The organism is Stenotrophomonas sp. YJH_SMC_6 (assembly GCF_059371335.1).
Genome location: NZ_JCAFUM010000014.1, coordinates 55,270 through 112,940 on the forward strand (window position 1 = coordinate 55,270; position 57,671 = coordinate 112,940).

At 66.5% G+C, this 57,671-nt stretch carries 47 protein-coding genes (2 of these 47 only partly in view); 22 read left to right on the forward strand and 25 right to left on the reverse strand.

All coding sequences use genetic code 11. The features are described from left to right. A protein-coding gene (locus AC5P9N_RS16455) for a helix-turn-helix transcriptional regulator (RefSeq protein WP_043034020.1) crosses the window boundary here: on the forward strand, positions 1-632 show its 3' portion. It extends 193 nt beyond the left edge of the window; the window shows 632 of its 825 coding nt (coding positions 194-825); its start codon lies off the left edge, out of view; its stop codon occupies positions 630-632. A 676-nt stretch (positions 633-1,308) separates the two neighbouring features. After that, the gene (locus AC5P9N_RS16460) at positions 1,309-2,280 is read left to right on the forward strand and encodes an MBL fold metallo-hydrolase (RefSeq protein WP_099484752.1); all 972 of its coding nucleotides are present in this window, start codon (positions 1,309-1,311) and stop codon (positions 2,278-2,280) included. 72 nt (positions 2,281-2,352) lie between these two features. Here the strand turns inward: AC5P9N_RS16460 and yihA are convergent, their stop codons facing one another. Continuing rightward, entirely contained in the window at positions 2,353-2,955 is a 603-nt protein-coding gene (yihA, locus tag AC5P9N_RS16465; protein WP_005411022.1) for a ribosome biogenesis GTP-binding protein YihA/YsxC, read from the reverse strand. A gap of 156 nt (positions 2,956-3,111) precedes the next feature. Here yihA and AC5P9N_RS16470 point away from each other — a divergent pair, with 156 nt between their 5' ends. The 4 genes from AC5P9N_RS16470 (at position 3,112) to AC5P9N_RS16485 (ending at position 6,403) form a co-directional block, all read left to right on the forward strand. Beyond that, positions 3,112-3,912 carry a c-type cytochrome gene (locus tag AC5P9N_RS16470; protein WP_012481251.1) on the forward strand — a complete coding sequence of 267 codons (801 nt, stop codon included), beginning with the start codon at positions 3,112-3,114 and terminating at the stop codon, positions 3,910-3,912. A gap of 106 nt (positions 3,913-4,018) precedes the next feature. Then, positions 4,019-4,669 carry a thiol:disulfide interchange protein DsbA/DsbL gene (locus tag AC5P9N_RS16475; RefSeq protein ID WP_005411024.1) on the forward strand — a complete coding sequence of 217 codons (651 nt, stop codon included), beginning with the start codon at positions 4,019-4,021 and terminating at the stop codon, positions 4,667-4,669. Between the two features lie 106 nt (positions 4,670-4,775). Then, positions 4,776-5,612, forward strand: a complete 837-nt coding sequence (locus AC5P9N_RS16480; protein WP_005414471.1) for a thiol:disulfide interchange protein DsbA/DsbL — start codon at positions 4,776-4,778, stop codon at positions 5,610-5,612. Between the two features lie 53 nt (positions 5,613-5,665). After that, positions 5,666-6,403 carry an endonuclease/exonuclease/phosphatase family protein gene (locus AC5P9N_RS16485; protein WP_204325323.1) on the forward strand — a complete coding sequence of 246 codons (738 nt, stop codon included), beginning with the start codon at positions 5,666-5,668 and terminating at the stop codon, positions 6,401-6,403. Positions 6,404-6,512: 109 nt separating this feature from the next. On the opposite strand, the gene AC5P9N_RS16490 is transcribed toward AC5P9N_RS16485, so the two are convergent. Continuing rightward, entirely contained in the window at positions 6,513-7,382 is an 870-nt protein-coding gene (locus tag AC5P9N_RS16490; protein ID WP_099484758.1) for an EamA family transporter, read from the reverse strand. A gap of 72 nt (positions 7,383-7,454) precedes the next feature. On the opposite strand from AC5P9N_RS16490, the gene AC5P9N_RS16495 reads away from it, so the two are divergent. The 4 genes from AC5P9N_RS16495 (at position 7,455) to AC5P9N_RS16510 (ending at position 11,466) form a co-directional block, all read left to right on the forward strand. Next, a complete protein-coding gene (locus AC5P9N_RS16495; protein WP_005411028.1) occupies positions 7,455-7,937 on the forward strand; it encodes an Lrp/AsnC family transcriptional regulator in 483 nt (160 codons plus the stop codon). A gap of 9 nt (positions 7,938-7,946) precedes the next feature. Then, positions 7,947-8,498, forward strand: a complete 552-nt coding sequence (locus tag AC5P9N_RS16500; protein ID WP_043034019.1) for a M23 family metallopeptidase — start codon at positions 7,947-7,949, stop codon at positions 8,496-8,498. Positions 8,499-8,669: 171 nt separating this feature from the next. After that, entirely contained in the window at positions 8,670-10,829 is a 2,160-nt protein-coding gene (gene fhuE / locus AC5P9N_RS16505) for a ferric-rhodotorulic acid/ferric-coprogen receptor FhuE (protein ID WP_043034018.1), read from the forward strand. Between the two features lie 202 nt (positions 10,830-11,031). Then, positions 11,032-11,466 (forward strand): hypothetical protein, encoded by a 435-nt coding sequence (locus AC5P9N_RS16510; RefSeq protein WP_180863432.1) that lies wholly within the window; start codon positions 11,032-11,034, stop codon positions 11,464-11,466. Positions 11,467-11,510: 44 nt separating this feature from the next. On the opposite strand, the gene AC5P9N_RS16515 is transcribed toward AC5P9N_RS16510, so the two are convergent. Beyond that, on the reverse strand, positions 11,511-14,372 hold the full coding sequence (locus AC5P9N_RS16515) for a TonB-dependent receptor plug domain-containing protein (RefSeq protein WP_099484753.1): 2,862 nt from the start codon (positions 14,370-14,372) through the stop codon (positions 11,511-11,513). Between the two features lie 629 nt (positions 14,373-15,001). On the opposite strand from AC5P9N_RS16515, the gene AC5P9N_RS16520 reads away from it, so the two are divergent. Continuing rightward, positions 15,002-15,889 (forward strand): hypothetical protein, encoded by an 888-nt coding sequence (locus AC5P9N_RS16520; RefSeq protein ID WP_138970171.1) that lies wholly within the window; start codon positions 15,002-15,004, stop codon positions 15,887-15,889. Positions 15,890-15,945: 56 nt separating this feature from the next. Here the strand turns inward: AC5P9N_RS16520 and AC5P9N_RS16525 are convergent, their stop codons facing one another. Next, positions 15,946-16,353: an ExbD/TolR family protein gene (locus AC5P9N_RS16525; RefSeq protein ID WP_024957020.1), complete on the reverse strand. Its 408-nt coding sequence runs from the start codon at positions 16,351-16,353 to the stop codon at positions 15,946-15,948. A gap of 150 nt (positions 16,354-16,503) precedes the next feature. On the opposite strand from AC5P9N_RS16525, the gene AC5P9N_RS16530 reads away from it, so the two are divergent. Then, entirely contained in the window at positions 16,504-18,489 is a 1,986-nt protein-coding gene (locus tag AC5P9N_RS16530) for a transglycosylase SLT domain-containing protein (RefSeq protein WP_154329599.1), read from the forward strand. A 204-nt stretch (positions 18,490-18,693) separates the two neighbouring features. Then, on the forward strand, positions 18,694-19,914 hold the full coding sequence (locus AC5P9N_RS16535) for a multifunctional CCA addition/repair protein (protein WP_099484755.1): 1,221 nt from the start codon (positions 18,694-18,696) through the stop codon (positions 19,912-19,914). A gap of 79 nt (positions 19,915-19,993) precedes the next feature. Here AC5P9N_RS16535 and AC5P9N_RS16540 read toward each other — a convergent pair whose 3' ends face one another. Then, positions 19,994-20,428: an SseB family protein gene (locus AC5P9N_RS16540; RefSeq protein WP_005411035.1), complete on the reverse strand. Its 435-nt coding sequence runs from the start codon at positions 20,426-20,428 to the stop codon at positions 19,994-19,996. 688 nt (positions 20,429-21,116) lie between these two features. Here AC5P9N_RS16540 and AC5P9N_RS16545 point away from each other — a divergent pair. Further along, positions 21,117-21,755 (forward strand): hypothetical protein, encoded by a 639-nt coding sequence (locus AC5P9N_RS16545; protein ID WP_099484756.1) that lies wholly within the window; start codon positions 21,117-21,119, stop codon positions 21,753-21,755. Further along, positions 21,752-23,242, forward strand: coding sequence for an XVIPCD domain-containing protein (locus tag AC5P9N_RS16550; protein ID WP_239498929.1), 1,491 nt, complete (start codon positions 21,752-21,754; stop codon positions 23,240-23,242). Before AC5P9N_RS16545 ends, AC5P9N_RS16550 begins: the two co-directional genes overlap by 4 nt. A gap of 70 nt (positions 23,243-23,312) precedes the next feature. Here AC5P9N_RS16550 and AC5P9N_RS16555 read toward each other — a convergent pair whose 3' ends face one another. Together AC5P9N_RS16555 and AC5P9N_RS16560 are read right to left on the reverse strand one after the other, a co-directional pair. Then, positions 23,313-23,648, reverse strand: a complete 336-nt coding sequence (locus AC5P9N_RS16555) for a hypothetical protein (protein ID WP_044570875.1) — start codon at positions 23,646-23,648, stop codon at positions 23,313-23,315. A gap of 3 nt (positions 23,649-23,651) precedes the next feature. Next, complete coding sequence (locus tag AC5P9N_RS16560) at positions 23,652-24,689, reverse strand: S41 family peptidase (RefSeq protein WP_044570878.1); 1,038 nt, start codon at positions 24,687-24,689, stop codon at positions 23,652-23,654. 416 nt (positions 24,690-25,105) lie between these two features. On the opposite strand from AC5P9N_RS16560, the gene AC5P9N_RS16565 reads away from it, so the two are divergent. Continuing rightward, positions 25,106-25,540, forward strand: coding sequence for a hypothetical protein (locus AC5P9N_RS16565; protein WP_099484086.1), 435 nt, complete (start codon positions 25,106-25,108; stop codon positions 25,538-25,540). A 207-nt stretch (positions 25,541-25,747) separates the two neighbouring features. Here AC5P9N_RS16565 and AC5P9N_RS16570 read toward each other — a convergent pair whose 3' ends face one another. From AC5P9N_RS16570 to AC5P9N_RS16595, 6 genes are all read right to left on the reverse strand, one after another. After that, on the reverse strand, positions 25,748-28,777 hold the full coding sequence (locus AC5P9N_RS16570) for an autotransporter family protein (protein WP_099484085.1): 3,030 nt from the start codon (positions 28,775-28,777) through the stop codon (positions 25,748-25,750). Positions 28,778-29,075: 298 nt separating this feature from the next. Then, entirely contained in the window at positions 29,076-30,143 is a 1,068-nt protein-coding gene (locus tag AC5P9N_RS16575) for an acyltransferase family protein (RefSeq protein ID WP_099484084.1), read from the reverse strand. Then, positions 30,143-31,291, reverse strand: coding sequence for an N-acetylglucosamine-6-phosphate deacetylase (nagA, locus tag AC5P9N_RS16580; RefSeq protein ID WP_005414488.1), 1,149 nt, complete (start codon positions 31,289-31,291; stop codon positions 30,143-30,145). Before nagA ends, AC5P9N_RS16575 begins: the two co-directional genes overlap by 1 nt. Continuing rightward, positions 31,291-32,319, reverse strand: coding sequence for an SIS domain-containing protein (locus AC5P9N_RS16585; protein ID WP_005411044.1), 1,029 nt, complete (start codon positions 32,317-32,319; stop codon positions 31,291-31,293). The genes nagA and AC5P9N_RS16585 overlap by 1 nt, the downstream gene beginning before the upstream one ends. A 7-nt stretch (positions 32,320-32,326) precedes the next feature. Continuing rightward, positions 32,327-33,394: a LacI family DNA-binding transcriptional regulator gene (locus tag AC5P9N_RS16590; RefSeq protein WP_005411045.1), complete on the reverse strand. Its 1,068-nt coding sequence runs from the start codon at positions 33,392-33,394 to the stop codon at positions 32,327-32,329. Between the two features lie 39 nt (positions 33,395-33,433). After that, the gene (locus AC5P9N_RS16595) at positions 33,434-34,723 is read right to left on the reverse strand and encodes a sugar MFS transporter (RefSeq protein ID WP_012481273.1); all 1,290 of its coding nucleotides are present in this window, start codon (positions 34,721-34,723) and stop codon (positions 33,434-33,436) included. Positions 34,724-35,101: 378 nt separating this feature from the next. Here AC5P9N_RS16595 and AC5P9N_RS16600 point away from each other — a divergent pair, with 378 nt between their 5' ends. The 3 genes from AC5P9N_RS16600 to AC5P9N_RS16610 all read left to right on the forward strand — a co-directional run bounded on the left by AC5P9N_RS16600 (position 35,102) and on the right by AC5P9N_RS16610 (position 41,442). Beyond that, positions 35,102-36,121 carry a glucokinase family protein gene (locus AC5P9N_RS16600; protein WP_099484083.1) on the forward strand — a complete coding sequence of 340 codons (1,020 nt, stop codon included), beginning with the start codon at positions 35,102-35,104 and terminating at the stop codon, positions 36,119-36,121. A 143-nt stretch (positions 36,122-36,264) separates the two neighbouring features. Further along, positions 36,265-38,973 carry a TonB-dependent receptor gene (locus AC5P9N_RS16605; protein WP_099484082.1) on the forward strand — a complete coding sequence of 903 codons (2,709 nt, stop codon included), beginning with the start codon at positions 36,265-36,267 and terminating at the stop codon, positions 38,971-38,973. Between the two features lie 111 nt (positions 38,974-39,084). Beyond that, on the forward strand, positions 39,085-41,442 hold the full coding sequence (locus AC5P9N_RS16610; protein ID WP_099484081.1) for a beta-N-acetylhexosaminidase: 2,358 nt from the start codon (positions 39,085-39,087) through the stop codon (positions 41,440-41,442). A 105-nt stretch (positions 41,443-41,547) separates the two neighbouring features. On the opposite strand, the gene AC5P9N_RS16615 is transcribed toward AC5P9N_RS16610, so the two are convergent. Both AC5P9N_RS16615 and AC5P9N_RS16620 read right to left on the reverse strand, forming a co-directional pair. Continuing rightward, positions 41,548-41,940, reverse strand: coding sequence for a VanZ family protein (locus AC5P9N_RS16615; protein ID WP_049402429.1), 393 nt, complete (start codon positions 41,938-41,940; stop codon positions 41,548-41,550). After that, on the reverse strand, positions 41,937-43,121 hold the full coding sequence (locus AC5P9N_RS16620) for a class I SAM-dependent methyltransferase (RefSeq protein ID WP_062605625.1): 1,185 nt from the start codon (positions 43,119-43,121) through the stop codon (positions 41,937-41,939). Before AC5P9N_RS16620 ends, AC5P9N_RS16615 begins: the two co-directional genes overlap by 4 nt. 59 nt (positions 43,122-43,180) lie before the next feature. Between AC5P9N_RS16620 and AC5P9N_RS16625 the strand changes: the two genes are divergently transcribed. Further along, positions 43,181-43,918: a pteridine reductase gene (locus tag AC5P9N_RS16625; RefSeq protein ID WP_099484080.1), complete on the forward strand. Its 738-nt coding sequence runs from the start codon at positions 43,181-43,183 to the stop codon at positions 43,916-43,918. Between the two features lie 31 nt (positions 43,919-43,949). Here AC5P9N_RS16625 and folK read toward each other — a convergent pair whose 3' ends face one another. Continuing rightward, on the reverse strand, positions 43,950-44,435 hold the full coding sequence (gene folK, locus AC5P9N_RS16630; RefSeq protein WP_012481279.1) for a 2-amino-4-hydroxy-6-hydroxymethyldihydropteridine diphosphokinase: 486 nt from the start codon (positions 44,433-44,435) through the stop codon (positions 43,950-43,952). A 92-nt stretch (positions 44,436-44,527) separates the two neighbouring features. Between folK and AC5P9N_RS16635 the strand changes: the two genes are divergently transcribed. After that, complete coding sequence (locus tag AC5P9N_RS16635; RefSeq protein WP_099484079.1) at positions 44,528-45,271, forward strand: proteasome-type protease; 744 nt, start codon at positions 44,528-44,530, stop codon at positions 45,269-45,271. A 441-nt stretch (positions 45,272-45,712) separates the two neighbouring features. Here the strand turns inward: AC5P9N_RS16635 and AC5P9N_RS16640 are convergent, their stop codons facing one another. From AC5P9N_RS16640 to AC5P9N_RS16655, 4 genes are all read right to left on the reverse strand, one after another. Then, positions 45,713-47,224, reverse strand: a complete 1,512-nt coding sequence (locus AC5P9N_RS16640) for an ATP-binding protein (protein WP_005411056.1) — start codon at positions 47,222-47,224, stop codon at positions 45,713-45,715. Between the two features lie 4 nt (positions 47,225-47,228). After that, positions 47,229-47,669 (reverse strand): response regulator, encoded by a 441-nt coding sequence (locus AC5P9N_RS16645; protein ID WP_005411057.1) that lies wholly within the window; start codon positions 47,667-47,669, stop codon positions 47,229-47,231. Then, complete coding sequence (locus AC5P9N_RS16650) at positions 47,666-49,483, reverse strand: sensor histidine kinase (protein WP_164212727.1); 1,818 nt, start codon at positions 49,481-49,483, stop codon at positions 47,666-47,668. Before AC5P9N_RS16650 ends, AC5P9N_RS16645 begins: the two co-directional genes overlap by 4 nt. 234 nt (positions 49,484-49,717) lie before the next feature. Next, positions 49,718-50,101, reverse strand: a complete 384-nt coding sequence (locus AC5P9N_RS16655; RefSeq protein WP_005411059.1) for a BON domain-containing protein — start codon at positions 50,099-50,101, stop codon at positions 49,718-49,720. Positions 50,102-50,271: 170 nt separating this feature from the next. Between AC5P9N_RS16655 and AC5P9N_RS16660 the strand changes: the two genes are divergently transcribed. Beyond that, entirely contained in the window at positions 50,272-51,315 is a 1,044-nt protein-coding gene (locus tag AC5P9N_RS16660) for an oxidoreductase (RefSeq protein ID WP_099484078.1), read from the forward strand. Positions 51,316-51,664: 349 nt separating this feature from the next. Here the strand turns inward: AC5P9N_RS16660 and gnd are convergent, their stop codons facing one another. The 5 genes from gnd to lipA form a co-directional block, all read right to left on the reverse strand. Further along, positions 51,665-52,570 carry a phosphogluconate dehydrogenase (NAD(+)-dependent, decarboxylating) gene (gnd, locus tag AC5P9N_RS16665; RefSeq protein WP_099484077.1) on the reverse strand — a complete coding sequence of 302 codons (906 nt, stop codon included), beginning with the start codon at positions 52,568-52,570 and terminating at the stop codon, positions 51,665-51,667. A 10-nt stretch (positions 52,571-52,580) separates the two neighbouring features. Next, positions 52,581-53,819: a hypothetical protein gene (locus AC5P9N_RS16670; RefSeq protein ID WP_154329699.1), complete on the reverse strand. Its 1,239-nt coding sequence runs from the start codon at positions 53,817-53,819 to the stop codon at positions 52,581-52,583. Positions 53,820-53,836: 17 nt separating this feature from the next. Further along, positions 53,837-54,421: a DUF2242 domain-containing protein gene (locus AC5P9N_RS16675; protein WP_099484075.1), complete on the reverse strand. Its 585-nt coding sequence runs from the start codon at positions 54,419-54,421 to the stop codon at positions 53,837-53,839. Positions 54,422-54,666: 245 nt separating this feature from the next. Further along, the gene (locus tag AC5P9N_RS16680) at positions 54,667-56,844 is read right to left on the reverse strand and encodes a carboxy terminal-processing peptidase (RefSeq protein WP_005411064.1); all 2,178 of its coding nucleotides are present in this window, start codon (positions 56,842-56,844) and stop codon (positions 54,667-54,669) included. A gap of 180 nt (positions 56,845-57,024) precedes the next feature. Further along, positions 57,025-57,671: the 3' portion of a lipoyl synthase gene (lipA, locus tag AC5P9N_RS16685; protein WP_099484074.1), read on the reverse strand. Its footprint extends 364 nt past the window's final position; only the last 647 of its 1,011 coding nucleotides appear in the window; the start codon falls outside the window, past its right edge; it ends in the stop codon at positions 57,025-57,027.

Here is a 57,671-nt window from a genome sequence, read left to right on the forward strand (position 1 = left end):
TGGAGTTCATCCCCGGCGACATCCTGCTGCTGACCCAGCGCTGCCGCATCGATGTAGTCAACACCCCCGACCCACGCAGTGGCCGCTACCTCAGCGCCATCGTGCCGCTGTGTGCCGAAGTGCTGGCGGCCGCTCGCACGCTGTGGAGCGAGGAGCTTCCCGCGCCAGGCCAGGTGATGGCGCGACTGCCGTTGATCGATCATGGCGCGGTGCTGCGCCAGTGGCGGCAATCGCTGCAGGACGGTCGTTACAGCGAAGCGCGGCTGGCCCTGGCCTCGCTGGTACTGACCTTGTGCCGGCAGGGCCACGGCAACCTGCTGCTGCCGCAGGCACCGAGCCTGGGCGAACAGATCCGCGACCGCATCGCCGCCGAACCCGCACGCGACTGGCAATCGCGCGATGTGGAAGAACAGTTCGCGTTGAGCGGCGCGACCCTGCGCCGCCGTCTTGCCGCCGAAGACACCAGCCTGCGCCAGCTGCTCACCGAGGCACGGCTGGCGCATGGCATGCAGCTGCTCTACACCACGGACCTGCCGTTGAAGACCGTGGCAGCGCGCGCGGGCTACCGGTCTGCGGCGAGTTTCAGCAAGCGCTTCGCCGAGCAGTACGGACTGGCTCCCACAGACATTTGAGGGGTTCGGCAGGGCTTGCAGCCCTGCACCCGCCGAAGCGAGAGCAAGAGCCGGAGCAACAGCAACAGCAACAGCGTGCATTCCGTGGGATGGCGGGGCGGTGTGGGTGGGCAGGACACGCCGTAAACCCGTCCCTGGGGGCTCGATGGCGCCATCCATGGCGCCAACGGTCCTGCCCACCCACACCGCCCCACCTTCGACAGGTTCACTCGGCTGTTGGCAACTGCGGCTTTGTTCCGCGCGGCTGTTGGTAGGTGTCGACCTTGGTCGACACATCTGTCACATATCGAATGAGTCATCCACGCATGGCGTGGATCTACTGTATCGACCAAGGTCGACACCCACCGGGGCAATACGTCGTTCCAACAGATCGCGGAAAACTGTCGAAGGCGGGGTGGGTCCGGTTGCGGGGGCGTGAGCCGCATGGATGCGGCGACCGAGCTTACATGGATGTACTTGCAGCGTCCCCCGCAACCGGACCCACCCCGCCATCCCACAGGAAACCAGTTTTTGACGTTGCTTTGGCTGCGGCCGTTGCCTCTGCGGGTGCAGGGCGCAGCCCTGCAGACAACACCCCCTCCCTGAGCATTCCGCGCAGTGGTTTGAGCGCCGTGCACACGCCGGCCACGGCACGCTATGCGGCAACGGAACCGCCCGTCATCCACCGAGAACCACCATGACCCTGCGTCACCTGCCGCTGCACGGCGCCCTGCTGCTGGCCCTGTCGCCCCTGCCGCTGGCCGCGCTGGCCGAGGCCACTTCGCCCGCCCCCACCCAGCAGGTGCCTGGTGTCTATCACCAGCGCGTCGGCGCGCTGCAGGTCACCGCCCTGTTCGACGGCGTGGTCGCGCTCGGCCGGCAGGAAGTGGTGGACGTGCCGCCGACGCTGGTCAGCCGCCTGCTGGAAGGCCGTTACGTGCCGGAAGACAAAAAGGGCCTGCAGACCGCGATCAATGCGTTCCTGATCCGCCAGGGCAACCACCTGACCCTGGTCGACACCGGCACCGCGCAGTGCTTCGGACCCGGCCTGGGCCAGGTGCTGGGCAATCTGCGCGCCTCCGGCGTGGACCCGGCCGAGGTAGATGAGGTGCTGCTGACCCACGCCCATCCGGACCACCTGTGCGGCGTACTCGACGCGCAGGGCAAGCCGGCCTACCCCAATGCCACGGTGTGGCTGTCCAAGGCGGATGCCGATTACTGGCTCAACCCGGCCAGCGAGGGCACCGCGCCGAAGGGCGTGCGCTTCGCCTTCCCGCTGGCACGCAATGCGGTCGCGCCATACCAGGCCAGCGGCCACCTGCGCACCTTCAGCCCCGGCGACGCCCTGCCCGGCGGCGCGGTGGCGATGGACACCCATGGCCATACGCCCGGCCATGTCTCTTACCGGTTCGACAGCCAGGGCCAGTCACTGCTGGTATGGGGTGATGTGCTGCACTTCCATGCGGTGCAGTTCGCGCACCCGGAGGCGGCATTCGAGGCCGATTCGGACCGCACAGCGGCCATCGCCAGCCGTCGCGGGCTGCTGCAGCAGGCCACCGCCAACGGCTGGTGGGTAGCCGGTGCGCACCTGCCCTTCCCCGGCCTGGGCCATGTGCGTGGCGAGGGCAAGGCCTATGCGTGGGTGCCGGCGGAGTATTCGCCGTTGTAAGGGTGTGCCGACCAAGGTCGGCACCCACCGATCGGGTAGCGCCCGGCTGCCAGCCGGGCGACCGGAAATGCCTTACTCCAGCCCCAGCCAGCCGCCGATCACGCCACGGGCTTCGTCCACGCCGGTACGGTCTTCGCCGGAGAACACCTGCACGCTGACGCTGTCGCCGTAGGCCGATTGCAGTTCCTTGCGCACCTTCTGCAGGGACTGCATCTGCTGGCTGCGGCTGAGCTTGTCGGCCTTGGTCAGCAGGGCGTGCGCCGGCAGGCCGCGCTGCACGGCGTAGGACAGCATCTGCCGGTCGTAGTCCTTCAGCGGATGGCGGATGTCCATCACCACCACCAGCCCCTTCAGGGCTTCGCGGGTGCGGAAATACTTGTCGATGAAGGCCTGCCAGTGCGCTTGCAGGTCCAGCGGCACCTTTGCATAGCCATAACCTGGCAGGTCGACCAGATGCGCTTCCGGGGTGACCTGGAAGAACACCAACTGCTGGGTACGGCCAGGGGTCTTGGAGACACGGGCCAGGGCGTTCTGGCGGGTCAGCGCGTTGAGCGCACTGGACTTGCCGGCGTTGGAGCGGCCGGCGAAGGCCACTTCGGCCCCTTCGTCGGGCGGCAGTTGCCGCACGTTGTGGGCCGAAAGGTGGTAACGGGCGCGTTCGATGAGCAATGACATGTGCCTAGGATCGCATGTTGCGGCGCCGCGCGCCCGTGCCGGCGGCCTCTGCGGGCATTTTGCTGCACTGCTGCGTTGACCGTGCGCGGAAACGGCGTTGATAATCCGGGCGATGCCGGCGGCCACCGCCCGGCCCGGTCCATACGGAGCTTCAGCATGCGCCACGCTCGCGTTCTTGCCGTATCCGCCCTTGCCACTGCTGTAGTCGTTGCCGCTGCTGCGTTCGCGCAGACCACGTTGACCCCGCTGCCCGACAACGGGCCGATCAACACCGCCTCGCTGGAGGTGGATTTCAGCAAGACCCACTGGGGCGATGCCAAGGCCGGCCAGACCAAGGCCTCGGCCTGCGCGGCCTGCCATGGCGCCGACGGCAATTCCACGGTGGAGATGTACCCGTCCATCGCCGGCCAGAGCGAACGCTACGTCGCCCAGCAGATGGCCCTGATCGCCAATGGGCAGCGCAGTTCCGGCGCGGCGGTGGCGATGGTGCCATTCGTACAGAACCTCACCCCGCAGGACATGCGCGACATCGGCGCGTTCTTCGCCACGCAGAAGGCCACCGCCGGCATCGCCGATGACACGGCAGTCACCGACGGCCCGTACAAGGGCATGAAGTTCTACGAGATCGGCCAGCAGCTGTACCGTGGCGGCGACGCCAAGCGCGGCCTGCCGGCCTGCATGGCGTGCCACGGCCCCAGCGGTGCCGGTAATCCGGGTCCGGCCTATCCGCACATCGGTGGTCAGCACGCCAGCTATGTCGCGCGCCGCCTGCAGGAATACCAGGCCGGCCAGACCAGCGAGACCGACAAGGCCCACTTCCAGATCATGGCGACAGTCGCGCAGAAGCTGAGCGAGCAGGAGGTGCAGGCGCTGTCGAGCTACCTGCAGGGCCTGCACAACAAGGCCGACGATGTGGCCACTGCCCCCCCGTCGGCGCAACCGGCTGCCGCCCCCTGACCACCACTGGTCGGCCCGGGCCGCCACCACGGCCCGCGCCTGCGGTATGTTTCCTTCACGCCGGCGACCGCGCCGGCGTTGCTTTTTTCAACGGAGATGCGTGTCGATGAGGTTGATTTCCCGCCTGCTGTTGTCCGTGCTGGTGCTGCTGCCGCTGGCAGCCTGCGCCGCTACCCCCGCCAATGCCCCGCTGGTCGAGGGCAAAGACTACGAGCGCATCGCGCAGCCGGGCCCGTTCCAGCCGCTGGCGGGCAAGATCGAGGTGGTCGAGGTCTTCGGCTACACCTGCCCGCATTGCGCCCACTTCGAACCGCAGCTGGAAGCCTGGGCGGCCAAGCTGCCGGCCGACGTGCGCTTCACCCCGGTCCCGGCTGCCTTCGGTGGCGCCTGGGATGCCTGGGCACTGGCCTACTACGCCGCCGACGAGGTCGGCGTGGCCAAGCGCAGCCACGCTGCCGTGTTCAAGGCCCTGCACGAGCAGGGATCGCTGCCGATGCAGAACGTCTCGGCCGATGAGCTCGCCACCTTCTACAAGGCGTATGGCGTGACCCCGGACCGTTACCTGCAGGCCCTGCGCGGCGACGCCGTACAGAAGAAGGTCGATGCCGCGCGCGCGTTCGCCCAGCGCACCAGGATCCCGGGGACCCCGGCGCTGATCATCAACGGCCAGTACCTGGTGCGTGGCAACAGCTTCGACGACCAGCTGCGCATCGCCTCGGCGCTGATCGCCCAGGCCCGCGCTGCCCGCGGCCGCTGAACCAACACCCACCACCGACACGGCGCTGTCGCCGCCGCATGTCATCATTTCCCTCTGGCCGGCGCCTGGCGCCGGCCCCACCATTCCAGATGCTGGAGACGTTTCCATGAAGATCCGTTACGCCCTCGCCCTCGCAGCGCTGCTGCCGATCCTGGCTGCCTGCAAGGCTGATGACGGCAGCACCAACACCACCGCGGCCCCGGCCGAACCGGCTGCAGCCCCGGCAGCCACCACCGAACCGGCTGCTGCGCCGGCGGCGGGCAGCGAAGGCGCCGCGCCGGCTGCCGCTGAAGGCGAGAAGGCCCCGGCCGAAGCGGCTCCGGCCACCGCACCGGCCCCGACCACCGCCGCACTGACCGGCCCGGCCCCGGTGGAAGGTGCCGACTACCAGGTGATCCCGAACGGCCAGCCGTTCCAGCCGGCCACCGGCAAGATCGAAGTGACCGAGATCTTCGGCTACGTCTGCCCGGCCTGCGCCGCATTCCAGCCGCTGGTCGGCCCGTGGAAGGCCGGCCTGCCGAGCGACGTGAACTTCGTCTACGTGCCGGCCATGTTCGGCGGCACCTGGGATGACTACGCCCGTGCCTTCTACGCCGCGCAGACCCTGGGCGTGCAGGAGAAGACCCACGAAGCGCTGTACGCCGCCATCCACTCGCAGAAGACCCTGAAGGGCGAGCGCGGCCGTGATTCGGTGGAAGACATCGCCAAGTTCTACGGTGCCTACGGCGTGGATCCGAAGCAGTTCGCCGCCACCATGGGCAGCTTCGCAGTGAATGCCAAGACCAACTCGGCCAAGCAGTTCGCGCAGCGCAGCCAGATCAGCGGCACCCCGTCGATCATCGTCAACGGCAAGTACCTGGTGAAGGGCAAGAGCTTCCCGGACATGCTGCGCATCGCCGACCACCTGATCGCCCGCGAACGCGGTGCGGCCCAGGCTCACTGATCCAAGAGAAGCGTTTCCCGGCCGTGAATTCCCCCCGTACACGGACCCTGCGCTTGCTGACGGCCAACATCCAGGCCGGCTCAAGTACCCGCCGCTACAGCGACTATGTGACCCGCAGCTGGTCACATGCGCTGCCGGCGGGTCGCAAGCGCAGCAATCTTGACGCGATCGCCACCTTGGCGCGCGACCATGACATCGTCGGCCTGCAGGAGGCCGACCCGGGCAGCCTGCGCTCGGGCTTCACCAACCAGACCCACTATTTGGCCCAGCGCGCCGGATTCAATTACTGGAGCCACCAGCCGAACCGGCGCATGGGTGGGGTCGCCTCCAGCGCCAACGGCCTGTTGAGCAAGCTGGAACCGGTTGAAGTGCAGGATCACGCCCTGCCCGGCCGCATCGGCGGGCGCGGCGTGCTGCTGGCCAAGTTCGGCGACGGCGCCGATGGCCTGGCGGTGGCAGTGGCCCATCTGTCGCTGGGCGCGGGATCGCGGATGTCGCAGCTGGGCTTCATCGCCGAGCTGTTGTCCGACCACCCCAACGCAGTACTGATGGGCGACTTCAACTGCCTGGCCGAGCGCCCGGAAATGCAGGTGCTGTACCAGAAGACCCGGCTGCAGCCCCCGGGCTGCATCGTGCCGACCTTCCCCAGCTGGCGCCCGGACCGCGCCATCGACCACATCCTGGTCAGCAGCGGCCTGCAGACCCGCACCGTGGAAGCCGTACCGGCCGCGTTCTCCGATCACCTCGCCCTGGCGATGCAGATCGACGTCCCGGCCGACGCCCTGCGCTGACTCGCCGTTACGGTAGGTGCGGACCGTTGGTCCGCACGCTCTGCGCCGGGCGCCGCCCGGCGCCCCCTAAATCGGGGCATAAACGACTTAATCCCCTCCGTCCCCTTTTTCAGGCGGTGACGGGTGCTTTCAACCGCCGCGCGGTCATCGTGCTGCCCACCGAGGCCAACACCGTGCAGCCGATCGCCAGCCACTGCAGCCCGTGCAGGTGCTCGTGCAGCAACAGCATCGCCCACAGCGCGGCCACCGCCGGCTCCATGCTGATCAGGATGCCAAAGGTCTCCTTCGGCAGGCGCTTGAGCGCCATCATTTCCAGCGACATCGGGATCGCGCTGGACACCAGTGCCACCAGCAGGCCCGCCGCCAGGATCTTCGGGTCGAGCAGCGCGGCACCGGCATGCACCACGCCCACCGGTACCACCACCAGAGACGCCGCCAGCAGCCCCAGCGAGACCGAGTGCCCGGCATGCAGATGACCGGCACGCTTGCCGAACACGATGTACAGGCCCCAGCAGGCCGCAGCGCCCATCGCGTACAGCACGCCGGCCGGGTCCAGCGCGGGGCCCCCGCCGATCGGCAGGAGCAACAGCAGCCCCACCGCCGCGCAGCCTACCCAGAGGAAATCGATCGGGCGTCGTGATGACAGCATCGCCACCGTCAGCGGCCCGGTGAACTCGATGGCCACCGCGATGCCGAAGGGAATCGTGCGCAGGGCCATGTAGAACAGCAGGTTCATCAGCCCCAGAGTGAGCCCGTAGCGCAGGATGGTGATCGCATCCACGCGGCTGGTCTTCCAGCGCCATGGCCGCCAGAACAGCAGCAGCAACAGCGCTGAAAAGCCCACGCGCAGCGCGCTGGTGCCCTGCGCACCGATCAGCGGGAACAGGTGTCTTGCGTAGGAAGTGCCGATGGCCAGCGAGGTGACCGAGCCGAGCACCGCCAGCGCCGGCAACATCGGCGCAAGTCGTGAGGTCTGCATGCGCAAAGTCTATTGCGTCGGCGCCGAGCACTTGGCTCAATTGACAGCCTGTTCGTGCAACTTCTGCTCGCCATGGCCATCGCTCCCGTGCTCGACAGTTTCGACCGCGCCATCCTCGACCTCCTGCAGCGGGACAACACCCTGCCGCAGCGCGAAATCGCCGAGTCCGTGCACCTGTCCACCCCGGCCGTGCAACGGCGCATCAAGCGCCTGCAGGACAGTGGCGTGATCGCGGCCAACGTGGCGGTGGTCGCCGCAGCCAAGATCGGTCGGCCGCTGACCATCATCGTCGAGGTGCGCGTGGTCAGCGAGCAGCGCGACCGCGTGGCGCCGTTCAGGCGCCGCGTGCAGGACGACCCGGCGGTACAGCAGTGCTACTCCATCACCGGCGATGGCGATTTCCTGCTGTTGCTTTCGGCGGCGTCGATGGAAGAGTACGAGGCCATCACCGAGCGGTTGTTCGGCGGCGATGACAACATCGAGCGCTTCCGCACCTCGGTGGCGCTGGGCACGTTGAAGCGGAGTTTCGAGGTCCCGCTGACACCGGTTCTGTAGCGTCGAGCCATGAATACACCGTCCTCCCACGCCCACCGCCTTCGCCGCTGGTTGCTGCGTGGCCTGTGGCTGGCCATTGCGCTCGTCGCGGCGATGACGCTGTGGAACAGCCCATGGGCGGTCGCACCGAAGATGCTGTGGGCGCTCTCGCGGATGCCGCCGGCCACGCAACTACCGGTGCCGGTGGACGGCGTGCGGCCACGCCAGATCGCCGATACCTTCGGCGCGCCACGTGGCCGTGACCGCTCCCACGCCGGCATCGACATCTTCGCCAAACGCGGCACCCCAGTGCGCAGCGCCACGGCCGGTGTCGTCGCGGATGTCAGCGAACGCGGGCTCGGCGGGCGTCAGGTCTGGGTGATCGGGCCTGGGCGCGAACGCTACTACTACGCGCATCTGGAGGACTGGGCCGACGGCCTGGCACGCGGCCAGGTGGTGCAACCCGGCGATCTGCTCGGCCATGTCGGCGACAGCGGCAACGCCAAGGGCACGCCGCCGCACCTGCACTGGGGCGTCTACGGCACCGACGGCGCGCGAAACCCACTGCCATTGCTGCGCTGACTGCCACTGCACACCCGCAGACCGACCTGTTCATGATTTGTAAATAGGAATAGTTCGTATTACCATTTCTTTCGTTTCCGGTGGTGCCAGGACGGCCTGCCCGTCCGTTTCCCACCCGTAGCGCCTCGCCTCTGGATGCCGGCCGAGCGCGCGTGCTCGTCCAGGACCCCCATGACCCGTTCCGTCTTCCGTACGCCGCAGCCACAACGGCTGTCCGTTGCCGTGCTCGCCGTTCTCTGCGCCGTGGCCCCGGCCGCCTTCGCCGAAACCGCCGCCGATCCGACCAACCTCGACAAGGTGGTGGTGAAGGGTGAACGCGCCGAAGGCTATTCGGTGCGCCGCACCTCGGCCGGTACCCGCTTCGACCTGGCCCCGCGCGAGATCCCGCAGTCGATCAGCATCATCAGCCACCAGCGCATCGAAGATCAGAACCTGGACGACATCATCGACGTGCTGGCCAACACCACCGGCGTGACCAGCACCCAGTCCGACAGCGAACGCACCGAGTTCTACGCGCGCGGTTTCTACATTGATGCCTACCAGTTCGATGGCCTGCCGACGCAGATGGTGCAGAACTGGAGCTACGGTGATTCCGGCCTGGACCTGGCGCTGTACGACCGCGTGGAAGTGGTGCGTGGTGCCACCGGCCTGCTCAGTGGTGCCGGCAATCCGTCCGCGTCGGTGAACCTGATCCGCAAGCATGCCGACAGCGCCGAACTGAACGGCAGCGTCTCGGTGAACGTCGGCAGCTGGGGCCGCACCCGCACCACCGTGGACGTGGGCAGTGCGCTGAACGCCAGCGGCACCGTGCGCGGCCGCGTGATCGGCAGCTACCTGGACACCGACGGCCAGATGGATCGCTACAACCAGCGCAAGACGCTGGGCTATGCGGTCATCGACGCCGACCTGACCCCGGACACCCAGCTGAGCGTGGGCTACGACTACCAGCAGAAGCGCGCCAACGGCGCGACCTGGGGCGGCTTCCCGATGCTGTACTCCGATGGCTCGCGCACCGGCTATGACGAATCGTTCAACGCCAGCCCGAACTGGACCTACTGGGACACCACCAGCAAGCGCGCGTTCGCCACCCTGCAGCACGCCTTCAGCAATGGCTGGAAGTTCAAGGTCGGTGCCACGCACGATGAGACCAAGGCCGACGACAAGCTGTTCTACCCGGCATACAACGACTGGACCACGGGCGCATCGAACTTCGACAGAACCAACGGCACGGGCATCTCGCCTTCCGCGGGTTTCTACAACACCGAGCGCAAGGTCACCGGTGTTGATGGCTACGTTGACGGTCCGTTCCAGCTGTTCGGCCGCGAGCACCAGTTCATGGCCGGACTGAGCTACAACAAGCGCGACTATGCCAACTATGGCGACTACCAGGTCGGTGGCGCCGGCAAGACCTGGGACCCGTTCACCAGCTACCTGCACTGGACCGGCAACATCAGCGAGCCGAACTGGAACCCGCTGGCACTGGCCAGCCAGGGCACCATCACCCAGAAGGCCGGTTACGGCGCCGCACGCCTGTCACTGGCCGATCCGTTGAAGCTGATCATCGGCGCCCGCTACACCGACTGGAAGAGCGAAGGCGAAGGCGCCGACCGCGCACACAAGGTCACCACGCCGTATGCAGGGCTGGTGTTCGACATCAACGATACGTACTCGACCTACGCCAGCTACACCGAGATCTTCCAGCCGCAGACGCTGAAGGATCGCGACGGCAGCTATCTCGATCCGGTCGATGGCAAGAGCTACGAGGTGGGCGTCAAGGGGGCATGGTTCGACAACCGCCTGAATGCCTCGCTGGCGGTGTTCCGCATCGAACAGGACAACGTCGGCCAAGCCACCGGCGAGCCGGTGCAGGGCAGCCCGAACGAGTTCGCCTATCGCGCCGCACGCGGCACCGTCAGCCGTGGCTTCGAGTTCGAGGTGAACGGTGAACTGGCACCGGGCTGGAATGCCACCTTCGGCGCCTCGCGCTACGTGGCCAAGGACATCAACGACGCCGACATCAACACCAACCTGCCGCAGACCGCATTGAAGCTGTTCACCAGCTACACCCCGCAGTCGCTGCAGGAACTGACCGTCGGTGGCGGTGCCAACTGGCAGAACCGCATCTACTACGCGGTGCCTGCCTACGGCCGCATCGAGCAGAGTGGCTATGCACTGGTCAGCGCCTTCGTGCGCTACCGCATCTCGCCGGAGTTCAGCGTGCAGGCCAACCTCAACAACCTGCTGGCCAAGAAGTACCTGTCGCAGATCAACGGCTACGGTGCGTATGGCGATGGCCGCAACGGCTCGCTGACGTTCACCTGGTCGTTCTGATGTAACCGGCTTCTGTGGAGTCGAGCCATGCCCGACTCGGTCACAGAGGGCAGTCGAGCACGGCTCGACTCTACAACGGGGGCGCACAGCGCCCTCGTTGCAGTGGCGCCCCGGCAGGTGTAGCGTCGCGGACACGGTGGCCTGCAGCTTCGAACCGTGCCATACGGGCACCTTGCGCCTCCCCCTTCAAGGACGACCGGCCATGCGCACCCGCACGAAACTCGGCCTCTCGCTCGTGGCCCTGTTCTCGTCGCTACCGCTGATGATCGGCACCGGCAACGGCTACTTCATCCTGCTTCTGCTGATCGGCCTGCCCGCCGCCATCCTGTCCTGGTTCGATCTGGGCCGTGAACTGCGTGCCATCCCCAGCCCCACCCGTACCGAGCGAGCGCTCGGCCTGGCAATGGGCGTTCCGCAGGTGCTGTTCGGGCTGTTGTGTGCGGTCATCGGCCTGCTGTTGGTTGTCTGGATCCTTTACAACCTGCTGATCGAGCACCAATCGCAGTTCCGCATCCCGTCACTGCCCGCCTTCGCGGCTGGGCCGATGATGATCGTGGTCGGGCTGGGTTGGGCGCGCACAGCCTTCCGCCGCGCGGCCCTTGAGCAGGACGCCCCGGAACAGGACATTCCGGATTGATCCCTGATGACCGGTGCCGGGACATGCCCGGCACCGGTCCCTCATCAGAACCGCAGATCCGCGCGCAGGTACCAGTAGCGGCCACGCGGGATGTCGTAGGTCGAAGCGTCGTAGCCGTTCAACGAGCACGACAGGCAGATCGGCGGATCCTTGTCGAACACGTTGTTCAGGCCGGCGGTCAGCTGCAACCCTTTCATCCAGTCGATCTTGTAGCCCACCTGCATGTCGTGGAAGGTGGTGGCCGACAGCGTGTTGGTGCCCGCTGCCTGGTTGCTGCACACCGGGAAGGCCGCGGCATCGCCACAGTTCTCGGTCAGCTCGGAGATGTGCCGCACCGTCCAGTTGGCGCTCCAGCGGTCCATCGTCCAGCCGATGCTGGCATTGCTGGTCCACTCCGGAATCGAGCTGTCGGCCACTTCCACGCCCGGCTTCTGCGGCTGCTTCTGCCCGGCCGCGCCGGTGGCCTCGTAACGGCCGACGAAGGTGTTCTTCCACGCCAGCTTGAACTGGCCGATGGAGGTCTGCGGCAGGGTCCAGAACAGATCCACGTCCCAGCCGTCGGTCTTGATCGAACCCAGGTTGGTCAGGCGGTTGTTGAAGGTGCTGACCGCACCGGTGCTGGCACGGGTGATGCCATCGCAGTAGACCGGGTCCAGCGTATCCACGCACAGGTCCAGCTGGGTCTGCGCGTTGATCGCCTGGATCGCACCATCGATGGCATGGCGGTAGAAGGTCACCTCCACATCGAAGCGCTCCGACCACGACGCATTGTTGCCGAACCACGGGCTCCACACGAAGCCGGCGCTGAAGCTGCGCGAGCGTTCCGGCTCCAGCTCGCGGTTGCCGCCGGTGGTCACCGAGATCTGCGAGTTGGCCTGCTGGAAGCCGGCCGGCACGCCCAGCGCGGCACAGTTGGCGGCGCTGCCACGCGGCGGAGTGCCGCCCAGACCCACCGAGCACGGGTCGAACAGCTGCAGGTCGGCTCGCGCCGCCGAGCCGTACAGTTCACCGATCGACGGTGCGCGGAAGCCCTCGGCGTAGGTGGTGCGCAGCACGAAGTCATCGGTCACCTGCCAGCGCAGGCCGTACTTGGGCGTGAACTCGCCACCGAAGGTGGAGTAGTCCGAATAGCGGCCGGCCAGGCTCAGGTCCAGTTTCTTGCCGAACGAGGAATCGGCGAAGATCGGCACGCTCAACTCCAGGTAGGCCTCGTTGACGTCGTAGGAACCGGAGGTCGGCTGCGACGGTACGCCGTTGTAGTGGCCGATCACCGTCAGCGGATCGGGCTGGTAGGAGCCCTTGTACTTGCGGTACTCGAAGCCGGTGGCGAAGGATACCGGACCGGCCGGCAGCGAGAACAGCTCGCTGGACAGGTTGGCGGTGAACAGGCTCAGTTCGTTCTGGCTGCGGTCGCGCACCACCGGCTGGATCCACTTCAGCATGTCCGGGGTGATCGAACCGACGCCGCCGAAGATGTTCAGCGGCACGCAGCCCGGCGTGGCCGCACAGACGGACGGATCGCCCAGCGCCATGTTCACCTTGTAGATGTCATAGCTGCCGTAGTTGGTCTGTTCGGCCTTGTTCTTGCTGTACATGCCGTTGACGTCCCAGTACCAGCTGCGGTCGGCGGCATGGAAGTCACCGACCAGGCCGGTGGCGAAGTAGGTGGTGTCCACTTTCTGCTTGAACACGCGCGCACCGCCTTCCACCGGGCGACGACCGATCAGGCTCATGTTGTCGCCGGAAACGAGATCGAAGCCGAACGGGTTGTACGGGTTCAGGCGCGAGACCACGATGTTGTCGGCCAGCGGATTGCCGGTGGCACCATCGGGGCCGAAGAACAGCGGCTCCGGGCCGGCCTGGTTGGTCGACTCACGACGGTTGCCCAGTGCCTTGACGTACCACTGCACGTTGTCGGTGATGTCGAAGCGGAACTGACCGAACAGGCCCTTGCGCTCCGACGGCGTCAGCACCATGTTGTATTCGGCGAAGTTGAAGCGGTCGGCGGTGGTGAAGCAGTGGTAGTCATCCGTGCGGCTGCAGCCGGCGCTGCCGTCGTAGCGCGGATTGCTCACGCCGGTATTGGGCACGATGTTCTGCACCGCACCGGTGTTCGGGTCGGTGAACATGAAACGGCCCTGCGGAATGCCACCGCTGCCGAACGCCAGGCCGGTGCCGGGAATCGGGAAGCGCGACTGCTCGCGGTCCTTGGCGAATACCGGATCCTGCTTGGTCCAGCTGGCGCCCAGGAACAGGCTGAAGCGGTCGCCACTCTTGCCCCAGGCCAGGTCCACGCCCTTCTGCGTGCCGTCGCCCTTGCTGTACTCGCCGTAGTTCAGCGTCACCTGCCCACCATCGAAGTCACGGCGGGTGATGATGTTGACCACGCCGGCAATGGCATCGGAGCCGTACAGCGACGACGCGCCATCTTCCAGCACCTCGATGCGCTCGACGATGGCCAGCGGAATGGTATTGAGATCGGTGGCCGAGCCGACGCCGGAGGCGGACGACTCATTGACCCAGCGGATGCCATCGACCAGCACCAGCACGCGCTTGGCCCCCAGGTGGCGCAGATCGACCTGCGCCGAGCCGGCACCCACGCCACTGCCATCGGGCGGGAAACCGAAGTTGCCGGACGAGTTGAACTTGGCGTTGAGCGCCGAACCGGAACCGGTGAGCTGCTGCAGCACTTCGCCGATCGAGGTCAGGCCGGTGCGTTCGATGTCACCGCGCGTCAATGTCTGGATCGGCACCTGGCCTTCGACTTCAGCGCGCTTGATGCGGGTACCGGTCACTTCCACCGCATCGAGGTTGGTGGTGGATTGCGCAGCGGCACCCAACGGTGCCAGGGCCGTCACGCACAGCGCAACGGCAACCGCCAAAGGGCGGTGGTGCAGGTACTTCATTCGCTCTCTCTCCAAAGGAATGTCGGGACTTGGACTGCCGCGCTCCCCCCTGCGTGGCGGCAGCGTCTCCTTTGTAAACAAGTGGTAAAAATCACGGCGTGATGATCGACACTATTTCACGCGGAATTGACGCAATTGCAGGCCGATTACGTCAGATAGCTGCAGGTTATGACCGGACGATACTGTTCGCTGCGAACGTCGTTAATGCCAGGTGCGACAGCCGTTTCCCGGCTTTCCCGCAATTGGACAAGTGCTCTTGCCGATCCGTCCAACGACAATGCGCCTTCGCCATCGGCAGCATGATGATCGCCGTTGCCATCGGTTGACGGTGTCGATCAGATCGCTTTCTAGCTGGAACTCATACCAAGATGGTGAGTAACCCGTAGGGAGGAGCTCTTGCAATGATGGACTGCAGATCGCCGGGATCACCGTGCGAACGTGAGGCACTCAATGTCTGCTCTTTCGGATCCTGCCATCTCGATGACAGAGCTACATGCATCGACTAGCTTGAACCTACGGAGCAAATTCAGACAACATTTAGGAACAGTTTGAAAACTGCTCGTCAAACGGATTTTCGGGGCCGACCAAGGTGAGACTGAGAACCCCAGTCATTCTCATGAGGCTCAATTGTGAAAACAATCACCGTCATGATCCATGTCGCGATTGTCACGGCATTGCTTCTGTCCCCGGCAAGCGAATCGAGAGCGGGGGGCCTGATTGAATGCAACAACTGTGCATCTCCCAAGGATGCAGCCCTGATGTCAGGCTCCGGGTTGGCGGTTGTAATGGACTTCGAAAAAGCCCGACTGAGCGCCTTCGAAGTTGAATATGATCGCGAGATCAGAAAGTGGCGCGCACTTTCGACACCGGTTCCCGCACAGATTCAAATGGCCTTCCTACGAATTCTGGATGCGACGTCAGCCTTTCGAGCGTCACCTGAAGAGGCCCACGCGATGGCAGGAGGCGGATCAGTAGTCGTGCTGCATCCAGACAACCCCGGAAACACCAATGGAGTGAGGTTTCCCGAGTCTTACAAGTCCTCCAATACCTTCGACATCGTCGCCTCAGCCACACTGAGAACCAGACTTGGCCAGTATCTAGCCACAGAACTGGCAGGAGCCAATACGGGAAGCCCAACCTGGAACAGCATTGCGCTCTCGATTCAACAAGCGGCCCTGAACTGGGCAGGTCTCAAAGGTGGCGGATCCATAGCAATAATGATCACATGGCGTGACGGGTCAAAGACGCTTTATCGAGTAACACCCGACAACGTGGCCGAAGCCAAGTATCAGAAGGGCGAAAGTCGCGACAGCACAGGCAACAAGGTTCCTGACGAATCCATCGCCGACCCGATCTCCGCCCCTTCGTACGCCGGACAATACTATTTCGGCCAGCATCGTGACCTGGACAACTGGGTCAGATCCGCACAGATGTATGGAGTCCCCGTCCAGCGCGGAAGCAGCAGCCGCATCTCGTGCAGTTGGGATGGTCGCACAGTCTACTGCCAGCAATACTGACACCCACATCCGCCGCTCATGTCGCAATCTCCCCATGAGCGGCGGTTTAGATAGCCCTACCGCACGAACGCAATGCGCTCCATACCGGTGGCCTCGGCAGCGGCCAGAATCCGCGCCATGCCTTCGTACTCGGCCGCCGGATCGGTGGCGATGCGCAGCTCCGGCAGGTTGCCGGCATGTTCGCCCACCTGTGCCTGCAGGCGCACCTGCAGATCGCCAATGGCCATCGGCTGGCCATTCCAGCTGAGCTGGTTGCCAGCGTCCAGGCTCAGCTCGATCGGCGGTGGCGGTTCGGGGCGATCGATCGTGCGATCGGTGGCCTGTGGCAGCTGCACGGCAATCGGCCGGGCCACGATCGGCGCGGTCACGATGAAGATGATCAACAGCACCAGCATCACATCCACCAGTGGCGTGACATTGATGTCCGCCAGCGGGCCGCTTCTTCCTGCGCTACTGAACGCCATGTGCCGCTCCGTGCAGCCGGGCCGTTCGCCCAAGGCCGACAGTACGTCGCCTTCCGTCACCTGCGGCAGTGCCTGTACGGGTTCGTTCAGCTGTCGTTGCCGACGCCCGGCGTGCACGCAATGCGAAACTGAATTCAGCCAGCCCCCGCTATGCTGGGCGCCATGACCCGACGCTCTTCGACCGCCCTGTCCCTGCTGCCCTTGGCCACCTCGCTGCTGATCGGCTGCGCCAATGCCCAGTCCCTCGACACCCAGAACGCGCAGCTGAAGGCCGCGATCGCTGCCGCCGAACGCGGCCAGTTCGATCCCGGCCAGGCCGCCGCACTCAGCCGCCATCCGGCTTACGGCTGGCTGGAGTACGCCAACCTGCGCCGCAACATCGACACCGTCGATACCGCGCAGGCCCAGGCCTTCCTCAAGCGCTATGACGGCCAGGCCGTGGCCAACACGTTCCGCAGCGTGTGGTTGCCCTCGGTCGCACGCCGCCAGGACTGGCCCACCCTGCTCGCCAACTGGGCGCCCACCGACAACGCAGGCCTGCGCTGTGCGCAGCTGACCGCGCGCCAGGTGACGGGCAAGGTCGATCCGCAGTGGATCAGCGAGGCACAGGACCTGTGGCGCAAGAACGGCAAGTCGCTGCCGGACGGCTGCGACGCGGTATTCGCCGTGCTGCAGGCTCAGGGCGGACTGAGTGACGCATTGCGCTGGGAACGCATCGATGCCGCCGCCGACGCCCAGCAGCCGGCCGTGATGCGCAGCGCCGCACGTGGCCTGCCTGCCACCGACCTGGCGCTGGCCAACAATTACGCCGCCTTTGTCGACAAGCCCAATGCCAGCGCATTGAACTGGCCGCGCAACGAGCGCAGCCGGCGCATCGCCACCGACGGCCTGGCCAAGCTGGCCAAGGCCGACCCGGCCGCCACCGAACAGCAGTTGCCGCAGTACGCCCAGGCGCTCGGCCTGAGTGCCGAGCAGCAGGGCCAGGTGCTGTACCAGATCGCGCTGTGGACGGTGGCCTCCTACCTGCCCGATTCGGCACGCCGCCTCAACGCAGTGCCGGAATCGGCGTATGACGAACGCCTGCACGAATGGCGCGTGCGCGAAGCGATGTCGCGCGGCGACTGGCCGGCAGCGCTGACCGCGATCCGCAAGATGAGCAGCAAGCAGCGCAGCGACCCGCGCTGGCGCTACTTCGAAGGCCGCATGCTGGAGAAGACCGGCCAGTCCCAGCAGGCGCAGCCGCTGTTCCGCGAGGCCGCGCGCGCACCGACCTTCCACGGCTTCCTGGCTGCCGACAAGCTGCAGCAGGGCTATACCCTGTGCCCTTGGAAGCCGAATGACAGCGCGCAGGCACAGGCGGTGATCGCGCGTGACCCGGCCATCCAGCGCGCGATGGCGCTGTACCAGATCGACCGCACCGGCTGGGCCGTGGCCGAATGGAACAGCGCGCTGTCGCGCTTCGATGACACCCAGCGCCGCCTCGCGGTACGCGTCGCGCAGGACAACGGCTGGTTCGACCGCGCCGTGTTCGCGCTCGGCAAGCAGCCGCAGGAACAGCGCCTGTACGACCTGCGCTTCCCGCTGCACCACGACGCCACCATCCGCCGCGAATCGGCACGCAACGCGATCGATCCGGCCTGGGTGGCGGCGGAAATCCGCGCCGAGAGCACGTTCACCCCGCGTGCGCGCTCGCCTGCAAACGCCATGGGCCTGATGCAGGTGCTGCCGGCCACCGGTGCCGGTGTGGCCAAGTCGATCGGCCTGACCGGCTACGGCGGCGCCGACAGCCTCTACGACCCGGACACCAACATCGCCATCGGCACCGCCTACCTGCGCCAGCTGATGAACAAGTACGACGGCCTGCCGTACGTGACCATCGCCGCCTACAACGCCGGCCCGACCCCGACCGCGCGCTGGCAGAGCCAGCGCCCGGGCTTTGACCCGGACCTGTGGATCGAGACCATCAGCTACAAGGAAACCCGCGAGTACGTCGCCCGTGTGCTGGCCTTCAGCGTGATCTACGACTGGCGCCTCAATGGTGATGCACTGCCGCTGAGCGACCGCCTGATGGGCCGCCTGGTGGACAAGCGCAAGAACTTCAGCTGCGCCGCCAACGCCGAGCAGGGCGGGGATTGATCGCACTGCGGTAGTGCCGGCCGCTGGCCGGCATTCCCCGGTATCCACGCCCAGGAGTGAAACGATGAGCCTGCTGGCCTGGATCAGGCTGGCCGCTGTATCGGGAGTGCCGGCCGCTGGCCGGCAGCTTCGGGGTGACTGCGGTTGCCGGCCAGCGGCCGGCACTACCGGTGCATCTTCGCCGGGCATGCGATGATTCCAGCCATGAAGATCTATCTTGTCGGCGGCGCCGTACGCGACCGCCTGCTGCAGCGCCCCGCCGGCGACCATGACTGGGTGGTGGTTGGCGCCACGCCCGCGCAGATGGAAGCGCAGGGCTACACCGCGGTCGGCCGCGATTTCCCGGTATTCCTGCATCCAAAGACCGGTGAGGAGTACGCACTGGCGCGCACCGAACGCAAATCCGGCCGCGGCTATCGCGGCTTTGTGGTCGATGCCGACCCGGGAGTGACGCTGGAAGAAGACCTGCAGCGCCGCGACTTCACCATCAATGCGATTGCCTGCGACGAAGACAGCGGGGCGCTGGTCGATCCTTACGGCGGCGTGCGTGATATCGAGCAGCGCGTGCTGCGCCATGTCGGCCCTGCGTTCGTGGAAGATCCGTTGCGCGTGCTGCGCGCGGCGCGCTTCATGGCGCGCTTCGCGCCGCTGGGCTTCACCGTTGCGCCGGAAACGATGGATCTGATGCGCGAGATCGCCGCCAGTGGCGAACTGGACGCGCTGGTGCCGGAACGCGTCTGGCAGGAACTGCGCAAGGCGCTGGTCAGTGAGCGGCCCTCCGCCTTCCTGCGCACGCTGCACGATGCACATGCACTGGGCCCGATCCTGCCCGAGCTGGAAGCGCTGTATGGCGTGCCGCAGCGTGCCGAATTCCACCCGGAAGTCGATACCGGCATCCACCAGGAAATGGTCAGCGACATGGCGGCGAAGCTGGCCCCCGGCGATGACCTGGTCGGCTTTGCCGCGCTTACCCACGATCTCGGCAAGGGCCTGACCCCGCCGGAGGAGTGGCCGCGCCACATCATGCACGAACAGCGCGGCATCCAACCGCTGAAGGCACTGTGCGCGCGGTTGAAGATTCCTGCCGAACACCAGCAGCTGGCTGAAGCGGTGTGCCGCGAGCATTTGAACGTGCACCGCATCGATGAACTGCGCGATGCCACCGTGCTGGAACTGCTGGGCCGCTGTGATGCGCTGCGCCGGCCGGAGCGTGTGGCCCGCATCGCACTGTGCTGCGAGGCCGACAAACGCGGCCGGCTCGGCTTCGAGGACGCCGACTACCCGCAGGGCGAAACGCTCAAGCGCCTGCACCAGGCGGCACTGTCAGTACAGGCGCGGGACCTGGATACCACCCATCTGAAGGGCCCGGCCATCGGTGAAGCGTTGGCCAAGGCGCGCGTAAAAGCCATCGCCGCCGCCCGCTGATCCGCAACCGCCGTGGCGGCCGCGCACCGACTCCCATGGGTAGTGCCGGCCGCTGGCCGGCAACCCTGTATCGCTGGCTTCAATGCGCCATCCCGCGGGTGATCGCCGCCGCCCGCTGTTTCAGCTGGGCCACGGCATCGGGAATCATCTCCATGCCCACGTCCAGGCCGGGGTTCAGCACCAGGCCGACGCCGTCGCCGATCCCGGCCAGCAGCGCGTGCACCGCGATCGGCATGGCATGCGCGAACTGCGGCAGCTGCTCGTGCCACAGGCCCGCGCGCTCGGGCGCGGTGAACACCGCGAACATCGGCTCGCCGCTCTCGCTGGTCAGCACCAGCGGCGAGATGCTCTCGTCCCAGGCACCGTCTTCGCCGATGGCCTTGTCCAGCAGCACGAACGCCGTCGAGGTCAGCAGGCCATCGAGGAACTGCGATGCGGTCAGCGTGCCGTCCTGGGCCTGCAGCAGGCGCACCTCGAGGTCGTTGAGGGGTTCGAACGGGGTGTCGTGGTCCATGGTCGGTTCCGGTACGTGGTTGCAGGCTGCAACTTTAGCAGGCCGGGGGTGAGGCACGGCAGCGTGTCGGCAGGGGCGCGCGGGGCTTCAGCGGCCGATGTACCAAAGCGCCCAGCGCTCACCGGCCTGGGCCCCGCCATAGGAATTCGGGGCCGTGCGGAAGTCTTGATAGCTTTGGGAGGAAAGTATGGCGGGCAGGATACGGCCGGCCGCAGATGCTAGAACCCTGCTACCCCACCTGAACCGCTCGACGGGGGAATTGTTAAGGCCTGCTTCGACAGTCTGACGAAATCGTCAATGTGTCCAATTCGCTTGTGACCGTGTGCCGGCGCCGCTCCACTCAATCCTGGAAGGACGTTGAGACTGGCATGACCAAGAGCTTTGAGCACGGCTGGAGCGGGTCGTATAGTCGTATGACGTAGAGCAATGGAACGCCGATGAACGCTACCTCGCGAGGCCTCGCGCCACAGGCATGCATAGATGGAGGCCAAGGAAGCTGGCAGCACGAGCGGGACAACCTGTCGCATGTGCCCCTTAACGCGGTACATCGCGCCGTCTTCCTCGGCCATCCCTCCTGTCCAGCCGATCAAGGATCAGGGCAATCCTGCCAGTATCCTCACGCGCAGAGAACCGTGCCCCGTAGTAACCCTGAAGAGGCGCCTACTTCAATCAGCGACATGGACCGCTCATGCTGAAACCCTCCCCCCCCCTCACTCACGTGGCGTTGATCGCCTTGATCACACTGGCCATTTCCGGATGCAACAAGGAACGCTCATACCCGGTCTATCGCGAGAATCCTGCACCCAAGGATGCGCTACCGATTGTGATCCGGGTCCACGATGCGCCTGTGGAGCTCACCCTCCCGAAGGTTTTCGTCTCCTACGAGATAGACCCGCTCTGCCTCCCACCGATCAACAACTACGAGGGTGTGCAGTACGCCCCCCAACGGCACTCAGTAGAGTTCCCAGTACAACGCGTCAGTGCAACCGAGTTCAGCAGCACCGTGTTCGAGGACGGCATGGCAGTCGCTGACTATTACGGGCGCGGGCCATGCGAATGGAAACCCAGCATCATTCGAGCTTCATTCCCAGTCATTTCCGAGGGACGCGAAGGCTTCATATCAGTTGCCGTCCACCATCTCGAACTGAAGAAACTACTCACGTCGATTTCGTACGCAGACAGTCAAATGACCCTGCAAACAAAGAGTTCGACGCCTGGGTGGGTGCGAACGCAGTCCCAGTATAGCTACAACAGATTGTCTGATATCGAGAAGCAGAAGTACTTTGCCATAGAGATATCGTCTCCTTCGAAAGGAATCGTCCCATGAGACCTCTAACCAATGCAGCCCTAGCCAATGCAGCCTACTCCCCACCGTCACATCCAGCTCCAGGCGATAAGGAATCGCTGCGCGTTGATGGTGAAGACTTCGAAGTTCTAGGGCGACGTGACGCAGTCAGCGGGTATCAAGGCGTTGTGTACCGGAACATCAAGACCAACGAGATCATCATCGCCCACCGAGGCACCGAGTTTGATCGCCAGGCCATACTTGATGGCGGCGTCGACGCAGCGATGGTCAGCGCCAGAGTCAACGCACAGATTGATGATGCCCTCGTACTGACCAAGCAGGCAATCAAGCAAGCTGAGGAAAACGGATATGGTCCGGTGTACGTCACTGGACATTCCCTAGGCGGCGCACTCGCGCAGATCACTGCCTACCACTACAATCTTCCTGGCGACGCCTTCAATCCCTACGGCGCTGCGGGGCTGGCGTATCGCCTGCCTGAAGGCCAGCCGGCCAATGCGGCGCCCTTCACCAACCATGTGATGGCGGGCGACCTGGTTAGTGCGGCCGGCCCTCATTACGGCAAGGTTGAGATGTACGCGCTCCCCAAGGAACTGGGAGTCTTGCGCGATGCCGAACAGGGCCAGCGCATCGCCTCGCTCGTATCGCTTGGGATGAAAAGCGGCCATGTCATGTCCGCTGCGGTTGCGGTCCAGTTGGGTGATTCCCATCGAATGGTTCACTTCATTGACCGTATGACCGACAAGGGCCCAGTGCAGTCCGTACTGGACGACCCCGGGGCGCGGATCACTGATGCCGAGGACCTACGCCGGATAGCGGAGTATCGCAAAGACATCCACCAGTTGCGCCTGGGGGCGACCGTACTTGTCGGCGGTGGCCCTGGACTCCTGCGCGACGGGGTCAATTACCTTCTCGGCACTGGGGAAGCCGGAGCGTACGCCCGTCGCGAAGCCGAAGCCGTGCAGCACGCAGAAAGTGCATTGAAGGCTGGGGAGCGTCCGGTCCAAGAGGCAACCGAAAAGGGCTCGCCTTCTCTGAGCAACCCAGGCTTCGCTCCCAAGAGCCCATTGCAGGAGAGCATAGAATCAACCTTGGACAAGGCAGGCCTGGATCCCCGAAAGGAAGGCCACCCCGACCATGCGCTCTACCGGCAGATTCGCGACGGTGTATCGGCCGTGGATGCCAGGCACGGGCGCGGCTTCGATGAAACCAGTGAGCGCGTGACGGCCGGCCTGCTTGCAACGGCCAAGCGCAGCGGCCTGGAACGCGTCGATCATGTTGTCTTGGGCAACCCTCCCAGCGATGGATCAGGACCTCGCATGTTCGTCGTGCAGGGAGCGCTCGACAATCCGGCACACCTGAGGGCATCGATTGCGGTCAGCGAGGCGGTCAATACACCCGTAGATCAGTCGCTCGCCACGAGCAGATTTCGCAGGCACAGCAGGTCGCTCAGCAAGAGCAAACCCAAGAGCAGACCCGAACAGCGATGCGCATGGGCTAGGCCAGCCTGATGGCTTGGCCCCACCGGAGGCTGGCGCCCGCTGGAACGGCCTGCTGAGGCTGTGTCGGCCCGCCCTCTCCCTAGGAGGAGTACAGGTTCCGCCACATCCATCCGGCCACCGCCAGCCCCACCACCACCACCAGCATCAACGGCAGGCCGAAGCGGTGCCGCCACGGGATCGGCACCCCGCCCAGCTGCTGGTCCATGGTCTCGGTATCCAGCACCCAGCCGTGCTCGCACCGGGTGCAGGCCAGCTCGTAGCGACGCTGGTAGGTGAAACCGAACAGCAGGTCGATGCGCGCCATCCTGTAGCGCAGCCGGGGCGCGAACTCGGTTTCCGCCTGGCAGCGCAGGCAGTGGTGGGCTTCGGTCGGGCCGACCACCACCACCCGCTCCTGCTGGCCGATCAAGATCATGGGTCAGCGCGCCTGGCAGGCGGGCTGGGCCAGCAGCCAGGCTTGGGCGGCGGCCAAAGTGGCGGCATCACCCTCGATACGCTGGTCGGGCTCGATCTTCAAGCCATCACCACGATCATTGCGGTCGCGCATCACGGTGGTGGTCAGCAGCAGGCGACTGCCATCGGCAAGCGTCTGCACGACATTGCCAGTGGAGACACCCGCAGTGGGCTGACCGAAACTCCGCGTCTGCGGACGACCACGCCACGCCAGCACCGAGGCCTCGCCCGAACTGCCGGTGCGCGGCCCGAACAGCACCGCCACCGGCGCGCCGGGCTGCCGCAGCACATAGCCGGACTGGCCGAAGTCCAGCACCGACTTGCCTGCACGCTGCACGGCGGTCGCGGTCAACGTCCAGCGCTCAGGCCCCTGTGCAGTTTCGAACGACCCCACATCTTCGTTGTTCACTACCGAGGTGCGCAGCAGCGGTGCCATGCCCAGCAGCATCGGCCACATGTTGCCGCCGCTGTTGTCACGCAGGTCGACGATCCAGCCACAGCGCGCGCCGTCGTCCTTGCTGCGGATGACCTGCTGCCACCGCGCGGCACGCTGGATGTCCTGGCGGAACTTTTCCTGCGGCGTCGCGCCCGGCGTGGAGGCATAGCCCTCGATGACCACCCAGCCGATGCGCATATCCACCGCATCGGCCGCCTTGGCCCGGTCCACGGCGGCGGCGCCGGCCTGCTGCGCGCGCGCAAGGGATTCGCTCTGGCGCTGGGTCGTCGTCCATACGCCGTGGCTGCCCGTGCTGAGCGCAATGGCTTCGCGCAGAACGGCCAGCCGTTGCGCGGGGTCGCCCTGCGCCGATTGCAGGCGTACACGGGTGGCGGCCCAGTCCACCCGATCGCGATACAGCGCCTGGCGTTCAAGCAGATTAAGGATCTCGGCCTGGGCCTCCGGCGAGGGCACCTCGACCGCGCCTGGCGTATCAGCCATGGCGCCGGTCGCCAGCAACATGAGCATCAGCGCGCCGATGCGACGCACTCCCTTGCGAACCTGCATGCGACGTTTCCTTGTCGTTGAGTCAGGCGCGCAGCATAACCGGGGCATGATCACTTTCGCCATGCGCGAACTGTCGTATCTGCCTCCTCCGCAGATTGCAGCAAGACGGCTTGCGTGCGGTCACCACATTGCAACTTTACCCATGTCGTCGGGGCGCACAACGCGCCAAGGTGGCCCCGTCGGCGCCTCCTGCGCTGGTCGGGATTGGCGTCCTGAATGAAGCTACCTGAAGTCGGGCTTGCGACCATGTCGTGGGCTCGAATACTGCACCGTCCGTCGTTCTGCGGCGGGCGGTGCGTGGGGATCCTTCCGATCCGCCGGCTTCGTTTCCTTTGGGTAGCTTCACCGGCACGCCAACCCGCACCGCCCGCCACCTTGCATCCCTGCAGGTGGCCCAGCCTTGTGAGGTTGCTGCCATGACCACGCTCTACCCCACCTATCCACGCCTGCATGTACTGCTCGGTGCCGCAATGCCCGGCCTGCAGCTCTCCAATGCCGTAGCCGAGGCGTTGGAAGATGCGCTCACAGAAGCCCATGAACACGCTCCGCCGCCGGCCTTCTTCGCCCGGTTGCACGGCATCGCGCAAAGCCACGCCGCCGATGGTCAGGTCTGGCGCGAACGGCAGCTCAGCGATGTGCGTGGCCGGGAACTGACCGAGGCGACGCGCTGCTTGGCAGCATTGTCTGCGTGCGGCGGGGTACTGCTGGCTGCACAGTCGGCGCGCGAGACGGACGATGCGCAGGCGCAGTGTCCGCCGCAGGTGGAGGAATGCCTGCTGCAAGCGGTGGTGGTGTTGGCCGATCATGCCAGCGCGCTGGTGGAAGCGGATGCGTGCGCACCGCTGCTGTAGAGCCGAGCCGTTGCTCGGCTGCGCGGAGGTCATGGCATCGGTGGGATTCGTGCCGACCGAGGTCGGCACCTACCAGAGCGGATCATGGCGTCGATTGGCCCTGTGCCGACCAAGGTCGGCACCTACCAGCAGGTCATGGCAGCGAGAAGCATCGTGTCGGCCAAGGTCGGCGCCTACCAGAGCGGGTCATGACATCTGCACCGCGCGCTACCAGTCCGCGCGCAGGCCGATGTTGCCTTCGATGATGCGGCGCTTCTCGTTGCGATCGCCACCCAGTTCGCGGGTGTAGTCGGCCACCGCGTACGCACTGATGGTGCGGTTGAAGCGCCCGACCACACCGACGCCGGCCTCCAGTGCACGCGAGCGCTGCGAATTGATGATCGTGTCGTTGTCGAAGCCGACGCGGTCTTCGCCGGAACGGCCATGCCAGTAGTTGAGCTTGAAGTACGGCTGCCAGCCGTTGTCGGCCAGCTGATAGTCGCCGGCAAGGCGCAGGCCGATGCGGCCGGTCCAGGCGTTGTCGTTGTCGAAGCGTACGCTCGACACCTCATCGCGGCGGTCGTCCAGCGAGGTGCGTTGCCAGATCACCTGCACCTGCGGTTCCAGCCACCACGCCGACTGCCCGAAGTGCAGCAGCGGTTTGCCCGCCTCCACCGACACGCTGGTGCCATCACCCTTGATCCCGAAGCCGAGCCCGCGCGAGGAACGTACGCGGCCGTCGTAGCGGCTCTGCATCGCCACGGCGTCGATGTAGCCGCCACTGCTGTCGGTGAAGGTCCAGTACAGGCCCACGTGCTTGTCGTCCAGGCGGTTCTGGCCTACCTGCACGTTCTCCCAGCCCAGTGCCAGGCCGGTGGTCTTGCCCTGCGCGCGGGTGCGGCCGACGAACACGCCGATCTGGTTGCGGTGGTTGTCAGAAGCAGCAGCCCACACGTCGAGGCCGGCCTGCAGGCCCATCACATCGCCATCGAAGCCGGGCTGCGAATCGCCCTTCCAGTGGATCTCGCTGCTCTGCCCCACCAGACGGCCCCAGGCGGTGCGGAACGCACCCTGGCTGTACAGCAGGCGCTGCTCGCCCTGCCGCTCGTGGAAGGTACCCAGGCTGGCCAGCGAGGTCTCGCGCAGCAGCGGCGGCACCACGGCATAGGCAGCAGTCTCCACGCGGTACAGCGGCACCACCGCGCCTTCGGCGGGGCGTGCGCCCGGCGTCGGCGGCGTACCGGTTCCGGGCAGCGCACCGCCGGCCATCGGCACGTCCGGCACCGCGGGATCACTGGGCGGCGCCACAGGTGCCGGTTCCGGCGGCGGCGGCGGCGGCGCGGTCTCGCCGGCAGTCAGGTCTGGATCGGTGGCGCCTTCGGGCGGCGGCGGCGGTGCCGGGGTGATCGGTGGCGGTGGTGCGACGGGTGGCGTCGGCGGCGGCGGCACGCCATTGATACCGCTTCCGTTTGGCGCTGGTGCCGGGCCGGCCACCAGGGTCGAGCGCAGGTACCAGTTCTCGCTGGTACCGGCACTGACACCACCCTTGAACAGGAAGTACTCGTAGGCGCCGGCCGCCACCGGCGCGAACAGCGAGAACGCACCCGGCGCGGTGCGGCCACCATTCAAGGCCTGCACCACCAGGATGCCATCGGCCAACGTGGCAGCGCCGCTGCCGCCGGCATTGAGCACGCCGATGCCGGTCGTGCCAGTGACGGCACCACCATCGATCACCAGGCGGTCGCTGGTTGAATTATCCGCCCCCAGAACGGTGCGCAGGTACAGGCCACCACCGTTACCGCGGTAGTTGCCACGCACGGTGAACACGTCGCCGGCGCCGGTGCCGGTCAGGTCGATGCGCCCGGCATTGACCATCTCCACCAGTGCACCACTGTTGAACGGACGGACGGCATGGCTGCCACTGCCCGCGTAGACGGTGCTGGTGTCATCCACCGTGAGCGTGCCGGTGCCGGTTCCGCTGTCGCCCAGCACCAGGTCGCCATCGAAGGTCAACTCGGTGCTGTTGGCCAGGCTGATCGCTTCCCAGTTCTGGAAACGGCCCACGCCTGCGGTCTTGACGTTGCTCAGGTTGAGCTGGTCGATGCCACTGCCACCGTCGAACAGCGGCACCGCACCGAGGTTGCCCTGATTGAGGTTGCTGAGATTGGCCACGTCGTTGTCCGGGCCCATATCGATCGCGCCGTAGACGATGCCGCCGCCATTCCAGTTGAAGGTGTCATTGCCGGTACTGAGCAGTACCTGTCCGCGCACGGTGCCGTCGGTGATGGTCACGCTGTCGTTGCCACCGCTGACGCTGATGTTGCCGCCGATGTAGGCCGTGCCCGAGATGATGATGGTGTCGGTGTCGAAGCCGGTCACCACGTTGCCGTCCACGGTGCCGCCGGACTGGTCCCACAGGTTCTTGTCCAGCTTCATGTTGACGCGCCCGATGCGGCCAGCGGTCATCCAGGCCTGGTCGCCATCCTCGAACGCACCGATGATGCGGCCACCGCTCATGCGGAAGGTATCGATGTTGTCGCCCTGCTGCAGCGCGCCGATCGTGCCGCCACTCATGATGAAATCATCGCGGCCACTGCCCTGCGCCACCACGCCGGTGACGGCGCCGCCGGTGACGGTCATCTGGTCATCGCCGCCGCCCTGGTCGACGCTGTCGATCGTGCCATCGCTGAGCAGCAGCACATCATTGCCATCGCCCTGCAGGACGCCGCCGCTGATGCTGCCGCTCTGCATCTCGAGGCGATCATTGCCCGCATCGAACTGTACGCCGGTGCGCCCGCTGATCGTTCCTCGATTGACCAGCACGCTGTCGCCCGCACCGACGAACTGCAGGGCGGTGTTGTTGCCGGTGCTGATGCTGCCGGTGTTGTCGACGCGGCTGCCACCCCCAAGCTGCACGGTTACACCGCCGACCGAACTGATCGCGCCCTGGTTGGACAGCAGGTGACCACCGGCGCCCACCAGCGCGATGGCCGATCCACCACCACTCTGCTGCAGCTGTGCACCGGCGGCGACATTGACGGTGATGCCGGCCGCACCATTTGCGGTAACGGGAGTGGCCTGCGGATTCGGCGCGTTGGTATCACAGGTGACCGTCTGGCCGGCAGTCGGTGCCGGGCTGTTGCAGCCGGCCCAGGCAACGCTGGCGGTCGTCAGAAGCAGGGAGGGAACGGCGAGGGCCTGCAACACGGAAACAGCAAGGCGGCGCGGACGGAACGCACGCGGAACGGCACGGTACATGGGGCACTCCTGGGCGGGAAATCAGGAACTGCGTATGTGCGGCACGGCGCTTGCAGTCTGCCGTGTGGTGAACCATTCCGATAGGTGAACTTGCGTGCGGGAAATCACAGTTCAGATGTGAAATCGCCCAGCCCTCACACCGATGTGATGTGGCTGAAATCGTTCATTTTTTCCGGCATGCGGAATCACGCGCAAAGCATCCATGCATGGCGTGGATCTACTGATCCTGCATCGCCAGTCGATTCGCTCACGGCACTGGTAAATCTACGCCATGCGTGGATGCCGTTGACGGATGGGGTCAGATCTTCAGGTAGATCTTCCGCTTATCCAGCCACCACGCCACGCCCCACCACAGTGCGACGAACACCAGCGCCTGCAGCATCGACGCCAGCTCCAGCGCCTGCGGCATCGCGGTGGCCAGCTGCTGCCAGATCCACCCCCAGATCCCGGTGGCCATCAGCACCACCGACATCACCGATGCCCCCAGGTACGCGGTGATCGCATTGACCCCGAAGCGCCGGCCGAGTGCCGGCCATCCCTTCTGGTCGATCAGCACGTGGCCCAGCCACAGCGCCAGCGCGGCCAGGCCGCCGGTCCACAGCACGTAGCTGGGCGTCCACAGCTGCTTGTTCAACGGCAGCACCACGGCCAGCAGCAGGCCCAGCACAGCGGTCGCCACGCCCAGCCCTGCCAATGCCGCCGAACGCCCGTTGCGCAGCAGGCCACCGGCAAGCAGGCCGAGCACGGTACTGGCCAGCGCCCCCAGCGTGCTCAGCAATCCTTCCGGGTCATGGCCCAGGCCGGTATCGGCATGCCACTGGTAGATCCACGGTGCGAACAGCGCGGTATCCAGGCGGCTGGCCGGGTTGGTCCACGGCGCCAGGTCGCCGATGCCCAGCAGCAACACGGTGTACCCCACCAGCAGCGCGATCAAAGCGCCCACCTGCACGCGTGGTCGCGCGTAGACCGCCAGTACGCCCACCAACGCCGCACACACCGCGATGCGTTGCAGCACGCCCCAGATGCGGAAGTGATGCGTATCCAGTGCCCACCAGATCAGCAGGTGCAGCAGCGCACCGGCCACCAGGATGCGCAGCGCGCGCTCCAGCACGCCGCGCGCCAACGCGGGTCGCGCCGCCGCATCCTGCGCGCGCGGTGCCACGCTGAAGGCCATCGACACGCCCACCAGGAACAGGAAGAACGGGAACACCAGGTCGGTGGGCGTGCAGCCATGCCATTCCGAGTGACGCAGCGGCGCGAACACCGCACTCCAGTCGCCCGGATTGTTGACCAGCAGCATCGCCGCCACGGTGATGCCGCGCAGGGCATCGATCGAGCCCAGCCGGCGTGGCGGCGAACTGTTCATCAGGCGGCCTCGTACTGTCCGGCAATCCAGGTACCCCGCACCTGCAGGGCGTCGTCCAGCAGCACCAGGTCGGCCTGGTAGCCCTCGGCGATGTGGCCCAGGCGATCATCGACATTGAGGAACTGCGCTGGGTACGTCGACGCCATGCGCGCCGCTTCGGCCAGCGGCTGGCCAAGCAGCTGCACGGTGTTGCGCACCGCGGTGGCCATGTCCAGCGCCGAGCCGGCCAGCGAACCGGCAGCATTGCGCACCACGCCGTCGACGGCGGTAATGGTTTCGCCGTACAGCACGTAGCTGGGATCGTCGGCACCGACCGGCGGCATCGCATCGGTCACCAGCAGCAGGCGGCCTCGCGGCTTGGCCGCCAGCGCCACGCGCAGGCTGGCCGGGTGCACGTGAACGCCATCAACGATGATGCCGATCCAGCTGTCGCGGTCCTCCAATGCGGCGCCCACCGCACCGGGCTCACGGCCCTGCAGCGGCGACATCGCGTTGTACAGGTGGGTGAAGCCACGCACACCGGCATCCAGGCCGGCACGGATCGCTTCGTAGGTACCTGCGGTGTGCCCGGCGGCAACGATCACGCCACGCTCGACCAGCGCACGGATGGTCTCCAGCGGCACGCGCTCCGGCGCCAGCGTCAGCACGGTCACACCGTTGTCCAGCGATGCCGCCAGCGCGATTTCTTCTTCGTCCGGCACGCGGAACTTGCTGGCATCGTGCGTGCCCTTGCGCGCCGGTGCGATGTACGGGCCTTCCAGGTGGATGCCGATCACGCCTGGTACACCCTGCGTGATCGCCTCGCGCATCGCAGCGATCGCTTCGCGCATCACTGCCACGTCATCACTGATCAGAGTCGGCAGCATCGCCGTGGTGCCGAAACGGCGGTGCGCCTGCGCGATGGTGCGCAGTGCCGCCACGTCCGGCGTGTTGTTGAACAGCGCACCACCGCCACCATTGACCTGCACATCGATGAAGCCGGGCAGCAGCCAGCCGCCACCCAGGTCCACCTGCTCGGCGGCATGGCCGAGCTGCGGTGCGGCGTCGGGCAACAGCGCGCTGATGCGACCGTTCTCGATCACCAGCGCCAGATCATCGCGGAAGTCGTCGCCCGCCAGGATGCGGGCATTGCGCAGGACGGTCGCCATTACACGGTCTCCGTCACCTTGTTCAGGTGCGGCGGCAGGTCCGGGTTGAAGCCACGACGCAGCGCCAGCGCATTGATCGCGCGGTAGAAGCTCTGCACGGTCAGCAGCGGTGCGCACAGCGGGTGCGGCGCAGCAGCCACCGGCAGGTTGCCGCCAGCACCGGCCATCCATACCTGTGCGCCACGCGCGGTGAATTCTTCGACGACGGCACGGGTGCCGGCGCCGGTTTCATCCGGCTGGGCAAAGGCCAGCACCGGGAAGCCGCGGTCGACCAGCGCCATCGGGCCATGCTTCACTTCAGCCGAGCTGTAGGCTTCGGCATGCAGGCTGCAGGTTTCCTTGAACTTCAGCGCCGCTTCCTGCGCCGCCCCCAGGCCAAGGCCACGGCCGAGCACGAACAGGTTGGTGGCCTCGACCAGGCCTTCGGTCACCGCGCTCCAGTCGCACTGCCACGCCTCACGCAGCGCATCGGGCAGCAGGTCCAGCGCCGCACGCAGGCTGCTGTCCTGCTTCCAGTACGCGGCCAGCTGCAGCAGCGCGGCCAGCGACGCCAGGTAACTCTTGGTCGCCGCCACGCTCTTTTCGGCACCCGCGTGCAGCGGAATGACCGTGTCGGCCAGCTGCGCCAGCGGTGAATCCTCGACGTTGACCAGCGCGATCACGCGCGCACCGGCCGCCTTGGCGGCCTCGGCGTTGCGCAGCAGGTCCGGGCTCTTGCCCGACTGCGAGATGACGATGAACAGTGCGCCGCGCAGCTGCAATGGTGCGGCGTAGACCGACCCCACCGATGGCGAGGCCGACGCGACCACCAGGCCCAGCTGGGTTTCCAGCAGATACTTGCCATAGGTGGCGGCGTGGTCGGAGCTGCCGCGTGCACAGGTGACCACGAACGGCGGCGGTGCAGCACGCAGGCTGGCGGCCAGGGTTTCCATGGTGGCGTGGTTGCGCGAGAACTGGCGCGCGACCACGTCGGCCGCTTCAGCGGCCTCGGCGAACATCAGGGTGGACGTGGGGTCTGACAGCGACATGGCAGGCTCAGGCAGGATCGGAAGGAAGGGGGCGTGCGCCGGCGGGGCGCATCGGCGCGGTCGAACCACGCACCACCAGCTGCGGCACGAAACCCTGGTTGTGCAGCGGCGCCGGCGCATCGTCGTAGGCATCGCTGCGCAGTTGCGCGATCAGCAGGCGCGCGGCGTGGCGGGCGATGTCCTCGGTGGCCTGCTTGGCGGTGGTCAGCGGCGGCCACGACTGGCGCGAGAACGGGCTGTCCTCGAACCCGGCAATGGACAGGTCGTAGGGCACGTTCATGCCGGCCGACTTGGCGGCGGCCAGTACGCCGGCGGCGATTTCGTCGTTGGAACCGAAGATGGCGGTGGGCGGCTCGCGCAGCGCCAGCAGGCGGCGCGCGCCGCGGAAACCATCGTCGAAGGTGTAGTCGCCCTGCACCACCAGATGCTTGTCCACGGTCATGCCGTAGTCCTTCAGCGCGGCTTCGTAACCGGCATAGCGTTCGCCAGAGGAGCGGTGCGAGCTGCCGCCCCAGAGGAAGCCGATGCGCTGGTGGCCCAGCTGGATCAGGTGCTCGGTGATCTCGTAGGCGGCCTCGCGGTCGTCCACGAACACACATGCGCCATCGGCCGGGTCTTCGGTGGCGGCGATGATGCGCACCAGCTTGATGCCGCGCGCGGTCAGCGCCTGGATCAGGTCGCGGCGCTCGGACATCGGTGCGGTCAGCACCAGCCCGGCCAGGCGCGAACGCTGCACCCAGTCGGCCAGTTCATCGGCCAGCAGCGGCGAGCTGGAATCGCAGGGATGGATCTGCAGCCCGAACCCGGTCTCGCGGCAGGCGGCGAGCACGCCGTTCTGCACGCCGATGATGTGGTATGGGTTCGGGTTGTCGTAGACCAGCCCGATCACGAAGGTGGTGCCGCTGCGCAGGTTGCGCGCGGACGGATCGGGTTCGTAGTCGAGCTCGGCGATGGCACGCAGCACCCGCGCGCGGGTGGCCTGCATCACCGAGGGCTCGTTGTTGATCACGCGCGAGACCGTCTTCAGCGAGACCTTGGCTTTCTCCGCAACGTCCTTGATGGTCGCTCTGCGCATGGGTTTTCCCTGGGGTTGGCTGCCGTCCATCATCGCCGATCAGGCCTTGTCCTGCGGCAGGCCGGCGCGATGCCCGATCACCGAATAGAACAGGATGTACAGGTAGCACGGCACCATCAGCAGAACGAACACCAGCTGGAAGTCGATGTGCTGCTTGAGCACGGCGAACAGCTGCGGAATGATCGCGCCACCGGCGATGCCCATCACCAGCAGGGCCGACCCGGTTTCGGTGAAGCGGCCCAGGCCACGGATCGCCAGCGGGAAGATGGCCGGCCACATCATGGCGTTGGCAAAGCCCAGCAGGGCCACGAAGGCTACCGACACATAGCCGTGGGTGGCCCAGGCGCCAAGGCAGAACACCACGCCCAGCACCGCCGAAATGGTCAGGTAGCGCGACTGCGAGACAACCTTGGGGATCAGCAGCAGGCCGACCACGTAGCCGACCAGCATCGCGCCCAGGGTGAGCGAGGTGAACATCTTGGTCTGGTCCAGCGGCAGGTCGAAACCGTGGCCGTAGGTACCGATGGCATCACCGGCCATCACCTCCACGCCCACGTAGACGAACAGGCACAGCACGCCCAGCCACAGATGCGGGAACTGGAAGATGCTGCGACGCTCGGCGGCACCGGCCGCAACCGGCGTGGCATTGGCTTCGGACGACTTGATTTCCGGCAGCGGCGAGAACAGCACGGCCACCGCCAGTAGCACCAGCAGGCCGGCCATGGCCAGGTACGGCGCGTGGATCTTGGCGGCGAATTCGTTGAGCAGCTGTGCCTTGGTGGCTTCGTCGGCCGCGGCCACGCTGGCCGACAGGTCGCCGATGCCGTGCAGCACTACGGTGCCGATCAGCACCGGCGCCAGCATGCCGGCGATCTTGTTGCAGATGCCCATCAACGCGATGCGCCGCGCCGCCGTTTCGATCGGCCCAAGGATGGAGATGTACGGGTTGATGGCCGTCTGCAGCAGGGCCAGGCCGCTGCCGATCACGAACAGGCCGCCCAGTGCGCCGGGGTACCAGCGCTGGGTGGCGAATTCGCCGAACAGCGCGGCGCCCCCGGCCATCACCAGCAGGCTCAGGCTCAGGCCCTTCTTCATGCCGGTGCGGCGCAGGATCCACGATGACGGCAGGGCCAGGAAGAAGTAGGACAGGTAGAACACCATCAGCACCAGGAAGGCGCCGACCTCGCTGAGTTCGAAGGCGAGCTTGACGAAGGTGATCAGCGGGCCGTTGAGCCAGGTGAAGAAGCCGATCAGGAAGAACAGCACGCCGACGATGGCGATGGAGGTGGCCACGTTCGGGCGCACGCTTGCAGCGGAAACGGCGGACATCGGGAAGGGCTCCTGCGGCGACGGCCGCAGAACGCGGCGTCGGAGAGTGGCTGGGAACAACGTTGTCACATTCTTTCGATGGACAACCGCGGTTTGTCAACTTCCCCGCGAGGCCGCGTGAACCTCGTGCTGCACTGCGCAACCCGATGGCAGCGGATCGTGCTGAATGCGCCGCAGCCCTTGAGCCCCGTGCAGCAACGGTTCCAGCGTGAAACCCATGCTCACGCCATGTAAACGTTTACTGCACGCCGCATTCGTTGCGACGCAGCAACGAAAGTGTCACGAACTCGTTGACATCGTTGTCAGCGCGGTTACAGACTCCGCCCCAATCGCCGCCCTCGAACCTTGGGGACGGCCCCACCTGCAGCAGGAGCCCGCGTGACCGCCAGCCACCCCGCCCCGGCCCATGTCCTGTCCCGAATCGCGCCCTCGTTCCTGGCCGCCGACGTCGGTGGCACCCATGTGCGCGTGGCCCGGGTCCAGGCCAGCGGTGATGCCGCCCATCCGGTGCAGGTGCTGGAGTACCGCAAGTACCGCAACGCCGACCATGCAGGCCTCAGCGCGATCCTGTCCGACTTCCTCGGCGAAGGCCCGCGGCCCACGCACTGCGTGGTCGCCAGTGCCGGCTACGCCCGCGAGGACGGCACGGTGATCACCGCCAACCTGCCGTGGCCGCTGTCGGCGCGCCAGGTGGAAGCCGACGTCGGCCTGCAGCGGGTCTACATCGTCAACGACTTCGAAGCCGTGGCCTATGCCGCCGCGCAGGTTGACGCCAGTGGCGTGCTGCACCTGTGCGGACCGGAAACCGCCGCCCGCGGCCCGACCCTGGTGGTCGGCCCCGGTACCGGCCTCGGCGCCGCGCTGTGGATCCCCACCGCGCACGGCCCGGTGGTGCTCCCGACCGAAGCCGGCCAACCGACCCTGGCCGCCAGCACCGAACTGGAAATGGCCATCGTCCGCCACATGCAGCGCGACCGCGCGCACGTGTCGATCGAACACGCGATCTCCGGCCCGGGCCTGATGAACCTGTACCGCGCGGTATGCGCGCTGCAGGGCCAGGCGCCGACCCTGGCCAGCCCCGACGCGGTCACCGCTGCGGCCATGGCCGACAGCGATGCACATGCGCGCCAGGCGCTGGATGTGTTCTGCGGCCTGCTCGGCAGCACCATCGGCGACATGGCGCTGTTCTACGGCGCCCATGGTGGCGTCTACCTGGCCGGCGGCATCCTGCCGCAGATCCGCGAATACCTGCACGCCAGCACCTTCGTCGAACGCTACCTGCAGAAGGGGCCGATGGGCGAAGCGCTGGCACGCATCCCGGTGAAGGTCGTCGAGCACGGCCAGCTGGGCGTGGTCGGCGCTGCCAGCTGGTACCTGCAGCAGCAGTCGGCCGCCTGACACCGCAACAGGCTTCAACGCAATCGCAGCACGCAGTACGTGGCACGCCAACGCACGGGACTTCGCCGCCGCCCCGCGCATGTCATCGCAACCGTAATCGAACACCGCCGCCGGCATCCAATCGAGTGATGAGGAGAGACATCATGAACACCCGCAAGACCCTGCTTTCGGCCGCCATCGTCAGCTGCATCGCCTTCAGTGCACATGCGCAGCAGGCCGGCCAGACCGCCACCGACCTGGATACCGTGCAGGTCACCGGCATCCGTGGGTCGATGGAAAAATCGCTGGACACCAAGCGCGAAGCCAATGCGCGCGTGGAAGTGGTCACCGCCGAAGACGTGGGCAAGCTGCCCGCGCACAACGTCGCCGACACCCTGCAGCGCCTGCCGGGCGTGAACATCAGCTCGTCCAGCGCCGACGAAGGCGGCTTCGACGAAGCCGACCGCGTCAGCCTGCGTGGTACCAGCCCGAGCCTGACCCAGACCCTGATCAACGGCCACACCGTCGGCACCGCCGACTGGTTCGTGCTCAGCCAGGGCAACAACGTCGGCCGCAGCGTGAGCTACTCGTTGCTGCCGTCGGAACTGGTGCGCTCGGTGGAAGTGAACAAGTCCTCGCAGGCCAAGCTGCAGGACGGCGGCACCACCGGTACCGTCAACATCCTCACCCGCAAGCCGCTGGAATTCTCCAAGCAGCTCACTGCGGAAGGCTCCATCGGCATGGTGCGTTCGGACCAGGCCAAGTCCAACGACCCGCAGCTGTCGGCACTGTTCAACTACAAGAACGACGAAGGCAACTTCGGCGTGATGGTGCAGGCCTTCAGCCAGAAGCGCGAGCTGCGCCGCGAAGCGCAGGAAATCCCGGGCGGTTTCTTTCAGATCGATCCGAATGGCACCGTGGCCAAGTCCAACCCGGACCTGGCCGGCGTATACGCGCCGGGCCTGCTTGGCTCGACCCTGTTCGAACAGACCCGCGAGCGCAAGGGCGGCCTGGTGTCGCTGCAGTTCAAGCCGATGGACAACCTGACCCTGGGCCTGGAAGGCTTCAGCTCGGAACTGAAGGCGAACAACTACAACCGCAACTTCATGCTGTGGGGTGGCCGCATCCTCAACGACCGCACCGTTGAAGATGCCAATGGCAACAAGATCCTGATTCCGGGCCAGGCCCCGAATCCGGGTTACGTCATCAAGGATGGCGTACTGTCCAACGCCACCTTCGCCGGCCAGGCCGACCGCGACTACGCGGTGTACGACATGATCTACCGCGAGTCGAAGGCCAAGACCAACTACATCACCTTCGATGCCGACTGGCAGATCAGCGACAACCTGGGCATGAAATTCCAGGCTGGCAGCACCAAGGGCACCGGCGAAACGCCGCGCCAGTACATCGCCGAAGTCAACCTGGCCCGTGGTGGCGGCGCCACCTGGGCAACCCACGGCAACGGCTCGCCGATCGACTGGAACGTCGGGGGCAACATCGGCCCGAGCGGCGTGACCGACTTCGGCACCTGGGGCAACCAGCAGGTCACCGCGATCGACAAGGAAAAGTGGGCCACGCTCGATTTCAACCAGTACTTCGCCGACGCTGGCGTACTGAACTCGATTGATTTCGGCGCCCGCTTCGGCGACCACAAGCGCGAGGCCAAGTCGCCGGAAGGCGCAACCCCGGGCGCGATCTGGAATGCGCTGAAGAATGGCGCCACCGCCAACTTCCCCGGTGGCTTCGCCAACGGCATCGGTGGCAGCTTCCCGCGTGACCTGTGGTACTTCACCCCGGGCGCACTGAAGGAAGCAGTGACCAACAACTCCACCTGGCTGTCCGGCAATGACGGCCCGACCGGCCGCCACAACTACGGCGCCGAGTGGACGGTGTCCGAGAAGAACTTCGCTGCCTACGTACAGGGCAACTTCAGCGGCGACCGCTGGAGCGGCAACGTCGGCCTGCGCTACGTCAACATCAAGCAGGATATCGATACCTACGCCGCCGCCACCGGCTCGACCGTGCCGGACGTGAGCAGCCTGTTCGGCGCGTGGACCCGCGAAGCTTTCGAGAACAAGCACAACCGTGTGCTGCCGAGCGCCAACTTCAAGTACGACCTGCGTGACGACCTGGTGCTGCGCGTGGCCGCCTCGCAGACCCAGACCCTGCCGGACTTCTCGGCACTGGGTGCCTCGTCCTACGGTTCGGACCTGAACCGGACCGGCGGTGGCGGCAATCCGAAGTTGAAGCCGGTGGTGTCGACCAACTTCGACGCCAACCTGGAGTGGTACTTCATGCCGCGCGGCATGTTGTCGATCGGTGCCTACTCGATGCGCCTGAAGGACTACGTCGCCTTCAGCACCGAGAAGGAAATGCTGTTCAGCGAGCTGACCAACCGTCTCGAGGAATACAACATCTCCCGCCCGCGCAATGCCGACGGCAAGGTGCGCGGTATCGAAGTGGCCTATGAGCAGCCGATCGGCGAGTACTTCGGTGTCAATGCCAACTACACCTACGCCGATGGCAGCACCGACCACACCTGGGCCGATGGCAGCGACAACCTGCTGGGTACTTCGAAGAACACCTACAACGTCGGTGCATACTTCGAGAACGATACCTTCGGTGCACGCGTCAGCTACACCCGCCGTTCGTCGTTCCTGATCGGCCTGTCCGGCGCCAACCCGTACTACCAGGATGACTTCGGCACCCTGTCGGCGTCGCTGAGCTACAAGGCCACCGACTGGCTGAGCATCAGCTTCGATGCGCTCAACCTCAACAACCCGACCTACAAGTACTACCAGACCGCGGCCATCCCGACCTCGTTCTACAGCAACGGTCGCCAGTACTACCTCAACTTCCGCTTCAAGTACTGATCCAGCGGCGGCAACATCGCCGAGTCGTGCACGCACGCCGGGCCTGGGTCATTCCGGGCCCGGCGTTTTTCATGTATAGCGTTCATCGCACCGTTCCAAGGAGTCGTACCGATGGTCAAGCCTTCCCGCGCCCGGATGCGCAGCGCAGTGCTGCTGGGCAGCCTGCTCGCCCTGTTGCCGGCACTGCCGGCACTTGCCGCCGACCCCACACCCGCCCCTGAAGCACCCGGCCCCCTGCTGCGCGCCGGCAGCCTGATGCTGATTCCTGCCCCGGCCACCGTGCAGCGCGGCCAGGGCAGCGGCATCACCGTCCGCGCCGACACCGTGCTGCAGGCCGAAGGCGAAGCCGCGCAGCGCGTCGCCAGCCAGTTCGCCGATCTGCTGGCCCGCAGCGGTGGTCCGCGCCTTGCACGAGCCAGCGGCAAGGCGGCAGGCACGTCGGGCAGCATCCGCTTCCAGATCGTGCCCACCTTCCGCGACAGCGGCGAAAGCTACACGCTGGAGAGCACCGCGCAGGGCGTGCTGATCCAGGCCGGCAACGAAACCGGCCTGTTCTACGGCGCGACCACCCTCGCCCAGCTCGCCACCGGCGGCAGCAATGGCGTGCTGCCGGCGGTGCAGATCCAGGACGCGCCGCGCTTCAGCTGGCGCGGTTTCATGCTCGATTCCGCACGTCACTTCCAGAGCCTGGACGAGATCAAGCGCGTGCTCGATGCGATGGCCGCGCACAAGCTCAACACCTTCCACTGGCACCTCACCGACGACCAGGGCTGGCGCATGGAGATCAAGCGCTACCCGAAGCTGACCGACGTAGGCAGCTGCCGCCTGCCGGCCGGCGACGGTGGCATCGATCCGGTCACTGGCAAGGAGCATCCGTATTGCGGCTTCTACACGCAGGACCAGATCCGCGAAGTGATTGCCTATGCCGCGAAGCTGCATATCCAAGTGATTCCGGAAATCGATGTGCCGGGCCACGCGACTGCCGCGATTGCTGCGTATCCGGAGCTGGGCACCATCGATACGCCGTTGAAACCGATCAGTGAATGGGGCGTGTTCCCCAACCTGTTCAACACTGAAGACAGCACCGTCACCTTCCTCGAGAACGTGCTGGAAGAAGTGATCGACCTGTTCCCGGCCAAGTACGTGCACGTCGGTGGCGACGAAGCAGTGAAGGACCAGTGGGAAGCGTCGAAGCAGGTGCAGCAGCGCATGCGTGCGCTGGGCATCAAGGATGAAATGGCCATGCAGAGCCACATCATCAAGCGCCTGGAGACCTTCCTGGAGGAGCACGACCGGCGCCTGATCGGCTGGGATGAGATCCTCGAAGGCGGGCTGCCGCCGCAGGCCACGGTGATGTCCTGGCAGGGCACCGAAGGCGGCCTGGCTGCGGCCAGCGCCGGCCATGACGTGATCATGTCGCCGGTCGGCTACCTCTATCTGGATTACCTGCAGACGGCCTCGCCGAACGAACCGCCCGGCCGCCCGACCCAGGTCAACCTCGGCAAGCTGTACAACTTCGAGCCGGTGCCGGCCGAGCTGGCCGCTGACAAGCGCGGGCACATCCTCGGCCTGCAGGCCAACATGTTCACCGAGCACACGCGCAGCTACGCACGCCTGCAGCACAACCTGTTCCCACGCCTGGCCGCCGTGGCCGAGACCGGCTGGAGCACGCCGGAACATCGCGATTTCCGCGATTTCCTCGCGCGCCTGCCGTCCCAGCTGCAGCGCTACCGTGCCTGGGGCCTGGCCTATGCGCAGACCCCGTTCGAAGTGGGCGTGGACTACACCGACAATCGCGCGGCCAACACGGTGACGGTGTCGCTGGCCAACCCGCTGGGCTATGAAGTGCGCTACAGCACCGATGGCCAGCCGGTGACCGCGCAATCGCCGTTGTACCAGCAGCCGCTGACCGCGACGCTGCCGACCACCGTGCAGGCCGCCGCGTTCTACCAGGGCCAGATGCTGGCGGCGAAACCGACCATTGCCACCTTCACCGCACAGTCGCTGCTCAGCCGCCGCAGCGATGAGCTGCTCAGCTGCGTGGGCAAGAAGGGCCTGGTGCTGCGCCTGGAAGACGATGGCCCACGCGAAGGCAACCGCGCGGTGTTCAACGTGGACATCTTCCAGCCGTGCTGGCGCTGGCCGCAGGCGCAGCTGGACGGCATCGGCAGCCTGGAGGTCCGCGCGGGGCGTATTCCGTACTACTTCCAGCTTGCCCACGATGAACCCAAGCGTCGCTTCGAGAAGGCCAAGCGGCCACACGGTGAGATGCTCGTGCGTCGTGGCGACTGCAGCGGCAAGGTGCTGGCGGAAGTGCCGTTGCCGGCCAAGCCGGATGCCGATGGCTTCGTGACCCTGCGTGCGGCGCTGCCGAAGGGGACGCAGGGCAGCGGTGACCTGTGCATCAACTTCACCGGCGACACGCGCCCGGCGATGTGGGTGCTGGATGAGGTGACCCTGGGGAAATGACGGCAGGCCTGTCCAGGTGGGTGCCGGCCTTGGTCGGCACCTCGGGAAGAGCATCCACGCATGGCGTGGATCTACGGGTAGGTGCCAACCTGGGTTGGCACGCCTTTACCCGCGCCAGCGCAGCAGCAGGTCGCGCAGCGGGGTCAGTGCGGTGGCCATGCCGGCGAGCACACCGACCGTGTTGGCGATGGCATCCATCGGGTCGGCCATGCGGTTGCTGGTCAGCGCACCCTGGGCAAATTCGATGCCGATGCCCATCAACACCAGGCCCACGCCCACCCACAGCAGCGGGCGGCCCCGACGGAACAGCTGCACCGCGCTGCCGGCCAGGATGAAGTAGGCGAGGAAGTGCTCGCCCTTGTCGCTGTTTTCCGGCAACGGAATCGGCGGCGGTGGAATCAGGCAGACCACGATCACCAGCAGTACTGCCGCCGCCCACAGCCCGGCCCACAACCGCGGCCGCCGCAGCGGCTTGATCGCCGGCAACACCTCGCTCACAGGCGCCAGCTCAGGTCACCCAGCTCGAAGGCCGGTTCGAAGTCGACGCCACGCTGCAGGCCGATGGCCTGGAAGCGCTCGCCCATCTCGGTCGGCAGGGTCAGCTTCTTCACCTGGTCGCGCAGCTGGATGCGGCCGACCTCATCGGTGCGTTCCTCGGCCAGCAGCAGCACCTGGTCCAGGCCGTTGCCGAGCAGGAAGCTGGCCTGGCTGCAGTAGCCGGCCAGCTCGAATCCGCCGTGCATGCCGGCCTCGGCCATCGCGGTGAAATCCACCGACGCGGTGATGTCCTGCAACCCCGGCCAGCGGTGCACGTCGTTGTGCACGTGGTGGCGGTAGAACGCACGCACGGTGCCATCGTCGCGGTCGTGCTGGTAGAACTCGCCGCGGCTGTAGCCGTAGTCGACGAACAGCATCGCACCACGCTGCATGCCACCGGCCACCGCCTGCAGCCAGTACGGCAGCTGCGGCAGCACTTCAGAACGGTAGCCTTCGGCGAAAGGCTTTTCCAGGTAGCGCTCGATATGGCGCACCGCACCGTTGAGCAGGATGTCGGCCGGCTGCGCGCCACGGATGAAGTTGCCCTCGGCGTCCAGCTCGACGGTTTCCTCGTAGACCTCGCCATCCCGGATCAGGAAGCGCGGGGTCGGCAGCGCGTCGATCACCTCGTTGGCGAACACCACCCCTTCCCAGTCCTCCTCGAACGGGCGGTCGACCCAGTCCACGCGCGCGGCCAGCTCGGCCGGCAGGTTCTGCTGCAGGCGCTGCTGCTGGCGCTCGCGCAGGTCGGCACTGGGTTCCAGGATGGCGTAGCGCGACGGCAGCGCATCCAGCTCGGCCAGGCGCAGCAGCACCGCCTCGGCAAAGGCGCCGGTACCGCCGCCCAGTTCCAGCATCCGCGCCTGCGCACCCAGCTGTGCAAATACCGGCGCCAGCGCATTGGCCACGCTGCCGGCGAACAGGCTGCCGAGCTCGGGCGCGGTGGTGAAGTCGCCACTGCCACCGAACTTGCTGGCGCCGGCGCTGTAATAGCCCCAGCCGGGGGCATACAGGCAGAGCTCCATGAAGCGCGAGAACGGCATCGCCCCGCCCTGGGCAAGGATCTCGGCGCGCAGGGCGGCCGCCAGCTGGTCGCTATGGGCCAGGGCATCGGCTTCGGGCAGGGGAAAGGTGGGCTGCATGGCGTCTTCGAATGCGGTGACAATGGTGCACAGGATAGCCGAGCCTTGGAGGACCCTCGATGAGCGATACCCACCCCGTGGTCCTGATCACCGGCAGCGCGCGCCGGATCGGTGCGGCCATCGCCCGCCAGTTCCACGCCTGTGGCTGGTCGGTGGTGCTGCACGCCAATGCCTCCAGCGCCGAGCTGCAGCAGGCCGCGTTCGATTTCGACAACGTGCGCCCGGGCAGCGTGCTGGCCCTGCAGGCCGACCTGCGTGACGCCGACGCCCTGGCCGACCTGGTGGAACAGGCGGTCACCCACTTCGGCCGACTGGACGCGCTGGTCAACAACGCCTCCAACTTCTTCCCCACCCCGCTCGGCCAGGTCACTGCCGAGGCAATGGACGAGCTGTACGCGGTCAACGCGCGCGCGCCACTGCTGCTGTCACAGGCGGCGGCGCCCTACCTGCGCCGCCAGCAGGGCTGCATCGTCAATTTGACCGACCTGCACGGCACCGACCCGATGCGCGACCACATCGCCTACACCATGGCCAAGGCCGCGCTGGAGATGGCCACCCGCGCGCTGGCGCTGGAGCTGGCACCGAAGGTGCGGGTCAATGCGGTCGCGCCGGGGGCGATCCTGTGGCCGGAACAGGGCAAGGACGATTTCGCCCGCGAGGCGTTGCTGGCGCGCACGCCGCTGGCACGGATCGGCACGGTCGAGGAGATCGCCGAAGCGGTCTACTGGCTGGTGGCCGAAGCCAGCTTCGTCACCGGCCACACCCTGCGCGTGGATGGTGGGCGCACGGTCAGTTGAGGTAGTGCCGGCCGCTGGCCGGCAACCGCCGTCATTCCAGGTCCACCACCTCGAACGCTTCGCCAAACTGCGCGTGCGCCCGCCACAGTGTGGCCAGGTCCTGCCCGCTGACCGGGTCGATGAAGCCCGGCGCGATGTCCGCCAGCGGCTTCAGCACGAACGCATGCTTAAGTTCCGGGCGCGGAATGCGCAGGTGGCCGGGGCCTTCCACCACCAGGTCGCCGTAGAACACCACGTCGATGTCCAGGGTCCGGTCGGAGAAGCGCGGCCCGCTGCGATCGCGGCCGTGCGCGTCTTCCAGCGCATGCAGCCAGTCGTCCAGTTCCTGCAGCGGCAGATCGGTCTCGATCGCCACCGCATTGTTGAGGAAGGCCGGGCCATCGAAGCCGACCGCGGCAGTACGGTAGGCGGGTGACACCTGCAGTGCGCCAAAGCGCTCGCGCAGGGCCGTCACCGCGGCGTGGAGGTAGCGGCGGGGCTGGACGTTGCTGCCCAGGCTCAGGAGCACGGTGGTCATGCGGTTCAGGTGACGGCACTTGGGGGGGCGTGGACATGCCGTCGTCACGGCGGCCTGCCTACAATCCGGGACGCACATGATAGGGCACCGACATGACCTATTGCGTTGGAATCGAGGTGGACGAAGGCCTGGTCTTCGCTGCCGACACCCGGACCAATGCCTCGCTGGACGATGTGCGCGTGCACCGCAAGCTGCACGTGTTCGAGTACCCCGGCCAGGCAGCCTACGTGCTGATGGCGGCTGGCAACCTGGCCACCACCCAGCTGCTGGTGTCACGCCTGGGGCGCGACGCCAGTGAACGGCGCACGCCCAACCTGCGCGACATGACCCATCTGTTCGAAGCTGCCGAGTACGTCGGCCAGCTGCTGGTGGACAGCCAGGTGCACAGCAGCCAGAGCGAGCACGGCCATGACGGGGTCAACACCCAGGCGACGCTGATTTTCGGTGGCCAGATCGCTGGCGAGCGGCCCGGGCTGTACATGATCTATCCGCTCGGCAACGCCATCGCCGCTTCGCCGGAGACGCCCTATCTTCAGATCGGTGAGTCCAAGTACGGCAAGCCCATCCTGGACCGCATCCTCAGCCCGGCCACACGCCTGGAGGACGCGGCGCGCACGGCAATCGTGTCGCTGGATTCGACCATTCGCTCCAATCTGTCGGTAGGCCTGCCGATCGACCTGACGCTGCTGCGTGATGGTGACCTGCGCATCGGGCAGCAGCTGCGGCTCGGCGCGGATTCAACGTTGTATGCGGACATCCACCAGAACTGGTCACGGCGGCTGGAACAGGCGGTGGACGCCCTGCCGCGGTTTCCCTGGGAAACTACCGAACGGTAGTGCCGGCCGCTGGCCGGCAACCGCATTGATCCCGCCCCACAGGGATGCCGGCCAGCGGCCGGCACTACCGGGGCATCAGCCCAGCGCTTCGGCCGCTGCGCGGAAGACCAGCTGCATCTGCTGCGGCTGGAACAGGCGATGGACGCCCTGCCACGCTTCCCCTGGGAAACTGCCGAGCGGTAGTGCCGGCCGCTGGCCGGCAACCGCGTTGATCCCACCACACAGGGATGCCGGCCAGCGGCCGGCACTACCGGGGCATCAGCCCAGCGCTTCGGCCACGGCGCGGAAGACCTGCTGCATCTGCTGCGGCTGGAACAGGCGGTGGACGCCCTGCCACGCTTCCCCTGGGAAACTGCCGAACGGTAGTGCCGGCCGCTGGCCGGCAACCGCGTTGATCCCGCCACACAGGGATGCCGGCCAGAGGCCGGCACTACCGGGGCATCAGCCCAGCGCTTCGGCCACGGCGCGGAAGACCTGCTGCATCTGCAGCGGCTTGTGCAGCACATGCACCTCCACGCCGTCCGGGAAGGCATCGGCCGCGACCGGCACTGCCGGGTCTTCCAGTACCAGTGCCGGGCCGCGATAGCCCAACGTCGCCATCTCGCCCAGCAGCTGGCTGGCCGGCAGCAGCTTGGAGCCGGCATCGGCAATCACCAGCGCGGGCATCGCCTCCTGCTGCATCCAGCGCAGCGCTGCCGGGCCATCGGAAGCCAACTGCAGCTGGTAGCCCTGGCTGGACAGCGCATTGCCCAGCAGCGATAGACGCGTGGCTTCGCCATCGACCACCAGGATCGATTGGCCGCTGCCCAAGGCCACCAGCTGTTCGATCGGCTCGCTGCCATCGATGGCGTCGTGCATCGGCAGGCGCAGTTCGAAGCAGGTGCCCTGCCCCGGCTGGCTGCTGACGTGAATGCTGCCGCCGGCACCTTCAACGATGCGCTTGCAGGAAATCAGCCCCAGGCCAGTGCCGTCGGCCTTGGTGGTGAAGAACGGATTGAACAGGTGCGACAGCGTGTCCGCATCCATGCCGATGCCTTCGTCGGCGACCCGTATGTGCATCCAGTCCACGCCATCGCGATGGCCGGCATGGCTGGCAGTCAGGCTCAGGCGGCCACCGTTGGGCATCGCCTGTATCGCGTTGAGCGCCAGGTTCAGCATCACCTGCTGCAGTTCGGTGTAGTTGGCGTCGACCACCAGGCCTTCGTCCTGCACCTGCAATTCCAGGCGCACCGCATCAGGCACGTTGCTGCGCAACAGCAGTGCCACCGCATCGAACAGGCCATCGATCTCGATGCGCTCGCTCGGTTTGCGCGAACCGCGCACGAACGACAGCATCGATTCGGCCATCTCATGGCCACGGCGGCCGCACTCGGCGATGACATCGGCCAGGTGGTGCAGCTGCGGATCGTCGGTACGCGCCTTCAGCAGGTCCGGCATGATCAGCAACGGCTGCAGGATGTTGCGCAGGTCGTGGCTGAGCCCGGCTGCGAGCAGCGACAGGCTTTCCAGGCGCTGTGCGCGCATCAGCTCGGTTTCCACCCGTGCGCGCTCGATCGCGCTGCGTGCATCGCGGATCGCACGTGCCACCGCCGACGGCAGGCGCGCCGGCTGGTGCTTGATGATGTAGTCATTGGCGCCCTTCTGCAGCGCCGCCACCGCATTCTCCTCACCCATGGTGCCGGAGACGAAGATGAAGGGTACTTCCGGCGAGGTCTCGCGCACGATGCGCAGCGCATCATCACCGGAAAACCCCGGCATGCTCAGGTCGGACAGCACGATGTCCGGCTGGAACGCGGCCAGTGCCTGGCGCAGTTCGGCCTCGCTCTCGACACGCTCGAAGCGGGCCTCCAGGCCCGCTTCGAGCATCTGTTCGGACATCAGCTCGGCATCTTCCGGTGAGTCCTCCACCAGCAGGATGCGCAGCGCCCCCAGGGCGGGACCGGTCAAGGGCATGGGCTCACTCGAGTTCCGGTGCCTGGTTGATCAACGCCCAGAACTTGCCCAGCGTCTGTACGGCGCCGAAGAACTGGTCCACGTCCACTGGCTTGACCACATAAGCATTCACGCCCATGTCCCAGCTCCGGGCCAGATCGCTTTCCTCGCGCGAGGACGACAGGATCACCACCGGCAGGCGCTTGAGCTCTTCGTGTTCGCGGATCTGCCGCAGCACTTCCAGGCCATCCATGCGCGGCATCTTGATATCCAGCAGCAGCACCGCCGGCAGGCCTTCCTCGCGGTTGGCGAAGGCACCACGGCGCAACAGGTAGTCCATCACTTCCACGCCATCCTCGACGTGCACGATGGGGTTGGCCAGACGCGCCTCTTCCAGGGCGTCGATCGCCATTTCGGCATCGGCCGGGCTGTCTTCGGCGAGAAGAATGGTGCGCAAAGTGGTCATGCAGAAGGCCCTTGTTTGTCCGCATCGATCGCGGGAGGCAGGTAGAAGTGGAAGGTGGCGCCGACGTCCGGTTCAGCCTCGGCCCAGATACGGCCGCCATGACGGGTGAGCACGCGGCGCACGCTGGCCAGGCCGATGCCGGTACCCGGGTAGTCGCTGGCCTTGTGCAGGCGCTGGAACACGCCGAACAGTTTGCCGGCATAAGCCATGTCAAAGCCTGCACCATTGTCGCTGACCGTGAACTGATGACCGCCGTCAGGCTGCGGCTGGTAGTCCACGCGGATCTTCGCCGGTTCGCGGTTGCCCGAGTACTTCACCGCGTTGCCGAGCAGGTTCAGCCAGACCTGGCGGATCATGTTCTCATCGCCGACCACGATCGGCAGCGGCGCGATGCTCCACTCCACCTGGTGCACATGGCCACTGTTCTCCGCCTCGGCCTGCAGGTTGGAATCGAGCATGGCACGGGTATCGGCCACCAGCGACTGCATGTCCACCGCCTGCTGGCGCATCGCCGCGCGGCCCAGGCGCGAGTAGACCAGCAGGTCATCGATCAGCGCCGCCATGCGCCGGGCCGAACTGGAGATCACGTCCAGGTAATGACGGCTCTTGTCATCGGCGGCGTCGCCGAGGTGGCGCGACAGCTTGTCGGAGAATCCGGCGACGTGGCGCAGCGGTGCGCGCAGGTCATGCGAGACCGAGTAGCTGAAGGCCTCCAGCTCGCGGTTGACCTCGGACACCTGCGCGACCTTGCCTTCCAGCTGGCGGTTGAGCTCTTCAACGCGCAGCTGGACTGCGCGTTGCATGGTGACATCGCTGACCGTCAGCAGCACCACTTCATCATCGGTATCGGGCAGCGGCATGCGCCGTGCGTTCAGCAGCATGTAGCGCGCCATGCCGTCGGCGGTGCGCTGTTCGTGCTCGAAATCCCACAGCTCGCGGCCGCGCAGCAGCACGTCGGACAGGCGTTGGCGCACGACAGCGTCCTTCCAGGCACCGTCGCCGACGTTTTCCAGCAGCAGGCCATCGGCGCGTTCGTCCTGCAGCCCGTACAGCTCGGCGAAGGCGGGGTTATGCAACTGCACGCGCAGGTCGCGGTCGAGCAGCACGATGGGTTCGCGCACGGTCTGCAACACCGATGCCGCGCGTGCCGCCGAGCGCAGCGATTGGCGTTCGGCGTGCAGGCGCCGCCCGATCTGCCGCTGCAGGAGCCAAAGCACCAGGCCGAGCAGTCCCAGCTGGATCACCAGCGAACTCCAAGACACCAGCTCGGTCTGCTTGCGCTGGCGCGCCGCCTGCTCGGCCCGCAGTGTCAACAGTTGCTGTTCGCTGGCCTGGAGTTCTTCCGCCAGGCCACGGATCGGATAGCGCGTGCTCAGGTCCTTCACCAGCTCGCGTTGATCGCTGTTGGGTTCAGATCTGGCCAGCTCGCGGGCAAGCGCCATCCGCCCTTCCAGCATCGATTCGATACGGCCGATGCGGATCAGCTGGTCAGGGTTGTCGCGGGTCATCCGCCCCAGTTCGGCCAAGCGACCGGGAATGTCGTTGGCTGCGGCCATGCGCTCGCGCAGCCCGGGTGCGTCCACGCCCTTGGACAGCGTCAATGCGGCCGATTCGACGTCGCGCACATCAGCCTGCAGCTGCTGCAGGGCCACGCCCACCGCCTGGGTATGGTTGACCCAGGCCATTGCCTGCTCGTTGTCCTGCTGCAGTTTGCGCAGGGTCAACCACGGCACCACGATGATCGCTGCGGCCGCCAGCGCCAGGGCCGGCAGCCGCCAGCGGTCCCAGATGTCGTCACTGAAAACCAGCGCCATAGTTCCTCTTCAGCACGGCCGCAGGGCGTCGGCCGGACCCTGTCCGGCTGCGGCGGAACCGGCAATATAGCGCAGGCGGTCACAACGCAGGGGTTTCCCCTCTGGTTGGCTGAACAGGTTCGCAGTCCTCAGACCTGTAGAGGCGGGCCATGCTCGGCTGCCTTGGAGTTCCAGCCGAACATGGCCGCGACCCTACAGCTCAACGGGCGCCCCGCGAGGGGGCGCCCAACGGGTTCAGCGCTTGGCGGCAGCGCTGACCTTCAATGCAGCTGCATCAACGCGGGTCACGCCCTTGATGCCCTTGGCGGTGGTGACGGCCTTGTCCTTCTCGGCCTGGCTCGCTACGGCACCGCTCAGGCTGACCACGCCGTTCACGGTTTCCACCTTGATTTCGGTACCCGGAACGTTGCTGCTGGCGAGCAGGTCGGCCTTCACCTTGGTGGTGATCCAGGTATCGGTCACCGGCTCGTTGGAATCGTGGCGATCAGCATGGGTCGCCGGGTGCGCGCTGGTCGGCGGGCTCTTCGCGGCCGGATCCTTGGCGAATGCGGCCGAGGAGGACAGCGCCAGGCCCAGCGTCAGGGCGGAGGCAATCAGCGTGCGGGTCGTATTGCTCATCGTGTCGTACTCCTTCGGAATGTGCTGCCAGTCTGGACAAACCGGCGTAGAGCAGGCGTGGCGTTGCGGTCATGCCGCTGTGAATCGGGCTACCTGCAACGACAACCGTTCAGCTTTGGCCCGTGAGCCCGCGTCGTTTACCCTGCCCTTCCCACTGCCGGAGCTCTGTCATGCGCCCCGACCTGCAACTGGCCCTGATCGGCTACGGCCTCGCCGGCCGTGTCTTCCACGCACCGCTGATCCAGCACACACCCGGCCTGGTGCTGCACAGCATCGTCAGTTCGCAGCGAGACACGTTGCTGCGCGCGTTCAGCGACGTGCACGTGCGTGCCACGCCGCAGGAGGTGTTCGACGACCCGGCGGTGGATGCCGTAGTGATCGCCACGCCCAATGAACAGCACGCGCCGCTGGCGATCGCAGCGCTGGCCGCCGGCAAGCACGTGCTGGTCGACAAGCCGTTCGCGCTGGATGCCGCTGAAGCCGAAGCCGTTCTGGCTGCGGCACGCGATGCCGGACGCATCGCCACCGTCTTCCAGAACCGGCGCTTCGATGCCGACTTCCTCACGCTGCAGGCGCTGCTTGCGGACGGGACACTGGGCGACATCGCCGAGTGCCATGTGCATTTCGATCGCTATCGCCCGCAGGTGCGTGACCGCTGGCGCGAGCAGGACGGTCCCGGCAGTGGCCTGTGGTACGACCTGGGCCCGCACCTGCTGGACCAGATGCTGGTGCTGTTCGGCTGGCCCGAAGCGATCGATGCTGATCTGGCCGTGCAGCGCGATGGCGGCAGCGCCATCGATTACTTCCACGCCGTGCTGCACTACCCGCGGCATCGCGCGATCGTGCATTCCGGCTCCCTGGTGGCAGCTCCCACGCCGCATTTCAGCGTGCATGGCAGCAAGGCCAGTTGGACCAAGCACGGCCTGGATGTACAGGAAGCGCAGCTGCGCCGCGGTGTGGCGCCCGGTGCGCCCGGCTGGGGCATCGACCCGCGGCATGGCGAGCTGGTGCGCTGTGATGCCGAGGACAACGTGCAGCGCGGCACCGTCGACAATCTGCCCGGTGACTACCGTCGGTTGTATGCGCAGTTCGCCGCGGCCATGCATGGCGACTGCGAAGCCACGGTCGATCCGGTGCAGGCGCTGCAGCTGATGCGGCTGCTGCAGGCAGGCATGGACAGTGCGCGCGAAGGGCGGCGGATCGCGTTGGGGTGATCGGCAGGGCTGCGCCCTGCACCCGTGGTAGTGCCGGCCGCTGGCCGGCAACCTCAACAGCAACAGCAAAAGCCGGCTATCCGTGGGATGGCGGGGTGGGTCCGGTTGCGGGGGACGCCGTAAACCCTTCCCTGGGGGCTTGGCCGCGGCATCCATGCCGCGGACACCCCCGCAACCGGACCCACCCCGCCTTCGACAGTTTCCCGCGGCTGTTGGTGGGTGCCGACCGTTGGTCGGCACAGTAGATCCACGCCATGCGTGGATGGCGTGGAAATGATCGGAATGCGCTCGTGTGGCCTCATGGGGTCAGAGCCCTCTCCTGCGGAAAGGGGTCCGACCCCAGCAAGGCTTACGACTTCTTGATCGCGTGGCCGCCGAATTCATTGCGCATCGCCGACAACAGGCGGTCGGTGAACGAATTGGATTCACGCGAGCGCAGGCGTTCCAGCAGCGACAGGGTGATCACCGGCGCCGGTACATCCAGTGCGATCGCTTCGGCCACGGTCCAGCGGCCTTCGCCGGAATCCTCGACATACGGTGCGATGCCATCCAGCGAAGGATTCCGCTTGAGTGCTTCGGTGCTCAGGTCCAGCAGCCAGGAGCGCACCACGCTGCCGTGGCGCCACACCTCGGCCACCTGGGCCAGGTCCAGCTCCATCTCCTGCTTGCGCTCCATCAGCGCGAAACCTTCGGCGTAGGCCTGCATCATTCCGTACTCGATGCCGTTGTGGACCATCTTGGTGAAGTGGCCGGCGCCAGACGGACCGACACGTGCCCAGCCGCGATCCTCGGCCGGTGCCAGCGTGCGCAGCAGCGGTGCGATCTGCTCCACCACCGACGCTTCGCCACCGACCATCAGGCTGTAGCCTTCCTGCAGGCCCCACACGCCACCGCTGGTGCCGCAGTCGACGTAGCCCAGGTCGTCTTCGGCCAGCGCCTTGGCGCGACGGATCGAGTCCTGGTAGTTGGAGTTGCCGCCGTCGATGACGATGTCACCCTCGGCCAGGTGCGGAGTCAGCTGAGCCAGGGTCTGGTCGACGGTTTCGCCGGCCGGCACCATCAGCCACACCACGCGCGGCACCGGCAGCGCGGCCACCGCGGCGGCCAGCGAATCGACCACCTCCAGGCCGGCCTCGGCGGCGCGCTGGCGGGCACCTTCGCCCGGGTCGTAGCCGACCACGCGGTGGCCGCCGCGATGCAGGCGCTGGGCCATGTTGGCGCCCATGCGGCCGAGGCCGATCATTGCAATATCCATTGTTTCACCTTCAGTTGGGGTCTAGGGTCAGGCTGCCTGGCCTGCCGGTAGCCGCGCAGTGGCGCAGCTGCGCCTCGCGCCAACGCCGGTAGAGCGTGGTATGCAGATTGTGCACCGCCAGGTCGATCGAAAAGGGGGTTCGCGGGTTGCGGTCAAGCAGGCGGGCGATGTGGTAGCCGATGGGACGTATACCGCGCGGATGCACATAGATCACGAACTGCTGGTAGAACGGATCGTCCAGCAGGCGGTCCATGCGTGCCAGCGTGGCGTGGTAGCGCGGTTCCAGCCGTGCACGAAGGTCCGGGTCGCGCTCGAACAACAGGCGTTCGAAGTAGCGCCGGCCGATACGCGGGATGTCCTGCGCCAGCGCCCACAGCTCGGCATTGCGCTGGTCGTACCAGGCAAGGCCGCCGTGCGCGGCCAACGCCTGCGCGGCCTCCTCGCCCACCGACACCACCACGAAGTTTTCGGCCTGGTTGCTCAGGTCGTCCAGCATGCCCTTGTCGTACACATGTTCGATGAAACCAGGCACACCGACGAAGGCCTGGCGGCCCATCGCCGAGGTGCGCACCGCCTTGCCATCGGCAAAGTAGTCACCGGCGTGTGCGCCAAGCAGGATGCTGTCGGTATCGTGCAGCGCGAGGAACGTACCGATCGACAGTTCTTCTGCGGAGAATCCAGCGTCGAAGGCCGCATCGCCATACAGCTCGCGCTGTGTGGCCAGTTGTGCGACCTGGCGACCGACTCCACATTCAGCGCGCACATTGCCGCTGTAGAACGCCTGCAGCGCCTGGCTGTTGCCCGCAGTGGGCACGAAACCACGGCCGAAGCTTCGCGTGCGCTGCCAGCCTTGCGCCTGTGCGCCGTGCAGGCCGAAGCCGATCCAGCCCAGCTGCAGGCCAGAGAAACGGAATCCTGGATTGCCCTGCAGTGCAGTCGCGGCACGTTGCGTGGCTGCCCCCAGCTCAAAGGCGTAGGCGCAGATCGTGGCCGGATCGTCCAGCAGTTGTTGCAGCAGTGCCTGGCGCGAGGCAGCCGGCAGATCCACGGGCCAGCGCACGTGCAGGTCACCAGCTGCCTGCGCCGCCGCCAGCGAGGCACGCGTGCACACGGGGCCGCCCTGCACCTCGGGCAAGGCAACCGCCGCGTCTTCGAAGCGCCAGCCCAATCGCTGCAACAGGCCCTGCACGCAGTCGACAGACGTGGACGCGGCGCCCAGCGCGGGCACCAGCAGCAGCGCCACGCCCATCAGCCCGCCACGCACACTCACCCCAGGTCCGTGGGGGCCGCTGCGGGTTCGGGCGTTGTCGCCGCCGGGGGCGCGGCAGCGTCCGCAGGCAGGTACTGCTGCAGGCGCTGGAAGAAGCGTCGATAGAACTCGGCATCGGTGACCGTGCTGCTGGCCACTTTCACCAGCGAATCGTCATTGCTGCCGAACGGCAGCGATACAGATCCGAGCGCACCGACGCCAACACTGGCCGAGGTCGGACTCTTCTTCAACGCATAGCGATCCTGCACGGCACTGACGAATACCAGTGTCTGGCTCCCGCGCGGTGCGCAGGAAATACGCAGCACCAGCTGCTCGTGATCGTCCTCGCGCGGCTGGAAGTTCTTGTTGCCTTCCACCTGTGCCGCGTCGGAACGGGCGATGGCATAGCCCTGGCTGAGCAGGGTGCGCCGTGCGGCCTCGCAGGCGTCACCGGGACGGCCATCAACGGTGCGCGAGAAGGTGTCGCCGGAATCAAAGGATTCGCGAAGCAACGTGCTGTCAGCGGCGCGGCCACCACAGGCCGACAGGATCAGGGCGCTGGCGAGCGCCACGGCAACACTGGAAAGACGGGAGGCCCGCATGGGTACTCCTGCGAGGACGGTACCGCCAAGGGTAGTCCTGCGGCCGTGTGCGGCAGGTCGAAAGTACGCCCGCCAGCCCCCGCCGTTGCTGCCGGTTCATGCACGGAAAAGGGGACGGAGGGGATTAAGTCGTTTGTGGCACTTCGCCCCGCCACGCATGGCACGGCGCTACCGTGAACGAGGTCCCCCAAACGAAAAAAGGGCCGGCAATGCCGGCCCCTCGGGTATCACATGCCGTCGCCGGCTCAGTCCGCCCAGCGGCCGGCACCGGTGGACTGCGGCAGCACCTGCGCCGACAGCGGGCGGTCGTTGGCCAGCAGGTTCACCGCGTCGGCCAGGATCGAGGCTGACTCGCGCAGCAGCGGGTCCGGGCGCTTTTCGGCAGCCTTCTCGCGCGCGGCATCCTTGACGATGTCGCGCTCGTTGCCGGTCAGGCCGTCATCGCTGCTGTCATCGGCCAGCGGGTCCAGGGCCAGGCCCAGCTCCTTGCGCTGCACCTGGCGCTCCTTGCGCTGGGTATCCTGGCGCTCGCGCTCAGCGCGACGGGTCGCCTCGTTGAGCGAGATGTACTTCTTCGCCGCTTCGGTGCGGAACTGCTGCACGTCCTCGTTCCACCACTGGAACTCCTTGTCGGTGGCGATGCGCGCGTCGTGACGGGTTTCCAGCTTCGGCAGCAACGGCGCGAAGTTGCCGTACTGGGTGTGCGGCACGGCGGCGATGCGGGTCCACGGCAGTGCGTTGTCGTAGGTGCTCTCGCCGAACTCGGTGGCATCGACGCTGGCCGGGAACGCCAGGTCCGGCACCACGCCCTTGTGCTGGGTGCTGCTGCCGCTGATGCGGAAGAACTGGGCAATGGTCAGCTTGACCTGGCCGAAGCGCTGGGTCTCGCCGCTCGGCCAGCGGTCAAGGTCGACGATGTTCTGTACGGTGCCCTTGCCGAAGCTGGTTTCACCGATCACCAGGCCGCGACCGTAGTCCTGGATGGCGCCAGCGAAGATCTCCGAGGCCGAGGCCGAACCACGGTTGATCAGCACCGCCAGCGGGCCATCCCACGCCACGCCCTGGTTGCGGTCGCTGTTGACGGTGACGCGGCCACCGGATTCGCGCACCTGCACCACCGGCCCCTGCTCGATGAACAGGCCGGTCAGTTCGATCGCTTCATCCAGCGAACCACCGCCGTTGTTGCGCAGGTCCAGCACCACGCCGTCCAGCTTGTCGTTCTTGAAGCCGGCCAGCAGCTTGGCCACGTCGCGGGTGGCCGAGGCGTAGTCGGCGGCATTGCGGCGACGGCCTTCGAAGTCCTGGTAGAAGGTCGGCAGCTTGATCACACCGATCCTGCGTGCCGGCTCGCCGTTGGCAGCCGGGATGGTCATGGTCTCCCCCTTGGCAGCCTGTTCGGCCAGGCGCACCTTCTGGCGGGTCAGCACCAGGGTGTGGTGCTTGCCATCGGCGCCTTCGGCAGCCGGGATGAATTCCAGCTTGACCTGGGTGTCCTTGGCGCCGCGGATCTTGGCCACGACATCGTCGATGCGCCAGCCGATCACGTCCTCGACCAGGCCGGACTTGCCCTGGCCAACGCCGACGATGCGGTCACCCGGCTTCAGCGTGCCATCCACCGCGGCCGGGCCACCGGCAATGATCTCGCGGATGACCACCACATCGTCCTGGCGCTGCAGCTGCGCACCGATGCCTTCCAGCGACAGCGACATCGCCTGGTTGAAGTTCTCGGCGGTGCGTGGGGTGAAGTAATCCGTGTGCGGGTCAACGGCACTGGTGTACGAATTCATGAAGAACTGGAAGACGTCTTCGCCCTTCAGTTCATTGACCGACTTCTCCAGCGTCGCGTAGCGCTTGTCCAGCGTCTTGCGGATGTCATCCGGCTTCTTGCCGGCCAGCTTCAGGCGCAGCCAATCGTTCTTCACCGACTTGCGCCACAGCTCATCGAGCTCGGCACTGCTGGCCGCCCACGGCACCTTCTTGCGGTCGTACTCGAAGCGCTCGTCGGTGGTGAAGTCCGGCTCCTGCTTGAGCAGCTTGCGCGCGTACGCCACGCGCTCGCCGACGCGCTGCTTGTAGACAGCGAACACCTGGAACGCCGGCTCCAGCTCGCCGCCCCGGATGGCCGAGGCGATGTTGGCCTCGAACGGTGCGAAGCGCGCCACGTCGGCCTGGGTGAAGTACTGCTTGCCACCGTCAAGCGTTTCGAGATAGCGCTTGAACACGTCCTTGGAGGTGGCCTCGTCCAGCGCGCGCGGGCGGTAGGCGTAGCGGCTGTCGGACAGCAGGCCGTACACCAGTTTGGAGGTGGTCACCTGGTCGGCGGTGGCCGCCGCGGGCAATGCGGGCGAGTCGGCCTTGGCCGCCAACGCCAGTGGCGCGACCAGCGCCAGGGCCATCAGGAATGCGGGGGCTTTGAATTTCATTGACGTGCTCGAAGGCGCCTTGCCAAGGGGAAGACTGCGGGGTGTTAAGACACCACGACAGTGCCGAAAGTTGCCGGGTTTGTCACCCGGCCGCGCTCGGTGGAAAACCAGCCTAGCCGGGCCGGTGTAGCAAATTGTGAATGCAGGCGAAGGCGTGCGGACCAACGGTCCGCTCCCACCTCAGGAGACGCCGGCGCTCTTGGCCTGCACGTCGGCGTGATACGACGAGCGCACCATCGGGCCGGAAGCAACATGGCTGAAGCCCAGCTCGTAGCCGTAGTCCTCCAGCGCCTTGTAGTCTTCCGGGGTCCAGTACTTCAGCACCGGGTGGTGGTGTGCGGTCGGCTGCAGGTACTGGCCGATGGTGATCATGTCCACGTCATGCGCGCGCAGGTCGCGCATGGTGGCCTTGATCTGTTCGAAGTCTTCACCCAGGCCGAGCATGATGCCGCTCTTGGTCGGCACGTCCGGGTGCTGGGCCTTGAAGTTCTTCAGCAGGTTCAGCGACCACTGGTAGTCCGCACCCGGGCGCACGTTGCGGTACAGGTCCGGTACGGTTTCGATGTTGTGGTTGAACACGTCCGGCGGGTTCTGCGCCAGGATCTCCAGCGCGCGCTCCATGCGGCCCTTGCCACGGAAGTCCGGGGTCAGCACTTCGATGCGGGTGCCCGGCGACTTCTCGCGAATGGCGGTGATGCAGTCGACGAAGTGCTGGGCACCACCGTCGCGCAGGTCATCGCGGTCGACGCTGGTCACCACCACGTACTTCAGGCCCATGTCGGCCACGGTCTGGCCGAGGCTGGCCGGTTCGTTGGCATCCGGCGGCT

Excerpts from the sequence above, each read along its gene's own strand:
- AC5P9N_RS16460 (WP_099484752.1), top strand. The coding sequence starts at position 1,309 with ATGACCCTGCGTCACCTGCCGCTGCACGGCGCCCTGCTGCTGGCCCTG.
- yihA (WP_005411022.1), bottom strand. The coding sequence starts at position 2,955 with ATGTCATTGCTCATCGAACGCGCCCGTTACCACCTTTCGGCCCACAAC.
- AC5P9N_RS16470 (WP_012481251.1), top strand. The coding sequence starts at position 3,112 with ATGCGCCACGCTCGCGTTCTTGCCGTATCCGCCCTTGCCACTGCTGTA.
- AC5P9N_RS16475 (WP_005411024.1), top strand. The coding sequence starts at position 4,019 with ATGAGGTTGATTTCCCGCCTGCTGTTGTCCGTGCTGGTGCTGCTGCCG.
- AC5P9N_RS16480 (WP_005414471.1), top strand. The coding sequence starts at position 4,776 with ATGAAGATCCGTTACGCCCTCGCCCTCGCAGCGCTGCTGCCGATCCTG.
- AC5P9N_RS16490 (WP_099484758.1), bottom strand. The coding sequence starts at position 7,382 with ATGCAGACCTCACGACTTGCGCCGATGTTGCCGGCGCTGGCGGTGCTC.
- AC5P9N_RS16495 (WP_005411028.1), top strand. The coding sequence starts at position 7,455 with ATGGCCATCGCTCCCGTGCTCGACAGTTTCGACCGCGCCATCCTCGAC.
- AC5P9N_RS16500 (WP_043034019.1), top strand. The coding sequence starts at position 7,947 with ATGAATACACCGTCCTCCCACGCCCACCGCCTTCGCCGCTGGTTGCTG.
- fhuE (WP_043034018.1), top strand. The coding sequence starts at position 8,670 with ATGACCCGTTCCGTCTTCCGTACGCCGCAGCCACAACGGCTGTCCGTT.
- AC5P9N_RS16510 (WP_180863432.1), top strand. The coding sequence starts at position 11,032 with ATGCGCACCCGCACGAAACTCGGCCTCTCGCTCGTGGCCCTGTTCTCG.
- AC5P9N_RS16515 (WP_099484753.1), bottom strand. The coding sequence starts at position 14,372 with ATGAAGTACCTGCACCACCGCCCTTTGGCGGTTGCCGTTGCGCTGTGC.
- AC5P9N_RS16525 (WP_024957020.1), bottom strand. The coding sequence starts at position 16,353 with ATGGCGTTCAGTAGCGCAGGAAGAAGCGGCCCGCTGGCGGACATCAAT.
- AC5P9N_RS16530 (WP_154329599.1), top strand. The coding sequence starts at position 16,504 with ATGCTGGGCGCCATGACCCGACGCTCTTCGACCGCCCTGTCCCTGCTG.
- AC5P9N_RS16535 (WP_099484755.1), top strand. The coding sequence starts at position 18,694 with ATGAAGATCTATCTTGTCGGCGGCGCCGTACGCGACCGCCTGCTGCAG.
- AC5P9N_RS16540 (WP_005411035.1), bottom strand. The coding sequence starts at position 20,428 with ATGGACCACGACACCCCGTTCGAACCCCTCAACGACCTCGAGGTGCGC.
- AC5P9N_RS16545 (WP_099484756.1), top strand. The coding sequence starts at position 21,117 with ATGCTGAAACCCTCCCCCCCCCTCACTCACGTGGCGTTGATCGCCTTG.
- AC5P9N_RS16550 (WP_239498929.1), top strand. The coding sequence starts at position 21,752 with ATGAGACCTCTAACCAATGCAGCCCTAGCCAATGCAGCCTACTCCCCA.
- AC5P9N_RS16555 (WP_044570875.1), bottom strand. The coding sequence starts at position 23,648 with ATGATCTTGATCGGCCAGCAGGAGCGGGTGGTGGTGGTCGGCCCGACC.
- AC5P9N_RS16560 (WP_044570878.1), bottom strand. The coding sequence starts at position 24,689 with ATGCAGGTTCGCAAGGGAGTGCGTCGCATCGGCGCGCTGATGCTCATG.
- AC5P9N_RS16565 (WP_099484086.1), top strand. The coding sequence starts at position 25,106 with ATGACCACGCTCTACCCCACCTATCCACGCCTGCATGTACTGCTCGGT.
- AC5P9N_RS16570 (WP_099484085.1), bottom strand. The coding sequence starts at position 28,777 with ATGTACCGTGCCGTTCCGCGTGCGTTCCGTCCGCGCCGCCTTGCTGTT.
- AC5P9N_RS16575 (WP_099484084.1), bottom strand. The coding sequence starts at position 30,143 with ATGAACAGTTCGCCGCCACGCCGGCTGGGCTCGATCGATGCCCTGCGC.
- nagA (WP_005414488.1), bottom strand. The coding sequence starts at position 31,291 with ATGGCGACCGTCCTGCGCAATGCCCGCATCCTGGCGGGCGACGACTTC.
- AC5P9N_RS16585 (WP_005411044.1), bottom strand. The coding sequence starts at position 32,319 with ATGTCGCTGTCAGACCCCACGTCCACCCTGATGTTCGCCGAGGCCGCT.
- AC5P9N_RS16590 (WP_005411045.1), bottom strand. The coding sequence starts at position 33,394 with ATGCGCAGAGCGACCATCAAGGACGTTGCGGAGAAAGCCAAGGTCTCG.
- AC5P9N_RS16595 (WP_012481273.1), bottom strand. The coding sequence starts at position 34,723 with ATGTCCGCCGTTTCCGCTGCAAGCGTGCGCCCGAACGTGGCCACCTCC.
- AC5P9N_RS16605 (WP_099484082.1), top strand. The coding sequence starts at position 36,265 with ATGAACACCCGCAAGACCCTGCTTTCGGCCGCCATCGTCAGCTGCATC.
- AC5P9N_RS16610 (WP_099484081.1), top strand. The coding sequence starts at position 39,085 with ATGGTCAAGCCTTCCCGCGCCCGGATGCGCAGCGCAGTGCTGCTGGGC.
- AC5P9N_RS16620 (WP_062605625.1), bottom strand. The coding sequence starts at position 43,121 with ATGCAGCCCACCTTTCCCCTGCCCGAAGCCGATGCCCTGGCCCATAGC.
- AC5P9N_RS16625 (WP_099484080.1), top strand. The coding sequence starts at position 43,181 with ATGAGCGATACCCACCCCGTGGTCCTGATCACCGGCAGCGCGCGCCGG.
- folK (WP_012481279.1), bottom strand. The coding sequence starts at position 44,435 with ATGACCACCGTGCTCCTGAGCCTGGGCAGCAACGTCCAGCCCCGCCGC.
- AC5P9N_RS16635 (WP_099484079.1), top strand. The coding sequence starts at position 44,528 with ATGACCTATTGCGTTGGAATCGAGGTGGACGAAGGCCTGGTCTTCGCT.
- AC5P9N_RS16640 (WP_005411056.1), bottom strand. The coding sequence starts at position 47,224 with ATGCCCTTGACCGGTCCCGCCCTGGGGGCGCTGCGCATCCTGCTGGTG.
- AC5P9N_RS16645 (WP_005411057.1), bottom strand. The coding sequence starts at position 47,669 with ATGACCACTTTGCGCACCATTCTTCTCGCCGAAGACAGCCCGGCCGAT.
- AC5P9N_RS16650 (WP_164212727.1), bottom strand. The coding sequence starts at position 49,483 with ATGGCGCTGGTTTTCAGTGACGACATCTGGGACCGCTGGCGGCTGCCG.
- AC5P9N_RS16655 (WP_005411059.1), bottom strand. The coding sequence starts at position 50,101 with ATGAGCAATACGACCCGCACGCTGATTGCCTCCGCCCTGACGCTGGGC.
- AC5P9N_RS16660 (WP_099484078.1), top strand. The coding sequence starts at position 50,272 with ATGCGCCCCGACCTGCAACTGGCCCTGATCGGCTACGGCCTCGCCGGC.
- gnd (WP_099484077.1), bottom strand. The coding sequence starts at position 52,570 with ATGGATATTGCAATGATCGGCCTCGGCCGCATGGGCGCCAACATGGCC.
- AC5P9N_RS16670 (WP_154329699.1), bottom strand. The coding sequence starts at position 53,819 with ATGGGCGTGGCGCTGCTGCTGGTGCCCGCGCTGGGCGCCGCGTCCACG.
- AC5P9N_RS16675 (WP_099484075.1), bottom strand. The coding sequence starts at position 54,421 with ATGCGGGCCTCCCGTCTTTCCAGTGTTGCCGTGGCGCTCGCCAGCGCC.
- AC5P9N_RS16680 (WP_005411064.1), bottom strand. The coding sequence starts at position 56,844 with ATGAAATTCAAAGCCCCCGCATTCCTGATGGCCCTGGCGCTGGTCGCG.